Consider the following 56,543-nt stretch of genomic DNA (forward strand, 5'->3'; position numbering starts at 1 on the left):
CACTGTGTTACCAGCCCGGTTGGAATGTGGGTAATACGCACCGCAGATTCTGTACGGTTAACGTGCTGACCACCCGCACCGGACGCGCGGTAAACGTCAATACGCAGGTCCGCCGGGTTAATTTCGATATCGATATCTTCGTCAACTTCCGGGTAAACAAACGCGGAGCTGAAGGAGGTATGACGACGACCACCGGAGTCAAACGGGCTCTTACGCACCAGGCGGTGAACGCCGGTTTCGGTACGCAGCCAGCCGTAGGCGTAGTCGCCAATGATCTTGATAGTGACGGATTTAATACCGGCCACTTCACCTTCAGACTCTTCGATAATTTCGGTTTTGAAGCCGCGCGCTTCCGCCCAACGCAGATACATACGCGTCAGCATGCTGGCCCAGTCCTGCGCTTCGGTACCGCCAGAACCTGCCTGAATATCGAGATAGCAGTCAGCGCTGTCGTATTCGCCGGAGAACATGCGACGGAATTCCAGCTGTGCCAGCTTCTCTTCCAGCCCGTCGAGTTCTGCCACGGCTTCGTTAAAGGTTTCTTCGTCGTCGGCTTCGACGGCCAGCTCCAGCAAACCGGAAACATCTTCCAGCCCCTGAGCCATTTGATCCAACGTATCTACGATAGCTTCGAGAGAGGAACGCTCTTTACCCAGCGCCTGTGCGCGTTCAGGTTCGTTCCAGACGTCCGGCTGTTCCAGCTCGGCGTTTACTTCTTCAAGACGCTCTTTCTTGGCATCGTAGTCAAAGATACCCCCTAAGAACGTCAGAGCGCTCCGTGAGGTCCTGAATACGGTTTTTTACCGGATTAATTTCAAACATGGTCTGTTTTCTTTTATGGACTTGTCAAAATGCGGTGATAAGAGCGGGATTGTACCGAATCCACGCCCTTTTTTATAGAGATTACTGCCGCTAAATTGGCCAGATATTGTCGATGATGATCTGAAGGGTGCGGTTACCGCGAAACTCGTTGATATCCAGTTTGTACGCCAGCTCGACCTCGCGCACGCCGTTGTCCGGCCAGATGGAGGTGTCAACGTTGAAGGCGATGCCGTCCAGCAGCGGTCCGCCGCCCACCGGCTCAACCATCACTTTCAGGTGGCGTTCGCCGACGATACGCTGCTGCAGCAGGCGGAATCGCCCGTCGAACAGCGGTTCCGGGAACATTTGCCCCCATGGACCGGCATCGCGCAGCATCTGCGCGACCTCCATCGTCATTTCGGAGACGGACAGCTCACCGTCAGAGACCACTTCGCCCTGCAGCAGCGCCGGGTCAATCCACTCGGTGACCAGCTCGCCAAACAGGCGCTGGAACTCGTCGAACTTTGCCTCTTCCAGCGACAAGCCTGCCGCCATCGCGTGGCCGCCGAACTTTATCATCAGACCCGGGTAAAGCGTATCCAGACGCTCCAGCGCATCGCGCATGTGCAGCCCCTGAATCGAACGGCCAGAGCCTTTCAGCGTGCCGTCACCCGCAGGCGCAAACGCGATCACCGGACGGTGGAAGCGCTCTTTAATGCGCGACGCCAGGATGCCGACCACGCCCTGATGCCACTCGGGATGGTACATCGCCAGGCCGCCCGGCAGCGTATCGCCGCTGCGCTCCAGCTTTTCACACAGGGTCAGCGCTTCGGCCTGCATCCCCTGCTCGATCTCTTTACGGGTCTGGTTCAGGGCGTCCAGTTCGTTCGCCAGCACGCGCGCCTCGCCGATGTTGTCGCACAGCAGCAGCGCGACGCCAACGGACATATCGTCCAGCCTTCCGGCAGCGTTCAGACGCGGCCCGAGGGCAAAGCCCAGGTCGCTTGCCGCCAGCTTGAGCGGATCGCGGTTGGCAATCTCCAGCAGCGCCTTAATTCCGGGACGGCACTTGCCCGCGCGAATACGGCTTAAGCCCTGCCAGGTCAAAATGCGGTTATTGGCATCAAGAGGTACCACGTCCGCCACGGTGCCCAGCGCCACCAGGTCGAGGTATTCGGCCAGGTTTGGAACGGCAATGCCGCGGGATTCGAACCAGCCCTTATCGCGTAAGAGAGTACGCAACGCCAGCATCAGATAAAACGCCACGCCCACGCCGGCGAGGGATTTCGACGGGAAATCGCAGTCGCGCAGGTTGGGGTTAATAATCGCTTCTGCTGCGGGGAGCGTATCGCCGGGCAGGTGATGATCGGTGACCAGCACCGGGATCCCCAAAGCGTGAGCATGATCGACGCCCGCATGGGAGGAGATCCCGTTGTCGACGGTCATGATCATCTGCGCACCGCGGGCATGGGCCTGATCGACCACCTCCGGGCTGAGGCCATAGCCGTCTTCAAAGCGGTTCGGCACCAGATAGGTGACATTATCGCAGCCCAGCGCGCGCAGGCTGAGCACGCTCAGGGCGGTGCTGGTTGCGCCGTCGGCGTCGAAATCCCCTACCACCACAATGCGCGTTCCCTCACGCAGCGCGTTGTAGAGCATTTCGGTAGCTTTCTCGATACCGTTCAGCTGCTGCCAGGGCAGCATCCCTTTCACGCTGCGCTCAAGATCCTCTGCGCGGCGCACGCCGCGGCTGGCGTAGAGGCGCTTTAGCAGCGGCGGGAGATCGTCCGGTAAATCAACGTGTTCAACCGCCTCGCGGCGGCGCAATTTGATGGGGGCTTTCACGCGAATTATTTACCACCAAACTGTTTCTGGTGCGCGTCGAGAAACTCTTTCATCTCTTTCGGTTCCTGATAGCCCGGAACAACATAGCCGTTACTCAGGACAATCGCTGGCGTACCGCTCACGCCAAACTGCACGCCCAGCGCGTAGTGATTAGCAATGTCGATGTCGCAGGAGGCAGGCTTAACGTCTTTACCGTTCATCGCGTCATCAAACGCTTTGTTGCGGTCTTTGGCACACCAGATCGCTTTCATGTCCTGCTCTGGCTTGCTCTGTACGCCTGCGCGCGGGAAGGCCAGGTAACGCACGGTAATGCCCAGCGCGTTATAGTCTTTCATCTGTTCATGCAGCTTGTGGCAGTAGCCACAGGTGATGTCGGTGAAGACGGTAATCACATGTTTTTCCTGCGCCGCTTTATAGACGATCATCTCTTTTTCGAGCGCGTTCAGGTTTTTCATCAGCAGCTGGTTGGTGACGTTCACCGGCTGCGCGCCGCTCACGTCGTACAGCGGTCCCTGAATAAAGTGTTTGCCGTCTTCGGTGACGTACAGCACGCCGCTGTTGGTCAGTACGGTTTTCATACCGGCAACCGGCGCAGGCTGGATGTCGCTGCTGGTGACGCCAAGCTTAGCCAGAGACTGTTTGATGGCGGCGTCATCCGCATGGGCGAAGCCGGTAAATGAGGCTGCCAGCAGGGTGAACAGCACGAAAGACTTTTTCATAATTGATCCTGTTACAATTTGTCGGCACTCACGCACGAGGGTGGTGCTGTTGGTGTAGCTGCCGCAGGCGTTCCGTCGCGACATGGGTGTAAATTTGCGTCGTTGAAAGATCGCTGTGTCCCAGCAGCATCTGCACCACGCGTAAATCTGCGCCGTGGTTTAACAGATGCGTCGCGAAGGCGTGACGCAATACGTGCGGCGAAAGCTTTTCACTGTCGATACCCGCCAGTGTGGCGTAATGCTTGATGCGATGCCAGAACGTTTGTCGCGTCATCTGCTGCGCGCGCTGGCTCGGAAACAGGACGTCGATAGACGCACCATTGAGCAGCCAGGGGCGGCCATGCTCAAGATACGTCTCCAGCCAGTAAACCGCCTCTTCTCCCAGCGGAACCAGCCTTTCCTTGTTTCCTTTACCGATGACGCGCACCACGCCCTGACGCAGGCTGATGTCGCTCATTGTCAGGCCAACCAGTTCCGAAACGCGCAAGCCGGTAGCATACAATAGCTCAAGCATGGCTTTATCGCGTAACTCCAGCGGCAGGTCAACAGCCGGTGACTGTAATAATCTCTCAACTTGTGCTTCGCTGAGATCTTTCGGCAGCCGCTGCGGGAGTTTCGGGGACGCCAGCAGCGCGCTGGGATCGTCTTCGCGAATCTTCTCCCGATAAAGATGCTGGAAAAGCCGACGCATGGCGCTGAGCAAGCGTGCAGAGCTGGTGGCTTTGTACCCCCCTTCTACGCGTTCAGCGAGCAGCGCCTGCAGGTCGTCGCTTTGCGCGCTCGCAAGCGATAGCTCCCGACGCGCCAGCCACTCCACCAGCATGGTGAGATCGCGCCGGTAGGCACTGAGGGTATTCTCGGCCAGATTTTTCTCAAGCCACAGCGCGTCGAGAAACTGTTCAACGAGTGCGAGATCCTTTTCCACATCAGCCCCTTTGATTTTGCAGTAAGGCCATTATGCCTGATTGCGACCGGTTTCTGGTACACTACGCGCAAAGTCATAGCAAGAATTGAGATAGTTACGCGATGAATATTGGTCTGTTCTATGGTTCCAGCACCTGCTACACCGAAATGGCGGCGGAGAAAATTCGCGACATCATTGGCCCGGAACTGGTGACGTTGCATAACCTGAAAGATGACTCGGTCGCCTTGATGGAGCAGTACGATGTGCTGATTCTGGGCATCCCAACCTGGGACTTTGGTGAGATACAGGAAGACTGGGAAGCCATCTGGGATCAGCTCGATTCTGTCAATTTCGACGGTAAAATTATTGCGATGTACGGCATGGGTGACCAGTTAGGCTACGGCGAATGGTTCCTGGACGCACTCGGCATGCTGCACGATAAGCTGGCACCAAAAGGGGCGGCGTTTATCGGCTACTGGCCAACCGAAGGGTATGAATTCACCAGTAAAAAGCCGATTATTGCTGACGGCGAGCTGTTTGTCGGGCTCGCGCTGGATGAAACCAATCAGTACGATCTCAGCGACGAGCGCCTGCAGGCCTGGTGCGAGCAGATCCTCGGCGAAATGGCAGAAAAATTCAGCTAACGCGCGTTACTCCTGCGTCGGCTGTTGCAGCAACATCCGGCGCAGATCCCGCCATTCTGATGCGTCCATACTGTCCGCCGCCAGCCACAGGTGCTGGCAACGTCCGCCCCCCACTTTGCGTAACCGTAGCATCATCCCGGCGTTAAGCATCCAGGGCACACCGAGAATATCCCACTCTTTTCCCTGCCAGCGTAGGCGGGAATCCATCAGCAGCTTGATCTCGCCCTGACGCGCGTTAATGCGACGCTGGCTGCGTACGCTGTCAAAAACAACAAACGAAAGTAATAGCAGCCACAGCGGCGTATAGCTGAGCGGCCACGGCATGAGTAAAACGATGGCCGCAACCAGCCCGTGGAGCAATAAAGACATCCACTGCGAGCGCCACGAGACGCGAAGATCAGATTGCCACAGGACCACGTTCCCGATTCCGTGTTTGAATTAATTGCACCATCCGTTGCAACTCGGTGTCGGCGGGTTTGCCGTGGTTCATCAGCCAGTTGAATAAATCCGGATCGTCAGACTCAAGCAGGCGAACAAACAGACGCTTATCATCATCGCTTAAGCTGTCGTACTCATATTCGAAGAAAGGCATGATGGAAATATCAAGTTCACGCATTCCGCGTCGGCATGCCCAGTGAATACGGGCCTTGTTGTTAATATCCATGTTCAGTTTCCTGCATTACGTTTGGCACAGTCGGTACCCCGTTTTCTGTTCTTAATTTCTCTACGGGGACACCAGCTAGTGTAACGTGTTTTTGACCGTTTCATTACTGGAATATTGCGTTTGACGAGCAGGCTTCCAGAATAATCCCTACATAGACAGCGGATTACACTATTTTGCGTAGCGCTACGCATAACCCGTTTATGGCACAAATGGTCTGCTGAAAGCGCTTGCAATGCCTGCAGGCTCTTTTACCATTAGGCATTATCAAAGCGTTAAGCAATTCAGGATACCGTTATGGCCTTTACACCATTTTCTCCTCGCCAGCCCGCCGCCTCTGCGCGTCTGCCGCTGACGCTTATTTCTCTTGATGACTGGGCGCTGGCAACCCTCTCCGGCGCCGACGCCGAAAAATACTTGCAGGGTCAGGTGACTGCGGATGTTGCGCAGTTGACTGAACACCAGCATCTGCTGGCCGCGCACTGCGATCCTAAGGGCAAAATGTGGAGCAACCTGCGTCTCTTCCGCCGTCAGGACGGTTTTGCCTTTATTGAGCGCCGCAGCCTGCGCGATGCGCAGCTCAAAGAACTGAAAAAATACGCGGTCTTTTCCAAAGTCACCATCGCCCCGGACGATGAACATGTTCTGCTGGGCGTGGCGGGCTTCCAGGCGCGTGCGGCGCTGAAAAACCTGTTTGCTGAGCTGCCGGATGCAGAAAAACAGGTGGTCAGCGAGGGCGCAACTTCCATCCTGTGGTTTGAACACCCGGCAGAGCGCTTCCTGTTAGTCACGGATGCCGCAACAGCCGAACGCGTGACCGAGGCGCTGCGCGGCGAAGCGCAGCTCAACAACAGCCAGCAGTGGCTGGCGCTGAACATCGAAGCGGGTCTGCCTGTAATTGACGCAGCCAACAGCGCGCAGTTTATTCCTCAGGCAACTAACCTGCAGGCGCTGGGGGGCATCAGCTTTAAAAAAGGCTGCTACACCGGTCAGGAAATGGTCGCGCGTGCAAAATTCCGTGGGGCAAACAAACGCGCGTTGTGGACACTGGCAGGCCATGCCAGCCGCGTACCGGAAGCAGGAGAAGACTTAGAACTGAAGATGGGCGACAACTGGCGCCGCACCGGTACCGTGTTAGCCGCAGTCCAGCTGGACGATGGCCGTCTTTTGGTACAGGCTGTAATGAACAACGACATGGAAGCGGACAGCGTGTTCCGCGTGCGCGACGACGCGAATACGTTGAGTATTGAGCCGTTACCGTATTCACTGGAAGAGTGATGCTCTATCGCCCGGTGGCGCTGCGCTTACCGGGCCTACGGGTGCAAATCCAGGTCGGGTAAGGCGAAGCCGCCACCCGACAACAAACTAAACCTGCCCCACGTACAAATAAATCGCCAAAAAGTGGCACACGCTGCCGCCCAGCACAAAGCCGTGCCAGATGGCATGGTTGTATGGGATGCGCTTGCAGACGTAGAAAATAACGCCCAGCGAGTACACTACGCCCCCCACTGCCAGCAACGTTACCCCGCCTACCGCCAGCTTAATCGCCAGCTGATACACCACAATCAGCGACAGCCAGCCCATCGTCAGATAGGTGACCAGCGACAACACTTTAAACCGGTGCGCAATGGTCAGCTTAAACAGGATCCCCAGCAGCGCCAGGCTCCAGATAACAATCATCAGGCCGCGCGACAGCGGTGAGTTTAGCCCCACCAGCAGGAAAGGCGTATAGGTACCCGCAATCAGCAGATAGATAGCGCAGTGGTCAAATTTCTTAAGCCATATTTTGGCCCGCTGATGCGGAATCGCGTGATAGAGCGTCGAGGCCAGGAACAGCAGGATCATACTTCCGCCATACAGGCTATAGCTGGTAATGGCCATCGCGCTGGCATTGGTATCCACCGCCTGTACCAGCAATAACACTAAACCGACAATCCCAAACACCAGGCCAATGCCGTGGCTGATGCTGTTGGCTACTTCCTCAGCCAGCGAATATCCCTGTGCGATTAATGGTCTGCTCGCCATACTAAACTCCGGGAAAACTAAAGATGATTATTCATCGCATGACTATGCTAACTGAGAATGATTCCAGTGAACACCTGTTAGCTAAAATAATTTTAAAGTAAATTTTTATAATAAAAATCAAAAACATAAACGAAAAACTCACCTGACATTTGTTCACATAAAAATTTAAGCGTTACTAATCAATGGCATAAAATTGGCTCCTGCCGTCTGGCTGCATGATATGATGGATAAATGAGGTCTGAATGAGAGTTTTGCCACTGTGAGTATGTTCACCCACTCCGCCATTGCCAGTCTCAATAACCTGGAAATGATGGTCTACAACTATGTCATCAAAAACCGGGACAAAGTGATGTACATGACCATCCGCGAGCTGGCGGATGCGGCCGGCGTCTCAACCACCACTATCCTGCGCTTTTGCCGCAAGCTCAACTGCGAAGGGTATTCTGAATTTCGCGTGCGCTTTAAGCTCTATCTTGAGCAGAACGAGCCCCAGCAGGCGAATTTCGGCGCCAGCGAAATTATCAGCTTCTTTAAAAGCGTGAATAATGAAGAGTTCGACGCGCTATTAAATGACGCGGTAAATATCATTTTGTCTTCCGAGCGAATTATATTTGTCGGGGCGGGCACGTCAGGCTCTTTGGCCAAATATGGCGCACGCTTCTTTTCAAATATTGGTAAATTCAGTAATCATATTGATGACCCTTATTTCCCGGTTACCAATGATATGGCGAAAAATGCGCTGGCGATTGTGCTCTCCGTCTCGGGCGAAACCGAGGAGATCCTGCGCTTCGCCAGCCAGTTCAGCCTGCATCACTGCAAGGTGCTCTCTATCACCAGCCACGAGCACTCGCGCCTGGCAAAACTGGCGGACTTTAATCTCTCCTGGCACGTTCCCCAGACGCGAATTGGCGGCGTCTACGATATCACCACGCAAATTCCCGTCATTTATATTCTGGAATCTCTCGGACGCAAGCTGGCGAAAAAACTGACGGAATAAAACACCCTGTTTTTTCGATGTGACAAATCACAATTTTCGCAAATTGTTATATCGTGACATTCAATTTCGCTTTGCTAGACTCAATGCCAATAAGCCATTTATTGAGAATAGCAGCGATGAAAAAAATAACCTTACCGAAAGATTTTTTATGGGGCGGCGCGGTTGCCGCTCATCAGGTTGAAGGCGGCTGGAACAAAGGCGGCAAAGGGCCAAGCATTTGCGACGTGCTGACCGGCGGTGCACACGGCGTGCCGCGCGAAATCACGCAGGAGGTGGTGCCGGGTAAATACTACCCCAACCACGAAGCCATCGACTTCCACGGCCACTATAAAGAAGACATCAAGCTATTTGCCGAGATGGGCTTCAAGTGTTTCCGTACCTCTATCGCCTGGACGCGCATCTTCCCGAAAGGTGACGAAACGCAGCCAAACGAAGAAGGGCTGAAGTTTTACGACGACATGTTCGATGAGCTGCTGAAGTACAACATCGAACCGGTGATCACCCTCTCCCACTTCGAAATGCCGCTGCACCTGGTGCAGGAGTATGGTAGCTGGACCAACCGCAAAGTGGTCGATTTCTTTGTGCGCTTCGCGGAAGTGGTGTTTGAGCGCTACAAGCACAAGGTCAAATACTGGATGACCTTCAACGAAATCAACAACCAGCGCAACTGGCGCGCCCCGCTGTTCGGCTACTGCTGCTCGGGCGTGGTCTACACCGAACATGACAACCCGGAAGAGACCATGTACCAGGTGCTGCACCACCAGTTTGTGGCCAGCGCCCTGGCGGTGAAAGCCGCGCGCCGCATCAACCCGGAGATGAAAGTCGGCTGCATGCTGGCGATGGTGGCGCTCTATCCGTTCTCCTGCAAGCCGGAAGACGTGATGTTCGCCCAGGAATCCATGCGCGAGCGCTATGTCTTTACCGACGTCCAGCTGCGTGGTTACTACCCGTCCTACGTGCTGAACGAGTGGGAGCGCCGCGGCTTTTCCATCAAAATGGAGGCGGGCGACGAGCAGATCCTGCGTGAAGGTACCTGCGACTACTTAGGCTTCAGCTACTACATGACCAATGCGGTGAAGGCGGAAGGCGGCACAGGTGACGCCATTTCCGGCTTCGAAGGCAGCGTACCGAACCCGCACGTGAAGGCGTCCGACTGGGGCTGGCAGATTGACCCGGTGGGCCTGCGCTATTCCCTGTGCGAACTGTACGAGCGTTATCAGAAACCGCTGTTTATCGTTGAGAACGGGTTCGGTGCCTACGACAAGGTGGAAGAAGACGGCAGCATCAACGATGACTATCGCATCGACTACCTGCGTGCCCACGTGGAAGAGATGATCAAAGCCGTCACGCACGATGGCGTGGATCTGATGGGCTATACGCCGTGGGGCTGCATCGACTGCGTGTCGTTCACCACCGGTCAGTACAGCAAGCGCTACGGCTTTATCTACGTCAACAAGCACGACGATGGCACGGGCGACATGTCGCGCTCCCGTAAGAAGAGCTTCGAGTGGTATAAAGGCGTGATTGCCAGCAACGGCGAGAAACTTTAACGCCGGGCGCAGTTCCCTCTCCCCTTTGGGGAGAGGGTTAGGATGAGGGGTTTACTTCCCGCCAGCCAGCTCGATAAAACTGCCCGTCACGTAAGACGCCTTCTCGCTCAGCAGCCAGACAATCGCCTGCGCCACCTCTTCCGGCTGGCCGCCGCGCTGCATCGGCAGTAACGATTTCACGCGATCCACTCGCCCCGGCTCTCCGCCGGAAGCATGGATATCGGTATAAATCAGCCCAGGCCGCACGCAGTTCACGCGAATGCCCTGCGCCGCCACCTCCAGCGATAGCCCGGTTGTCAGCGAATCTACCGCGCCTTTAGAAGCAGCGTAATCGACATATTCACCCGGCGCGCCCAGACGAGACGCAGCGGAAGAGACATTCACAATCGCCCCGCCCTTGCCGCAATGCTTGGTGGACATGCGTTTCACCGCTTCACGACAGCAGAGAAAGTAGCCCGTGACGTTGGTCGCCAGCACGCGGTTAATGCGCTCTGCGGACAGATTCTCAATGGTGGATTGCTCAAACAGAATGCCTGCATTATTGACCAGCGCGCGAAGCGGCTCACCTTCACGATCGATGCTGTCAAACATCGCCAGCACCTGAGCTTCATCGCTGATGTCCGCACGCACGGCAAACGCTTTACCGCCGGCCTCAACGATCTGATTGATAACGTCCGTCGCGGCTTTAATGTTGTGGTGATAGTTCACCGCCACGGTGTAGCCTTCACGTGCCAGCTGCAGCGCGGTGGCTTTCCCAATGCCCCGGCTCGCGCCGGTGACCAGTGCAATTGCCATTCACAACCTCCAGATAAAAAAAAGCCGGGTGGCGCTTACGCTTACCCGGCCTACAGTATGGCAAATAATTACTGGTATTCGCTCATCGGCACGCAGGAGCAGAACAGATTACGGTCGCCGTAAACGTCATCAAGACGCTTCACGGTCGGCCAGTATTTGTTTGCCACGCCTGCCGGGAAGACGGCCAGTTCGCGGGAGTAACCGTGGTTCCACTCTGCCACCATCTCGTGCTGGGTATGCGGGGCGTTGACCAGCGGGTTATCTTCCAGCGTCCATTCGCCGTCCTGCACGCGGTCGATCTCCATTCGGATGGCCAGCATCGCGTCGATAAAGCGGTCCAGCTCGGCTTTGCTTTCAGACTCGGTCGGCTCCACCATCAGCGTCCCCGCAACCGGGAACGACATGGTTGGCGCGTGGAAGCCGTAGTCGATCAGACGCTTGGCGATATCCAGCTCGCTGATGCCGGTCTGCTCTTTCAGCGGACGAATATCCAGAATGCACTCGTGCGCCACGCGACCGTCGCGGCCGGTATAGAGCACCGGGAAGGCAGACTTCAGGCGAGTCGCAATGTAGTTGGCGTTCAGAATAGCCACCTGGCTCGCCTGCTTCAGCCCTTCCGCGCCCATCATGCGGATGTACATCCAGCTGATTGGCAGAATTGATGCGCTGCCGAACGGGGCCGCAGAGACCGCGCCCTGACGGGTCAGCATGCCTTCAATCTGCACCACGCTGTGCCCCGGCACAAACGGCGCCAGGTGCGCTTTCACGCCGATTGGTCCCATGCCCGGGCCGCCACCGCCGTGCGGAATGCAGAAGGTTTTATGCAGGTTCAGGTGCGACACGTCCGCGCCGATAAAGCCCGGAGAGGTAATGCCCACCTGAGCGTTCATGTTCGCGCCGTCGAGGTATACCTGACCGCCAAACTGGTGCACCACTTCGCACACTTCACGGATGGTCTCTTCGTACACGCCGTGGGTGGACGGGTAGGTCACCATGATGCAGGAGAGCTTGTCGCCCGCCTGCTCGGCTTTCGCACGCAGGTCGGCCAAATCGATGTTGCCGTTCTTATCGCACGCGACCACCACCACTTCCATGCCCGCCATCTGGGCTGAGGCCGGGTTGGTGCCGTGGGCGGAGCTTGGGATCAGGCAGATATCGCGGTGACCTTCGTTACGGCTTTCGTGATAGTGACGGATCGCCAGCAAGCCCGCGTATTCACCCTGCGCGCCGGAGTTCGGCTGCATGCAGAGCGCGTCGTAACCGGTCAGCTTCACCAGCCAGTCTGAAAGCTGGTTGATCATCATGTGATAGCCTTCCGCCTGTTCTGGCGGGCAGAACGGGTGCAGTTCGGAGAATTCAGGCCAGGTAATCGGGATCATCTCTGCCGCGGCGTTCAGCTTCATGGTGCAGGAGCCCAGCGGGATCATCGCCTGGTTCAGCGCCAGATCCTTGCGCTCCAGAGAGTGCATATAGCGCATCATCTCGGTTTCGCTGTGATAGCGATTGAACACCGGGTGAGTCAGGATCGCGTCATTGCGCAGCATGCTTTCCTGAATGGAGCGGCTGTCGAGCGCGACCTCTTTGTCGAGCGTATCAACGTCCAGACCGTGTGCGTCGCCCAGCAACACGCTGAACAGGCTCAGGATATCGTCGCGAGTGGTGCTTTCATCCAGCGTAATGCCGACCGCGTTGTGGATGTCGCTGCGCAGGTTGATTTCTGCTGCATTCGCGCGCGCCAGCACGGCGGCTTTGTCTGCCACTTCCACGCACAGGGTGTCGAAGTAGTGCGCGTGGCGCAGCTTGAGGCCCTTCTGCTGCAGGCCGCAGGCCAGAATATCGGCCAGGCGGTGAATGCGGCTGGCAATGCGCTTCAGGCCAGCCGGACCGTGGAATACCGCATACAGGCTGGCGATGTTTGCCAGCAGTACCTGGGAAGTACAGATGTTGGAGTTCGCTTTCTCGCGGCGGATATGCTGCTCGCGGGTCTGCATCGCCATGCGCAACGCGGTATTACCGGCAGCATCTTTTGACACGCCAATGATACGGCCTGGCATGGAGCGTTTGAATTCATCTTTCGCGCCGAAGAACGCCGCGTGCGGGCCGCCGTAGCCCATCGGCACGCCGAAGCGCTGCGCGGAGCCGAATACAATATCCGCGCCCTGTTTGCCCGGCGCCGTCAGCAGCACCAGCGCCATAAAATCGGCGGCAACGCTGACAACCACTTTGCGGGATTTCAGCTCGGCAATCAGCGCGCCGTAGTCGTGAACTTCGCCGGTGGTACCCACCTGCTGCAGCAGCACGCCGAAGACGTCCTGGTGATCCAGCACTTTGTCGGCGTCGTCGACGATCACCTCAAAGCCGAAGGTTTCTGCACGGGTGCGCACCACGTCCAGCGTCTGCGGATGCACGTCCGCCGCCACGAAGAAGCGGTTAGCATTTTTCAGCTTGCTCACGCGTTTTGCCATCGCCATCGCTTCGGCAGCGGCGGTCGCTTCATCCAGCAGAGAGGCGGAAGCGATATCCATACCGGTCAGATCCAGCGTCACCTGCTGGAAGTTCAGCAGCGCTTCCAGACGCCCCTGGGAGACTTCTGGCTGATAAGGGGTGTAAGCGGTGTACCAGCCCGGGTTTTCCAGCATGTTGCGCAGGATAACCGGCGGTAACTGCACGTTGGTGTAGCCCATGCCAATGTAAGACTTATAGCGCTTGTTGAGGCCTGCAATAGCCTTCAGCTCCGCCAGCGCGGCGAACTCCGTGGTGGCTTCCCCTACCTGAGGCGGCGTGGCAAGCTGGATGTCTTTTGGCACAATCTGGCCGATCAGTGCGTCTAATGAATCCGCGCCAACCGTCTTCAGCATCTCCTGCTGTTGCTGAGCATCCGGCCCAATGTGACGTTCAATGAAGGCGCCACGGTTTTCAAGCTGGCTTAAAGTCTGTGTCATGAGCGATGGTTCCTGATACGTGCAGTGAATCGTAGTTATCTGTAACGCTGTTGCCCGGTGGCGCTACCGCTTACCGGGCCCTGTAAGCCGGATAAGCGCAGCGCCATCCGGCACAACGTTATTCGTCTTCCAGTAGTGCTTCGTACGCGGTTGCATCCAGCAGCGCGGCAACTTGCGATTCGTCGCTGGCTTTGATCTTGAAGATCCAGCCGCCTTCATACGGCTCGCTGTTGACCAGCTCTGGCGAGTCGCTCAGCGCGTCGTTGACCGCAACAATCTCACCGCTTACCGGTGCGTAGATGTCAGACGCCGCTTTTACGGACTCCGCCACGGCGCAGTCGTCGCCCGCGCTAACGGTCGTGCCCACGTCAGGCAGGTCGACAAACACCATGTCGCCCAGCAGCTCCTGCGCGTGCTCGGTGATCCCGACGGTGTAAGTGCCGTCCGCCTCTTTGCGCAGCCACTCGTGTTCTTTGCTGTATTTCAGTTCTGCTGGCACATTGCTCATTGAAGTTCTCCTGATAAAAATGATTAGGCGACCGGCTTACCGGCGCGAACAAAAATCGGTTTGGTCACGTGGACCGGCATTTCGCGGTTGCGGATTTGCACCACCGCCGTTTCGCCAATGCCCGCTGGCACGCGTGCCAGTGCAATACTGTAGCCCAGCGTCGGGGAGAAGGTACCGCTGGTGATCACGCCTTCGCGATGATTGCCGTCAGCATCGGTAAAGCGCACCGGCAGCTCGCCGCGCAGCACGCCTTTTTCCTTCATCACCAGTCCCACCAGCTGTTCGGTGCCCTTCTCGCGCTGCATCTCCAGCGCTTCACGGCCAATAAAGTCACGGTCAGCCGGTTCCCACGCGATGGTCCAGCCCATGTTGGCCACCAGCGGAGAGACGCCTTCATCCATTTCCTGACCGTAGAGGTTCATGCCCGCTTCCAGACGCAGCGTATCGCGCGCGCCCAGACCCGCAGGCTTCACGCCCGCCTCTACCAGCGCACGCCAGAAATCGGCGGCCTTCTCGTTCGGCATCGCAATTTCGTAGCCCGCTTCACCGGTGTAGCCGGTGGTGGCGATAAACAGATCCCCCGCCTGCACGCCGAAGAACGGCTTCATGCCTTCGGTGGCGGTGCGCTGCTCGTCGTTAAAGAGAGAGGCGGCTTTTGCCTGCGCGTTTGGTCCCTGCACGGCGATCAGCGACAGATCGTCACGGACGGTGATGTCGACGGCGTAGGGTTCGGCGTGTTGGGTGATCCAGGAGAGGTCTTTTTCGCGGGTGGCGGAGTTTACAACGAGGCGGAAGAAATCTTCGGTGAAGTAGTAGACGATAAGGTCGTCAATCACGCCGCCCGAGGCATTTAGCATGCCGGTATAGAGCGCTTTACCCGGCGTCTTCAGTTTGGCGACGTCGTTTGCCAGCAGATAACGCAAAAACTCCCGGGTGCGGCTACCGCGCAGATCGACAATCGTCATGTGGGACACGTCGAACATACCGGCATCGGTGCGCACCGCGTGGTGCTCATCTATCTGCGAGCCGTAGTGCAGCGGCATCATCCAGCCATGGAAGTCCACCATGCGGGCGCCGCATAACACGTGCTGTTCGTACAAAGGAGTTTGTTGAGCCATCTTGTCCTCGTTGAAAAATTCACCGTGAAACTCGGTATCGGCCTCGTTCCCGAATGCCGACGCAAACGTTCTCTTTTACCTGAACTTACCACCGAAACCGGCGGTTAACCATAAGGTAAAACGGGTCATCACATTAGCTTATGACCAAAAAACGCTGAAAAGCCTACAGAGTTATTCACTGGAAAAATGCGATTAACCCCGCACAAAATTAACAATGATCTAACAGGATTTAGCACATGGTGATATTTCATGCGGAAAAACGGGCCGAATTTCCGTCACGTATAAATCACGACATGAGAATAACTAATGCGAAAAATGGCGTGGAATTAGAATATTTCAAACGAGGGGATTTCCCCGACGCAGAGGCCGGGAAAATAAAGTGTGACGGGGATCGAGGTTAGCGTAACCAGTCGGGAAGATCGTTAAGACCCATTGCCTGACGAAGAAGTTGAGGTTTGACGCCGGGAAGGGTGTCGGCCAGCTTGAGGCCGATATCGCGCAGCAGTTTTTTCGCCGGATTTGCCCCGGCAAACAGCTCGCGGAAGCCCTGCATTCCTGCCAGCATCATCGCCGCACTGTGCTTGCGGCTGCGCTCGTAGCGACGCAGATACAGATGCTGGCCGATATCTTTACCTTCACGGTGCAGGCGACGCAGTTCTTCCACCAGTTCCGCCGCGTCCATAAAGCCGAGGTTAACACCCTGCCCGGCCAGCGGATGAATGGTATGGGCCGCATCCCCCACCAGTGCCAGGCGGTGCGCCGCAAACTGACGCGCGTAGCGGCCGGTTAACGGGAATACCTGACGCTCGCTTTCAAGCGTGCACAGGCCAAGGCGGTTATCAAACGCCACGCACAGCGCCTGGTTAAAGGCCTCCGGCGTCGCATCCTGCATCTGCTGCGCTTTCTCCGGCACCAGGGACCAGACTATCGAGCACAGGTGCGGATCGGCAAGCGGCAGGAACGCCAGTATGCCGTCGTTGTGGAAAATCTGCCGCGCAACGCCGCCGTGCGGCTCTTCGGTGCGGATCGTTGCCACCATCGCATGATGGCGGTAATCCCAGTACGTTAGCGGGATATCAGCCTTGTTGCGCAGCCAGGAGTTAGCGCCGTCGGCACCGACCACCAGACGCGCGGTCAGCATGTCGCCGCTTTGCAGGGTGATAAACGCCTCGTTTTCGCCCCATGCCACCTGCTGGATCTGCGCAGGCGCAACCAGCGTCACGTCGCTGCACTGCTCTGCTTTCTGCCACAGCGCGTGGTGGATCACCGCGTTTTCAACGATATGCCCCAGATGGCTATAGCCCATGCTTTCATCATCAAAGGCAATATGGCCAAAGCTGTCTTTGTCCCACACTTCCATGCCGTGATAGCAGCTGGCGCGCTGGGCGACGATATCTGACCAGACGCCGAGACGCGTCAAAAGCTTTTCGCTGGCCGCGTTAATCGCCGACACGCGGAGTTCCGGCGGAGCATCTGATGCGACAGGCTGGGGCTGCTTTTGCTCCAGCACGGCCACGCGCAGGCCGCTGCCCTGTAATCCACAGGCCAGCGCCAGCCCAACCATTCCGCCGCCAACGATGGCAACATCAACATTTTGCACAGTGATAACTCCTTAACGCGCGACCCAACCCAGGGTCCGCTGCGCCAGCACGTCACGTGCCGGAATGAACAGTTCCATCGCCATCAGCCCGAGGTTGCGGCCAACAACCAGCGGCGCCCAGCGATTGGCAAAGAGATGGACTAAACCATCGGTGACGCCAATTGTCGCCTCTTTATCGGCCTGACGTCGCGTCTGGTAATGGCTTAGCACCGGGTATGCGCCACAGTCTTTTTGTTCGCTCCACGCCTGCGAAAGCGTTTCGGCCAGGCTCATCACATCCCGCAGGCCAAGGTTAAAGCCCTGTCCGGCGATGGGGTGGAGGGTTTGCGCCGCGTTGCCGACCAGCGCCACGCGGTGAGAAACAGACTGTGATGCCGTGGTTAACGACAGCGGATAGACCGCACGTTTCCCGGCATGGGTAATACGCCCCAGCCGCCAGCCAAAGGCTTTCTGCAGCTCGGTACAAAAACGTTCGTCGGACCAGGATTTAACCTCTTCGGCCTTTTCCTGCGGGTGGCACCAGACCAGCGAGCAGCGCCCGCCCGTCATCGGCAGCATCGCCAGCGGGCCGTGCTGGGTGAAGCGCTCAAACGCCCGGCCGTTGTGTTCTGCTGCGGTCGAGACGTTCGCGATGACCGCGACCTGCCCGTAAGGCTGCTGCCGCCACTCTACGCCGCACTGGGTGCCGAGCGCCGAGCGCGACCCGTCAGCCGCCACCAGAAGCTGTCCGTCAAGCACGGTGCCATTGTCCAGCGTTACGCTGACCGCGTCTTCACTGCGGGTGAAGCTGGCAACGCGTGCCGGGCAGTGCAGCGTGACGCCCGGCGCGTCCTGCAACAGGCGGAACAGGCGCAGGCCAATATCGTGCAGTTCAACGACCTGACCCAGCGCGTCAATACGGTAATCATGGGCATCCAGCGTCACAAACCCGGCATGACCGCGATCGCTCACGTGCACGGTATTAATGGCGGTAGCGCAGTCGGCGATGGCCTGCCAGATGCCAATGCGGGATAGCTGCTGGCAGGTGCCCTGCGCCAGAGCAATGGCGCGGGAATCAAACCCAGGGTGATTCTTCGCCTGCGGCGCGACGGCTTCAACCAGATGCACCGGAAGCTGCCCCTTCGTCAAATGCGAGATGGCTAACGCCAGCGTGGCGCCAGTCATGCCGCCGCCAACGATAATCACGCTCATACGCGCGCCGCTGCCATCAGCGCCTCGATATCGTCCGCTTTTTTCACCACGCTCGCGGTCAGGTTTTCGTTGCCGGTTTCGGTGATGACGATGTCGTCTTCAATACGAATGCCAATTCCGCGGTATTCCTCTGGCACGTCGGCATCCGGCGCGATGTACAGGCCCGGCTCGACGGTCAGCACCATGCCCGGTTCAAGCACGCGCGAACGTTCAGGGCCGTACGCGCCCACGTCGTGCACGTCCAGCCCCAGCCAGTGGCTCAGGCCGTGCATAAAGTACGGGCGGTGAGCATTCTCGGTAATCAGGGTGTCGACATCCCCTTTGAGGATCCCAAGCTTAACCAGCCCGGTAATCATGATACGCACCACCTCACCGGTCACTTCCTGAATGGAGGTGCCCGGGCGATACAGCGTCAGCGCCGTCTCGAGTGATTCGAGAACGATGTCATAAATCGCCCGCTGCGCTGGCGAAAACTTGCCGTTCACCGGGAAGGTACGCGTGATGTCGCCCGCGTAGCCCTGATATTCGCAACCAGCGTCAATCAGCACCAGATCGCCGTCGCGCAGCGCGCTTTCGTTTTCGGTGTAGTGCAGAATGCAGCCGTTTTCCCCGCCGCCAACGATGGTGTTGTAGGAGGGATAACGCGCGCCGTGGCGGTTAAATTCGTGGTGAATTTCGCCTTCCAGCTGGTATTCAAACATTCCGGGACGACATTTCTCCATCGCGCGGGTGTGCGCCAGGGCGCTGATTTCGCCCGCACGGCGCAGCACGTTCAGCTCTTCTTCAGATTTGAACAGACGCATCTCGTGCACCACCGGACGCCAGTCCGTGAGGGTGGCGGGCGCGGACAGGTTCTGCCGCGAGCCTTTACGCAGTTTTTCCAGCGCGTTGAAAACAATCTCATCGGCGTAGGCGTATTCGCCCTGCGCGTGGTAGAGCACGTCGAGGCCATTAAGCAGCTGATAGAGCTGCTGGTTGATTTCGCTAAACGCCAGCGCGCGGTCAACGCCCAGCTTTTCCGGGGCGGCCTCTTGCCCTAAGCGGCGGCCAAACCAAATCTCAGCGGTTAAGTCTCGTACGCGGTTGAAAATCACGCTGTGGTTGTGGGTGTCATTGCTCTTAATCAGCACCAGCACCGCTTCCGGCTCGTTGAAGCCGGTGAAGTACCAGAAATCGCTGCTCTGGCGATAGGGGTATTCGCTGTCGGCGCTGCGCGTCACTTCCGGCGCGGCAAAAATCAGCGCCGCGCTTCCCGGCTGCATGTTTGCCAGCAGCGCCTGACGACGGCGCAAATACTCTTGTTGCGAGATAACCATGACACCCTCCTGTGCGTTATTTTTCTTAATGTAAGGTTGGCTTGCGAACTTCCGGCGCGGTCGGCTGCGAGCGCGTAAAGTTGTCGTGGCACAGCAGCGCCGCCACGCGCACGTACTCGATGATCTCTTCGAGGGACATTTCCAGCTCTTCCTGATCTTCCTCTTCATCGTAGCCAAGCTGGGCGATGTTGCGCAGATCGTCAATCGCTTCACCCGCTTCGCCAGTGACTTTATCAAGCTTAGGCTGGGTGACGCCCAGGCCAAGCAGATAGTGGTTTACCCACCCCGCGAGCGCATCGGCGCGATCGAAGACGCTGACATCGTCGCCTTCAGGCAGATAAAGCTGAAAAAGGAAGCCATCGTCTTCCAGCGAATCGCTGGTTGCCGCGTGCATTTTTCGCAGCGCTTCCGCCAGTTCATGGCCAAACGCCAGCCCTTCGTTGGTGAGGTCGTGGATCAGCGGCTGCCATGAGCTGTCGCTGTTTCCGCCGCACAGTATGCCGCTGATCAGACCGTGCATTTCGGCAGGGGTAAGACCGACTCCCTGCTGGTTCAGTAACTGGTTTAAATCCTTGTAACCAGGCATTTCGTTCTGTATAGACATACGCATTCGTCATCAAAGGGAGGATATTCATGATATGCTACCACTTTGGACCCTGGTGATACCAGAAAAGGGCTTGTATCTTCACATCAGGGTAGCTATAGTGTCGCCCCTTCGCAGCCCCCGGGGCAGTAAGCGAAGGCAGCGCAGTCAATCAGCAGGAAGGTGGCATGTCTGCACAACCCGTCGATCTCCAGATTTTTGGCCGTTCACTGCGAGTGAATTGTCCGCCTGAACAAAGGGATGCTTTGAATCAGGCTGCGGACGATTTGAATCAGCGGTTGCAAGATCTAAAAGAACGCACTAGAGTCACAAATACTGAGCAGCTGGTTTTCATCGCCGCGTTGAACATCAGCTATGAACTGACTCAGGAAAAAGCGAAGACCCGCGATTACGCGGCTAGCATGGAGCAGCGCATTAAAATGCTCCAGCAGACCATTGAACAGGCGTTGCTTGATCAAGGTCGCAATCCCGAAAGACCGGGACCAAAGTTTGAATAACACTTCGCAGTTGACTATGGTAGAGTAACTGTGAAGACAAAATTTCTCTGAGATGTTTGCAAGCGGGCCAGTCCCCTGAGCCGATATTTCATACCACAAGAATGTGGCGCTCCATGGTTGGTGAGCATGCTCGGTTCGTCCGAGAAGCCTTAAAACTATGACGACACATTCACCTTGAACCAAGGGTTCAAGGGTTACAGCCTGCGGCGGCATCTCGGAGATTCCCTCTCTCTTCTTCTACCGACTACCATGACTCAATTCCCTGAAGTTTCTGCTTCACGCCAGGACATCCGTCAGCTCATTCGCCAGCGTCGTCGCGCCTTAAGCGTCGAACAACAGGCACACTTTGCGCAGCAGGCCGCCGCCCGCATGATGGCCTATCCGCCCGTGGTGATGGCAAATACCGTCGCGCTCTTTCTCTCGTTTGACGGCGAACTGGACACCCAGCCGCTTATCGACCAGCTCTGGCGCGCCGGGAAAAAAGTTTACCTGCCGGTACTGCATCCGTTCAGCCGGGGCAATCTGCTGTTTCTGCACTACCATCCGCACAGCGAGCTGGTGGTGAATCGTCTGAAAATCACCGAGCCGAAACTCGACGTGCGCGACGTACTCCCGCTGTCCGAGCTGGACGTGCTGATTACGCCGCTGGTGGCGTTTGATGAGCAGGGACAGCGCTTAGGCATGGGCGGGGGGTTCTATGACCGAACGCTGCAAAACTGGCAGCAGTACAGGCTGCAGCCGGTAGGCTACGCGCATGATTGTCAGTGCGTGGAGGCGTTGCCGGTGGAGAAATGGGATGTGCCGCTGCCGGCGGTGGTAACGCCAGGTAAAACGTGGCTTTGGTAGCATAAAGCCGGGTGGCGCTTACGCTTACCCGGCCTACAAAAGCTCAACGTAGGTCGGGTAAGGCGTAGCCGCCACCCGACACCACAGACCGCACCATCAGTACAGCAGGCGCGCGCGAATCGTCCCCGGAATGGCCTTCATGCTCTGCAGCGCTTTCTCAGCAACATCTTCATCGGCTTCAATATCGATAACCACATAACCCATCTGCGAGTTGGTTTGCAGATACTGGGCGGCAATGTTAACGCTCTGCTCGGCAAAAATCTGGTTGATGGCGGTCAGCACGCCAGGACGGTTTTCGTGGATGTGCAGCAGACGACGACCGCCGTGCAGCGGCAGAGACACTTCCGGGAAGTTCACCGCAGAAAGCGTTGAACCGTTGTCGGAATATTTGCTCAGCTTACCCGCCACTTCCAGACCGATATTCTCCTGCGCTTCCTGAGTAGAACCGCCGATGTGCGGCGTCAGGATCACGTTGTCGAATTCGCACAGCGGAGAGTTAAACGGATCGCTGTTGGTGGCCGGTTCCGTCGGGAACACGTCGATGGCCGCCCCCGCCAGATGCTTACGCTTCAGCGCATCGCACAGCGCAGGGATATCGACCACCGTACCACGCGCGGCGTTGATCAGCAGAGATCCCGGCTTCATCAGCGCCAGCTCTTCCGCGCCCATCATATTTTTGGTGGAGGCGTTTTCCGGCACGTGCAGGCTGACCACGTCGCTCATGTTCAGCAGGTCAGAAAGATGCTGTACCTGCGTCGCGTTACCCAGCGGCAGCTTGCTTTCGATATCGTAGAAGTAGACGTGCATCCCCAGCGATTCCGCCAGGATCCCCAGTTGGGTACCGATGTGGCCGTAGCCGATGATACCCAGTTTTTTACCACGGGCTTCGTATGAGCCCGCGGCCAGTTTGTTCCACACGCCGCGGTGCGCTTTGGCGTTAGCTTCCGGGATACCGCGCAGCAGCAGCAGCAGCTCGCCAATCACCAGCTCCGCCACGGAACGGGTGTTAGAGAACGGGGCGTTAAAGACCGGGATACCGCGTTTTGCGGCAGCGTTCAGGTCGACCTGGTTGGTGCCGATGCAGAAACAGCCAATAGCAACCAGCTTTTCTGCCGCGGCAATCACGTCTTCAGTCAGGTGGGTACGGGATCGCAGGCCAATGAAGTGGGCATCACGGATGGCGGCTTTCAGCTCTTCCGTGTCCAGCGCGCCTTTGTGAAATTCGATGTTGGTGTAACCCGCCGCACGAAGGCTATCAAGCGCTTTCTGATGCACGCCCTCGACCAGCAGGAATTTAATCTTGTCTTTCTCCAGTGATACCTTTGCCATTTCCCCGACCCTGTTTTTATCTGAACTGATGTTGTGCTGGATTGAAATCCGCTGTAGCCAACATATCAAAAAAAACTATTGCAGCAATATGAACGTTTGCGTCGGCACTCTGAAGAAAAGTCATACAGGGCAAAATGACAGAGTAAAATGCTGAGGAAATTTACAAACGTGGCAGGATCGGCAAAAGAGGCGGAAAAGCGTGACACAAGTCACCAAATTTAGCTTTTCAAAAATTTTTTAGCGGGGGGAGCACTCCCCCCGTCAGATCATTTTACGATGGTTTTCACACCGTCAGCCGTACCGATCAGCGCCACATCCGCGCCGCGGTTGGCAAATAATCCTACGGTGACGACGCCTGGAATGCCGTTGATGGCGTTTTCCAGCGCAATCGCGTCGAGAATCTCCAGACCGTGAACATCGAGGATGACGTTACCGTTGTCGGTGACCACGCCCTGACGGTATTCCGGACGGCCGCCCAGCTTCACCAGCTGACGGGCAACCGCACTGCGCGCCATCGGGATCACTTCAACCGGCAGCGGGAAATTACCCAGAATGTCGACCTGCTTGGAGGCATCCGCGATGCAGATGAACTTGTCCGCCACGGAGGCGATGATCTTTTCACGGGTCAGCGCCGCGCCGCCGCCTTTGATCATCTGCATATGGCCGTTGATTTCATCCGCGCCATCAACGTAAATGCCCAGACGATCCACTTCGTTGAGATCGAAAACGGTAATGCCGAGGCTTTTCAGCTTTTCCGTGGACGCATCGGAGCTGGAAACCGCGCCCTCGATCTGCCCCTTCATCGTGCCCAGTGCATCGATAAAGTGCGCCGCCGTTGACCCCGTACCAACACCGACAATGGTCCCTGGCTGTACGTACTGGAGAGCGGCCCATCCTACTGCTTTTTTCAGTTCATCCTGCGTCATGATCGTTTTGCCTGTGGTGTGAAAACTCAGGGCGCATTATAGAACACGTCGAATGGAATTCGTCTGCCAGGAAGGGAAAATTGTGTCATAGTGCAGATTAAGCAAAATTTAGGAGCCAGCCAGAGCAATGAAACGTCCGGACTACAGAACACTACAGGCACTTGATGCAGTTATTCGTGAACGCGGCTTTGAGCGCGCAGCGCAAAAGCTGTGCATCACCCAGTCCGCCGTATCACAGCGTATCAAACAGCTTGAAAACATGTTCGGGCAGCCGCTGCTGGTGCGTACCGTGCCGCCGCGCCCAACGGAGCAAGGGCAAAAGCTTCTCGCCCTGCTGCGTCAGGTTGAACTGCTGGAAGACGAGTGGCTGGGTGACGAACAAACGGGTTCCACGCCGCTGCTGCTCTCGCTGGCGGTGAACGCCGACAGTCTGGCGACCTGGCTGCTGCCGGCCCTTGCGCCGGTGCTGGCCGACTCCCCTATCCGCCTGAATCTTCAGGTCGAAGATGAAACCCGCACCCAGGAGCGCCTGCGTCGCGGCGAAGTGGTTGGGGCGGTCAGTATCCAGCCTCAGGCCCTGCCAAGCTGTCTTGTCGATCAGCTGGGCGCGCTCGATTACCTGTTTGTCGGTTCAAAAGCTTTTGCGGAGCGCTACTTCCCGAATGGCGTCACCCGCGCCGCGCTGCTGAAAGCCCCTGCCGTGGCGTTCGACCATCTGGACGATATGCACCAGGCGTTTTTGCAGCAAAACTTCGATCTGCCGCCGGGCAGCGTGCCGTGTCATATCGTTAACTCGTCCGAAGCCTTTGTGCAGCTGGCGCGTCAGGGCACCACCTGCTGCATGATCCCGCATTTACAGATTGAGAAAGAGTTGAAAAGCGGCGAGCTGATTGACCTGACGCCGGGGCTGTATCAGCGCCGGATGCTGTACTGGCACCGTTTTGCGCCAGAAAGCCGCATGATGCGCAACGTCACCGACGCGCTGCTGGCGTTTGGGCATAAGGTGTTGAGGCAGGATTAAATTGAAAAGCCGGGTGGCTGCTACGCCTTACCCGGCCTATTGATTATTGTGCAGGTTTCGGCTGTGCTGCAACGGGTTCCAGCTGGAACACCACATCAACCTGATCGTCGAACTGAATCGTTGGCTGCTCGTAGGTTTCCTGAGCAGAAACCGGCGCGGCGTCCGCCTTCATCATCCGAACCATCGGGCTTGGCTGGTAGTTAGAGACGTGGTAACGCACGCTGTATACCGGGCCAAGCTTGCTCTTGAAGCCAGACGCCAGCTGTTCCGCCTGATGAATGGCATCATCAATCGCCGCTTTACGCGCTTCGTCTTTGTATTTCTCCGGTTGCGCAACGCCCAGTGAGACGGAACGGATTTCGTTCAGTCCGGCCTTCAACGCGCCGTCCAGCAGAGAGTTCAGCTTGTCCAGCTGACGCACGGTCACTTCCACAGTGCGCACGGCGCGATAGCCTTTCAGGATACTTTTGCCGTTCTGGTAGTCGTAATCGGGCTGGGTACGCAGGTTCGCAGAGCTGATGTCTTTTTTAGCAACACCGTTCTGTTCCAGGAAAGAGAGATATTGCGCAACACGATCGTCTGCCTGTTTTTTGGCGGAAGCGGCATCTTTCGCCGCCACATTCACTTCAATTGCCAGGGTTGCAACATCCGGTACCGCGTCCACGCTTGCGGTGCCTGACGTGACGATGTGCGGGCCATCCGGCAGTTCACTTGCCTGCGCCGACACTGCACCGAAACTTACTAATGCCGCGAGGGCCATCACTTTAAACTTCACTGTCATTCCTCCATGTTGCGAAGAGTGCCCTAACAACAGGGCTCATGCCAGCAAGCTTAGCGGGTCTTGCTCAGTTGTCCATAAGACAAGGATTAGTTGAACAATTCCTGGACGTGGTGAATGCCCTCTTTTGCCAGCTGAAAAGCAATGAACCACATCACCAGGCCCACCAGGGTATTAATAATGCGCTGGGCTTTGGCAGTCCGCAGACGAGGCGCCAGCCATGCCGCCAGAATGGCGAGACCGAAGAACCAGAGGAAAGAGGCGCTAACCGTGCCGAGCGCAAACCAGCGTTTCGGCTCAACGTCCAGCTGTCCGCCCAGGCTGCCCAGCACTATGAAGGTGTCGAGGTAGACGTGCGGATTTAGCCAGGTGACCGCCAGCATGGTGACGATAATCTTCCAGCGGCCCTGCTTCATGACTTCCGCGCTCGCCAGTTCGAGGTTGCTGCTCATCGCCGTTTTCAGGGCACCGAATCCGTACCACAGCAGAAACGCCACGCCACCCCAGGTCACCAGCGCCAGCAGCCAGGGGGACTGCATCAGCAGCGCGCTGCCGCCAAAAATGCCGGCGCAAATCAGCAGCAGATCGCTCACCGCGCACAGCAGGGCAATCATCAGATGATACTGGCGGCGAATGCCCTGATTCATTACGAAGGCGTTTTGCGGGCCGAGGGGTAAAATCATGGCCGCACCTAAGGCAAGCCCTTGAAAATAATAAGATAGCATGACGATTTTCTCGCAGTGTTGTTCTGGAGGCTGACTATACTGCGCGAATCACATTAGAGGAAATGGATAATATTAATTGGGTATTAGCGGAGCTTATGAAAGTAAAGCCCGGTGGCGCGAGCGCTTACCGGGCCTACGGGTGACGTTATTCTGCTTCTTTGACTTTTTTGACGTTTACGTCCATCTGCGGGTAAGGGAAGCTGATGCCGTTGGCGTCGAAATCGCGCTTGATGCGCTCCAGCACATCCCAGTAAACGTTTTGCAGATCGCTGCTTTTGCTCCAGATACGCACCACGAAGTTAATAGAGGAAGCACCCAGTTCGTTCAGGCGAACCGTCTGCTCGCGGTCCTTCAGAATGCGGTCGTCAGAGGCGATGATATTCGCGATCAGCGACTTCACCTGATCGATATCGGAATCATACGCCACGCTGATGATGAGCTCGTTACGACGCACCGGCTCGCGGGAGAAGTTAATGATATTGCCCGCAATGATTTTCCCGTTCGGTACCACCACAATACGACCATCGACGGTACGCAGGGTGGTAGAGAAAATCTGTACCTGCAACACGGTACCGGCGATGCCGCCAAGGTCAACATATTCACCGGAACGGAACGGACGGAAAGTCACCAGCAGTACGCCCGCCGCCAGGTTTGAAAGCGAGCCCTGCAGTGCCAGACCAATGGCCAGACCGGCGGCACCGAGAACGGCAATCACGGAGGCGGTTTGCACCCCAACACGGCCCAGCGCGGCAATCAGCGTGAAGGCGATAATGCCGTAGCGCACCAGTGCGGAGAGGAAGTCAGCCACCGTGGCGTCAATGTGTCGTGCGACCATCACACGGTTGACGGCGTTCGACACGATACGCGCCACGATCATCCCGACGATGATGATGGCAATCGCCGCGACAATGTTCACGGCATAGCTCAGCAGCAGGGCCTGGTTGCGCACCAGCCAGTTACCGGCGTTATTGATGCTGTCTACAACATCGAGTTGTTCCATTTATTCTTCCTTTTGTTAAACCAAAACACAAAATCCATCCCCCATGGAGACAGGCAGGTCAGTAAAGGGTAAACAAAAAGCACCGGCTTTGCCAAACAGATCACAAAAACAGGTCTGACAGGGTATTGAAAAAGCATAAAAAAAGGCCCGCATTTGCGGGCCTTCTGATGCTGTCAGCAGCTCAAATTACAGAACGTCGATTGCGTTCAGTTCTTTGAAAGCCTGCTCCAGACGGGTCACCATGGACGTCTGAGCAGCGCGCAGCCATACGCGTGGATCGTAGTATTTCTTGTTCGGCTGGTCTTCGCCTTTCGGGTTGCCCAGCTGGCCCTGCAGGTAAGCTTCGTTCGCTTTGTAGTACTGCAGGATACCGTCCCAGGTTGCCCACTGGGTGTCGGTATCGATGTTCATTTTCACTACGCCGTAGCTTACGGAGTCTTTGATTTCCTGAGCAGAAGAACCGGAACCGCCGTGGAAGACGAAGTTCAGGCTGTTGTGCGGCAGGTTGTGTTTCTTAGACACGTATTCCTGAGAATCACGCAGGATGGTCGGGGTCAGAACCACGTTACCTGGCTTATAAACGCCGTGCACGTTACCGAAGGACGCTGCAATGGTGAAGCGCGGGCTGATTTTGCTCAGCTCGGTGTAAGCGTAATCAACGTCTTCTGGCTGGGTGTACAGGGCAGAAGCGTCCATGTGGCTGTTGTCCACGCCGTCTTCTTCACCACCGGTGCAGCCCAGTTCGATTTCCAGGGTCATGCCCATTTTGGCCATGCGTGCCAGGTACTTAGAGCAGATCTCGATGTTTTCTTCCAGAGACTCTTCGGACAGGTCGATCATGTGAGAAGAGAACAGTGGCTTACCGGTTGCCGCGAAGTGTTTTTCACCCGCGTCCAGCAGACCGTCGATCCACGGCAGCAGTTTCTTCGCGCAGTGGTCAGTGTGCAGGATAACTGGAACACCGTAGTGTTCAGCCATCTGGTGTACGTGGTGCGCACCAGAGATAGCGCCCAGGATGGCAGCACCCTGAGGAATGTCAGTTTTCACGCCTTTACCAGCGATGAACGCAGCGCCGCCGTTAGAGAACTGAACGATAACCGGTGCTTTAACTTTAGCAGCAGTTTCCAGTACGGCGTTGATGGAGTCGGTACCCACGCAGTTAACTGCTGGCAGAGCGAAGTTGTTTTCTTTAGCTACCTGGAACACTTTCTGTACGTCATCACCAGTGATAACGCCAGGTTTTACGAAATCAAAAATTTTAGACATGTTGCTTAGTCCTGTATCTTCGGCCGTTAGAAAAGGTGCGAGCTCTTAAAAGCGCGCTGAAAATTGGGCAGGTTTCCCTGCCCTTGAATGGCTTACTTCTTAGCGCGCTCTTCGAGCATTGCTACTGCTGGCAGTACTTTGCCTTCCACGAATTCGAGGAATGCGCCGCCACCAGTGGAGATGTAGGAGATCTTGTCAGCGATATCGAACAGGTCGATTGCTGCCAGGGTGTCACCACCGCCTGCGATAGAGAACGCTTCGCTGTCTGCGATTGCGTTAGCCACGATTTCAGTCCCTTTGCGGAAGTTCGGGAATTCGAACACGCCAACAGGACCGTTCCACAGGATAGTTTTTGCGTTTTTCAGGATTTCAGCCAGTTTCTGTGCAGAAACGTCGCCCAGGTCCAGAATCTGCTCTTCGTCTTTGATGTCGTTTACAGATTTCAGGGTCGCGGTTGCGGTTTCGGAGAACTCGGTCGCCACGCGAACGTCAGTTGGAACCGGGATATCACAGGTACCCAGCAGGCGTTTGGCTTCGTCAACCAGGTCTGCTTCGTAGAGGGATTTACCCACGTTGTGGCCCTGAGCGGCAACGAAGGTGTTCGCGATACCACCGCCCACGATCAGCTGGTCAGCGATTTTAGACAGGGAATCCAGAACGGTCAGTTTGGTAGACACTTTAGAACCACCAACGATAGCGACCATTGGGCGAGCAGGTTCTTTCAGTGCTTTACCCAGTGCTTCCAGTTCGTCAGCCAGCAGAGGACCCGCACACGCGACGTCTGCGAATTTACCGATACCGTGGGTAGATGCCTGCGCACGGTGCGCAGTACCGAATGCATCCATCACGAATACGTCGCACAGTGCAGCGTATTTTTTGGACAGGGTTTCGTCGTCTTTCTTTTCGCCTTTGTTGAAGCGAACGTTTTCCAGAACAACCAGCTCACCTTCGGCAACGTCTACGCCGTCCAGGTAATCTTTCACCAGGCGAACCGGGTTGGACAGTTTGTCTTTCAGGTAATTAACAACCGGCAGCAGAGAGAACTCTTCGTTGTACTCGCCTTCAGTTGGACGGCCCAGGTGGGAGGTGACCATCACTTTAGCGCCCTGCTTCAGAGCCAGTTCAATGGTTGGCAGAGATGCACGGATACGCGCGTCGCTGGTCACTTTGCCATCTTTAACCGGTACGTTCAGATCGGCACGGATGAAAACGCGTTTACCTGCCAGATCCAGATCGGTCATCTTAATTACAGACATGGTGAATCCTCTCGTTGATTCTTAAAGTTTTGCAAGCGCAAGGTGCGCTCTACCTGAAACCTTTTGCGGCCATGGCTAACGTGGTGTCGAGCATTCGGTTAGCAAAGCCCCATTCGTTATCACACCAGACCAGCGTCTTGATAAGGTGCGCACCACTGACTCGCGTCTGCGTGCCATCCACGATGGCGCTGTGCGGGTCGTGGTTAAAATCTACTGAGACCAACGGTAATTCCGTATAGTCAACTATACCATGAAATGCTCCCTGTGCCGCTTTTTGCAGCAACAGGTTGACTTCACAGGCTTTTACCGGTTTTTTCACCGTCACGCTGAGGTCGATTGCGGTGACGTTTATCGTCGGAACACGCACGGCAATCGCTTCGAAACGGTCATTAAACTGCGGGAAAATTCGGGTGATCCCTGCAGCCAGTTTCGTGTCCACCGGGATGATTGACTGGCTCGCCGCGCGAGTGCGTCGTAAATCCGGGTGATAGGCGTCGATAACCTGCTGATCGTGCATGGCGGAATGAATCGTAGTTACGGTGCCGGATTCAATGCCATACGCATCGTCTAACAGTTTGATGACCGGAATAATGCAGTTGGTGGTGCAGGAGGCGTTGGAAACAATGCGGTGTTCGGCTTGCAGCTCTTGCTGGTTGACGCCAAACACGACGGTCGCGTCGAGGTCGTTACTTCCGGGATGAGAAAACAGGACTTTTTTCGCGCCTGCTGTCAGATGCGCTTCGCCGTGTTCGCGGTTGCCATACACACCGGTACAGTCAAGCACGACATCCACACCCAGTTCACGCCAGGGTAGCCCGGAAATGCTGTTCTCATGCAGCACACGAATAGCGTCATCACCCACAAAAAGCTGATCTCTTTCCTGGCGCACATCCCAGGCGAAGCGTCCGTGGCTGGTGTCATACTTCAATAAATGCGCCATGCCCGCAGCATCCGCCAGTTCATTGATTGCCACCACGGTGATTTCCGCCCGACGTCCGGATTCATACAAAGCACGAACCACATTACGCCCGATGCGACCGAAGCCATTAATCGCTACGCGTACGGTCATAGATCTCCTGCAAAGCAATCCCTGAGTTTGAGGTGGCTGAAAGAGTAATCCAGCGACGCCCGAAGGGGAATCTTTGCTATCACAAACTGCGATTGATTGGTCAATTGTCGAACATTTAATCGACTGAAACGCTTCAGCAAGAATAAGCGAATCGGGGAATAAAAGGAATGTCTGTCCAGATGAATAAGCGAGCTATATGACTTGCGTCACATTTTCGTTGGAATAATGACGCAAAAAAAGCCGGGTAAGCGCTAGCGCTTACCCGGCCTACTTTCGAGCCATTTATAGGCCCGGTCAGCGTAAGCGCCACCGGGCAAAACGGCGATTACAGCAATTCTTTCGCCTTAGCGACCACGTTCTCAACGGTGAAGCCGAACTCTTCGAACAGCTGTTCTGCCGGAGCAGACTCACCGAAGGTGGTCATACCGACGATAGCGCCGTTCAGACCCACGTATTTGAACCAGTAGTCAGCAATACCCGCTTCCACCGCCACGCGAGCGGAAACCGCTTTAGGCAGTACGGATTCACGGTAAGCCGCATCCTGCTTGTCGAACGCATCGGTAGACGGCATGGAGACCACGCGCGCCTTCACGCCTTCGGCAGTCAGTTTTTCCCATGCAGCTACAGCCAGTTCAACTTCAGAACCGGTCGCGATGAAGATCAGCTCAGGCTGGCCCGCGCAATCTTTCAGCACGTAGCCACCGCGGGCGATGTTCGCCAGTTGCTCAGGGGTACGCTCCTGCTGCGCCAGGTTCTGACGGGAGAGGATCAGAGCGGTCGGGCCGTCCTGACGCTCAACGCCGTATTTCCACGCCACCGCAGATTCAACCTGGTCACATGGACGCCAGGTGCTCATGTTCGGGGTTAAACGCACGGAAGCTACCTGCTCTACCGGCTGGTGAGTTGGACCATCTTCGCCCAGACCGATGGAGTCATGGGTGTAGACCATCACCTGACGCTGTTTCATCAGCGCAGCCATACGCACGGCGTTACGTGCATATTCCACGAACATCAGGAAGGTAGAGGTGTATGGCAGGAAACCACCGTGCAGAGCGATACCGTTCGCGATAGCGGTCATACCGAACTCACGTACACCGTAATGGATGTAGTTACCGGCAGTGTCTTCGTTGATTGGCTTAGAACCAGACCACAGGGTCAGGTTAGAAGGCGCCAGGTCAGCGGAGCCGCCCAGGAATTCTGGAAGCAGCGGACCGAACGCTTCAATCGCATTCTGAGATGCTTTACGGCTGGCGATTTTAGACGGGTTCGCCTGCAGCTTCGCGATGAATTCGTTGGCTTTCGCGTCGAAGTCAGACGGCATATCGCCTTTCATACGACGGGTGAATTCAGCCGCTTCCTGTGGGAACGCCTTCGCATAGGCAGCGAATTTCTCGTTCCAGGCCGCTTCTTTCGCCTGGCCCACTTCTTTAGCATCCCACTGAGCATAGATCTCAGACGGGATTTCGAAGGCAGGGTGTTTCCAGCCCAGTGCTTCACGGGTCAGTGCGATTTCCGCGTCGCCCAGCGGTGCGCCGTGGGAGTCATGGGTGCCCGCTTTGTTCGGAGAACCGAAGCCGATGATGGTTTTGCACATCAGCAGGGACGGTTTGTCGGTGACTGCGCGAGCTTCTTCTACTGCACGTTTAATCGAGTCAGCATCGTGGCCATCAACACCACGCACAACGTGCCAGCCGTAGGCTTCGAAACGTGCGGCGGTGTCGTCGGTGAACCAGCCTTCAACGTGACCGTCGATGGAGATACCGTTGTCGTCGTAGAACGCCACCAGTTTGCCCAGCTTCAGGGTACCAGCCAGGGAGCACACTTCGTGAGAAATGCCTTCCATCATGCAGCCGTCGCCCAGGAAAGCGTAGGTGAAGTGGTCAACGATATCATGGCCAGGACGGTTGAACTGCGCCGCCAGGGTCTTCTCGGCAATCGCCATACCCACAGCGTTAGCAATACCCTGCCCCAGCGGACCGGTGGTGGTTTCTACGCCAGCGGTGTAGCCCACTTCCGGGTGACCTGGAGTTTTGGAGTGCAGCTGACGGAAGTTTTTCAGCTCTTCGATTGGCAGATCGTAGCCGGTGAGGTGCAGCAGGCTGTAGATCAGCATAGAGCCGTGGCCGTTAGACAGCACGAAACGGTCGCGGTCAGCCCATGCCGGGTTCTGCGGGTTGTGGTTAAGGAAATCACGCCACAGGACTTCGGCGATATCAGCCATACCCATAGGGGCACCCGGGTGGCCGGATTTGGCTTTCTGTACTGCGTCCATGCTCAGCGCACGAATAGCATTAGCAAGCTCTTTACGTGAGGACATTTTAACTCCAGATCGGACTGTTAAAGGCCATGCCCTTGACGACAGCGCGTTTTGGGCTACGCCGGAAAAAAGTGCCAACAATGTAACCCAAGCCGCAGGGCATGTACATGGACCATTCTTTTGCAGCTTAAGAAATCTCTGGATCATGCTCGCATGTTGCGCAATCTGCTCGCCCGCGCCTGTAGATATTCCTTATACTTATCCCGCCCCGGCTTCGTTGCGGGTGCACTTTTCGGATTTTATTCAGTTTAACGAGTACGGAAGCAACCTCATGAAAATGCGTGCAATAGTGCTGGCCCTGGGTACAACGCTCGTGCTGAGCGGCTGTCAGAATATGGACTCTAACGGTCTGATGACCTCAGGTGCAGAAGCCTTTCAGGCCTACTCCCTGAGCGACGCGCAGGTTAAAGCGCTGAGCGATCAGGCCTGTAAAGATATGGACGGAAAAGCCACGCTTGCGCCGGCTGACAGTACCTACACACAGCGTCTGAATAAGATTGCTTCCGCGCTCGGCGATAACATCAACGGCCAACCGGTGAACTACAAGGTTTACATGGCGAAAGACGTCAACGCCTTCGCGATGGCTAACGGCTGTATCCGCGTCTACAGCGGGCTGATGGATATGATGACCGACAACGAAGTGGAAGCGGTTATCGGCCATGAAATGGGGCACGTTGCGCTCGGCCACGTGAAGAAAGGGATGCAGGTTGCCTTAGGCACCAACGCCATTCGCGCGGCGGCGGCCTCTGCGGGCGGCATCGTTGGCAGCCTGTCCCAGTCGCAGCTTGGAGACGTAGGTGAAAAACTGGTTAACTCCCAGTTCTCGCAGCGTCAGGAGTCCGAAGCGGACGACTACTCCTACGATCTGTTGCGCAAACGCGGTATTAATCCATCCGGTTTAGCCACCAGCTTCGAAAAGCTGGCAAAACTGGAAGCGGGTCGCCAGAGCTCCATGTTTGACGATCACCCGGCCTCAGAAGCGCGCGCACAGCATATTCGCGACCGAATGGCCGCTGACGGAATTAAATAATTTTGGAAGGAGGCAATTTTGCCTCCTTTTTATTTCGCATGAATTGCTAACTAAATCGCACTTATCGGTAACACCTCTGAAAGCCCCGTCAAATCTACCCTTTCCGGCTGAAACGTCTGGTCACATATTTATTGCAATCGTTAATCTTTCCGGTAATTATCAAACACGCAGTAATTCAATTTAATATATTAAGACAGAGACGTTCCCTCCGTGAAAAAAGAATTATCGTTAATTGCTTTAAGTTTATTCGCCGCATTACCCGCCGCTGCAAGCCAGCAATCTGACAGCAAGGGTTTTATCGACGACAGTCATTTAGACCTGTTTTTACGCAATGCGTATATCAGCCGTGACTACCATCAGGGCCAGCAGGATAAAGCCGAATGGGGTCAGGGAATCATCGCCACCTTTGAATCCGGCTATACCGAAGGGCTGGTTGGCTTTGGCGTGGACGGCATCGCGCAGTACGGCGTGCGCCTGGACGGCGGTCGCGGCAAGAGCGGCGCGGGCGGTATCGACTTCTTTAAACAGGAAGACGATGGCCGGGCCAAATCCGATTTAGCGAAATTTGGCGCTACCGCCAAAATGCGGATCTCGAATACCGTGCTGAGCTACGGTAACCAGCGTCCTGAACTGCCTATCGTTAATGCCGACAGCTCCCGCCTGCTGTTTGAAAGCTACACCGGTGCCATGCTGACCTCGAAAGAGATCGACGGGCTGGAAGTGAACGCCGGTTATTTCACCGACGAGCAGCGTAAAAGCGACGACCGCCACGACAGCGGCCTGAAAAGCCTGACTTTCGGTGGCGCAAGCTACCAGTTCAACGACCAGTTCAGCGGCGCGCTATACGCCTCTCATAACGAAGAGGTGATGAACAAACAGTACCTGGGGCTGAATTTCAAACAGCCGTTCAGCACCGGGCAGCAGCTGGTGCTCGACTTTAACGGCTATAACTCGCGTCTGGATCAGGGCTACGCTGACAGCCTCGACACTGGCCGCAGCAACACCATCTGGAGCCTGGCGGCGAGCTACATCTGGGATATTCACACGTTCAAAGTGGCGTATCAGCAGAGCAGCGGCAGCACCGGCTATAACTACGGCGGATATCGCGACAAGGGCGGCGTGGGCGACGGCGGCAACACCATCTGGCTCGCGAACTCCTACTGGTCTGACTTTAACGGTGAAGACGAGCGCTCATGGCAGGCATCCTACGGTCTGGACTTCGCGGGTCTCGGCCTGCCGGGCCTGAGCTGGACCACCGCCTACGTGCGCGGCGACAATATCAAGACCTCTGAAACCAGCAACGGCAAAGAGCACGAGTGGTTTAACCAGATCCAGTACCAGGTGCAGGATGGCCCGGCAAAAGATCTGAAGCTGAAACTGCGCTACTCCGTGCTGCGCGTCTCCAGCAACGCCAGCGACTATAACGTGGGCGGGGACGAGATCCGCGCTTACGTGGAATACCCGTTTAACGTGTTCTGATAAAACAAGCCGGGTGGCGGCTTCGCCTTACCCGGACTACTGTTTTCCCTCTCCCCGTGGGAGAGGGAAAACAGCTAGTAAAGCGTTTTCTGCGGCGGCCCTGCAAACTTCAGCGCGCCAATCTGACCCATCCGCACTTCCACTACCGACGGTCCCGGCATCGCCAGCGCCTCCGTCATCACGGCTTCAAAATCCTCTGCCCGCTCAACGCTCCACGCCTGCAGGCCAATTGCCTGTGCCAGCAGGGTAAAGTCCGGCGTATGCAGTTCGTTATAATACTGTCGCCCGCCGAAGTACTTATCCTGAATGCCGCGCATCACGCCGTAGCCCCCGTCGTTCATGATCAGCAGCGTCACGTTAGCTTTCTCCTGCGCCAGCGTCGCCAGCTCGCCTAAATTCAGGCTCAGGCCACCGTCGCCCACCAGCCCCACCACCTTACGCTGTGGGTTGGCAATCGCGGTACCAATCGCCATTGGCAGCCCCATGCCAATCGCCCCGGCAAGAGAGTGAATGTTCATCAGCGGACCGTTAGCGCGGAACAGACGACTGCCCCACAGGCTGCCGGAAACGGTGATATCGCGCACCAGCAGGCCGTCCTGCGGCAGGGCTTTTTCTATGGCGTCGTTGAGCTTCGCATAGGCGCCGCACTGCTCGCGCAGGCCCTGTTCAGCCTGCAATACCGCCTGCTGCACCTGCGCGTCCCACTGGGCGTTGCCCCACTCGCGGCCCTGCGCTTTATCGGCCAGGGCACCAAGCAGCGCTGAACAGTCGGCTACCAGCGTGTTATCCATCAGGTAGTTACGGCTCGCCGCCGCCGGGTCGATATCTATCTGCACGCGTGGAGACGGCAACTCCAGCGTCCAGGAGCGGGTTTCGTTGCTGCGCAGGCGAGAACCGGCCACCAGCGTAAAATCACACTGCGCAATCAGCGCCTCTACCGACGGCGAATTGTGGAACGCCCGCAGGCTGGCGCGATGGCCGTCCGGCAGCACGCCGCGCGCGTGGGTGCTGGAGATCACCGTCACGCCCGCATCCGCCAGTTTTTTCACCGCGTCAGCGCTTCCCAGCGTCCCGCCGCCCAGCCACAGCAGCGGCTGTTTAGCCTGCCTGAGCTGCGCCCATAAAGCATCCACCATCGCGGGATCCACGGCTGCAACCGAAGCTGGTTTCACCGGTGCGGTCACCAGAGACAGAGGAATTTTAGCCCCCTGAATATCAATCGGAATTTCCACAGAGACCGGCCCGCACGGCGGCGTCTGCGCCTCCTGAATGGCTTTATGCAGAATCGCTATCGCCTGGCTGGCATTGCTGATGCGGTACGCCCGTTTTGAACTGGCCTTCAGGAAGGTCAGCTGGTCGCGGGTCTCGTGGATAAACCCGGTGTCGGCGTCCAGCCAGGCCTTTTCAACCTGTCCGGTTAAATGCAGCAGCGGCGTGCAGGCGTTCATCGCCTCCACCAGCGCGCCTACCGCGTTCCCCGCCCCCGCGCCGGTGCTGGTCAGCGCCACGCCGAGGCCGGAAAACCGCCCGTGGGCGTCGGCCATGGTGACGGAACCCGCCTCGCCGCGCGCGGGCACGAAGCGGATTTTGCCCCGCTGCCCTACCGCGTCCGCGATCGGCAGGTTGTGAATGGAGATGACGCCGTAGATGGCCTCAACCTGATACTGCTCCAGCGTTCTGGCGATGGCGTCGCCGACGGTTATCATTTCGCTCATTGCTCACCCTTTCTCAGTCGCACCAGTGGTTGACGCTGTTACCCGTCGCCAGATAAATGCTCTTTTGCTGCATCCAGGCTTTCAGCCCCTGAATGCCCTTTTCGCGGCCCAGACCGCTCTCTTTAAAGCCCCCGAACGGGGTCGAAATCGCAAAAACTTTGTAGGTGTTGATCCACACCGTACCGGCCTCCAGCTGCTCGCTCAGGCGCAGCGCCCGCCCGGTGTCGCGGGTCCAGATCCCTGCCGCCAGGCCGTAAACCGAGTCGTTCGCCTCGCGGATCAACGCCGCTTCATCGCGAAACGGCATCGCCACCAGCACCGGGCCGAAGATCTCCTCCTGGCAGGCGCGGGCGCCGTTCGTCAGCCCTTCGATAATGGTCGGCTGGAAGAAGCTGCCGTTTGCGAGGTCAGGATCTGCCGGGATCTCCCCGCCGCACAGCACCCGGCCCCCTTCGCGCTTCGCCAGCTCGACGTATTCCTGCACGCTCTGGCGATGTTTCTCATTGATCAGCGGCCCAACGTGAACGCCGTCGGTGAAGGGGTGCCCTACGCGCAGCCCGCGAGTTAATTCCAGCAGCCGCGCCATCAGCGGCGCGTACAGGCTTTCGTGGATAAACAGCCGGGACCCGGCGATGCACGCCTGCCCTGCTGAGCTGAAAATGCCGTAGCAGATCCCGCGCGCGGCCTGCTCAACGTCGGCATCCTCCAGCACGATGGTCGGGGATTTACCGCCCAGCTCCAGCGACGCCGGGATCAGCTTTTCCGCGGCCACGTGCGCCAGATGGCGGCCCGTGGCGGTGCCGCCGGTAAAGGAAATTTTTCGCACGCGGGGATGGCGCGCCAGCGCGTCGCCAATCACCGAGCCTTTGCCCGGCAGCACGCTCAGCAGCCCGGCGGGCAGCCCGGCCTGTTCAAAAATGCGCGCCAGCTCAAGCGCCATCAGCGGCGTGGCTTCGGCAGGCTTGAGGATCACCGCGTTCCCGGCGGCGATGGCCGGGGCGACCTTCTGCATCTCGCTGGCAATGGGCGAGTTCCACGGCGTGATGGCCGCCACCACGCCGAGCGGCTCATAGCGGCTTAGCGTCAGCAGATCCGGCTGGCGCGGCGTGGGCAGCTCCCCTTCCAGCAGCTCGCAGGCGGCGGCGAAGTAGCGGGCCGTTCCCGCCGCGCTCATCACCAGCCCGCGCGCCTCCGCCAGCGGCTTGCCGTTATCCCGGCTCTGCATCTGCGCCAGCTCGTCAGCGCGGGACTCAATCAGATCCGCCACCTTGTGCAGGATCTTCGCCCGCACGTGCGGCAGGCTGTTGCGCCAGGCGGGATCGCGCCACGCGCGCTCGCCGGCCTCGATCGCATCGTGCAGATCGTCAAGGTTTGCCGCGTTCAGCGTCGCATTGAGCGACCCGTCAGCCGGGAAGTGGCTCTGCATCGGGTTGCCACCGCCGCGTCGCCACTGGCCGCCGATATAAATATTCAGATCGTCCATCGTCACTCCTCAGCTCAGGGCCAGCTCGCGGCAGGCGCGCACCGCGCTGAGTGCCGCCAGGGTGGAGGTTTTAGGGTTAGACGCCAGCGGCAGCCCGCTCAGCTCCAGATGGAATTCGCCAAACAGCCCTTCTACGTGCAGCGTGTGGGTGTTACGTTTCGTTGCCGGGTCAACCATCAGCTGCACGCGGGTTTCATCCATCCCGACGCCGCCGAGCGCCACGGTCGCCGCCACGTTGGCGTTCGCCGGGAACAGGCGCGCCGCCTCGCGGGCGCTGCCTTCAAAAAAGACCTTCGCCTCTGAGACCGCGTTAAGATCGATAAGCTGCTCGGCGTAGCTGCCGCGCCAGCTGGCCGGGCTTTTACGCGACTGATAGGTGACGCGCTCAAGCCCGCCCTCCTTCGCCGCCGCCAGCCCGTCGATGCCGGCGACCGCCCCGGAAAGCAGCGTCAGTTTTCCGCCCGCCGCGAGCAGGCGCTGCTCCAGCGCGCTGTCCGCCAGCGCGCCGGTGGAAATAACCGCCAGATGCCAGCCGCGACGCAGAATCGCTTCGCCGTACTGCGCAACCGCCTGCTGGCTGGCGCACTCCAGCACCAGATCTGGCGTTTGTGCGCACGCCATCGGCGAGGTCAGCGCCTCGACCGCATCGCCAAACTGGTCGCGAATGGCGGCATGGTGAGACGCGCGCGCCACGATCCAGCCGATAGCCACGCCGGCGGGCAGACGCTCAATCACCGCCTGCGCCATGGCGCCATAACCAATCAACATTACCTTTTTCATGATGCGTCCTTACAGATGACGGCAAAAGCCGCCGGAAACGTCCAGCGCCGCGCCGGTGGTAAACGAGGCCAGCGGCGAGGCGAGGAACAGCAGCGCCTGCGCGGGCTCCTGCGGCTTGCCGAGGCGCGCCATCGGAATGCCGCGCTTGCGCGCGATTTCCGCCGTCCACTCCGGCCAGCTCTGGCTTTTATCCGCCCGGCTTTCAAAGCGGCGCTGCCACTGGCCGGACTCGACCATACCGAGCAGTATGGAATTGACGCGAATCCCTTTGCCTACCAGCTCTTTCGAGAGCGTCAGCGTCATGTTCAGCAACGCGGCGCGGGCTGCCGACGTGGCGATCATGTGCTCTTCCGGCTGAAGCGCCAGCAGGGAGTTCACGCAGGTGATGGAGGCGATATCGGACCTTTCCAGCAGCGGCTGAAACGCCTGCACCGGATTAATGACGCCAAACAGTTTAAGTTCGGCTTCGTGCAGCCACGCCTCGCGCGGGGTGTCATGGAAGTGCGCCACGTAGCCCTGACCGGCGTTGTTGATCAGCATATCCGCCGCGCCAAAGCGCGCCTGCACCGCATCCGCGAAGGCCTGCACCTCGTCGGCGCTCAGCACGTCGCAGCGGTATGAGAAAATCTCCCCGTCGGGATAGTCGTTTTGCAGCGTCGCATGGGCGCTGGCGAGCCGGTCCGGGTCGCGGCCACAGAAGGCGACTTTCGCCCCTTCGCCCAGCAGCAGGCGCAGCGTTTCAAAGCCAATGCCGGACGAACCGCCGGTAACGACCGCTACGCGGCCGTCAATGTGTGCATTCATCGCGCACCTCTTCGTTAATGCGTAAAAGCTGTTGATTAAAAAACGCGTCGTTATCGAGATAGCTCGCGTGTCCGGCCTGCGGAATCGCGGTAAACGGCATGCCGTAGCGCAGCGCCAGCCCCTGTACCAGCTCGGGCTGCGTGATCGCGTCCTGCTCGCCGCACCAGACTTCAAATTGACCGGCGTAACGCTTAAGCCAGCCGTGAATGTCGTCATGCGCCAGCATCCACGCGGCAGCGAGGTAGCCTTCGGGGCGCAGCCTGCGCATGCCCGCCGCGACGGTGGCGATATCGTCCGGGCGCGCGCCGGGGCGCAGCAGCTTCGCGGCGCGGGTCTGCGCGAGAATGTCGCCACCGAGCGCCATCTGCTGCTCGCGATTACGCCAGACCTGCTCTCGCTGCGCCGGCGCGGCATTACCGTAGCCCTGCGCGGCGTCCGCCAGCACCAGATGAATAACGCGTTCAGGGAACTTCGCCGCAAACGCGCTGGCCACCAGCGCCCCCAGGGAATGGCCCACCAGTACCGCCTGCCAGACGCCTGCGCGGTCGAGCATCGCCGCCAGCGCGTCGGCGTAATCTCCGGCGTTCGCCCGCTCAACCGCCAGCATCGGGCTTTCGCCGTAACCGGGCATGTCCCACGCCAGCACGCGAAAACCGTTCAGCGTCATCTGCTTATGCCAGGACGCAGCGCCAGAGCTGATCCCGTGCAGCAGCATCAGCGGGATGCCGCTTCCCTGTTCACGAAAACCCGTCATGTCGCCCCCTTAGTTCCGCTTCACTTTTGAGAGCGGATGATCGGAGGGATAGGTCGGGATTTCCGGCTTATTGGTTCCCAGCATGACGCACATCAGCGCCTCTTCTTCCCCGTGGTTAAACAGGCCGCGATAGATGCCCGGCGGGACGGAGATCAGGTCTCGCTCTCGCAGCACGGTTTCGGTGTAGTTATCGCCGTCCTGGATCATCAGCGTGATCTGCCCTTTGAGCATGAAGAACACCTCCTCCACGTCGTCGTGCAGGTGCAGCGGCCCTTCGCACTTCGACGGCAGCACCATGGTGGAGAAGGTAAAATGGTCCGCCTGCACGGTATTGGTGTCGTTCGCCACGCCGGTTGCCCCGGTGCCGATGTAGCGCATCTGCGCCCGGCGGTATTTCGGGTCAAAATCGGCCTGGAACTTCAGCGCGTTCCAGTCGTATTTACGGCCTTCGAAGCGCGCGATGCGCGACTCGACCCACTCTTCCATCGTCAGGTGGTCAGGTTTGATGCCTGTTTTGTTGGTTACGGTTGAATCAGTCATGACACTCTCCTCAGTAACGTCTCAGCAGCGGCAGTAACAGGACGCAGCCCACCGCCGCCATCACCGCCAGAAAAATCAGCCCGGAATCCATGCTGTGGGTGAAGGCAATAAGCGCGCCCATCACCGCCGGCGACAGCGCGCCCGCAAAGTTTCCCAGCCCGTTGAAGATGCCGCCCGCCGTGGCGCTCACCCGGGGATGGGTGGCCTTCGCCAGCAGGGCGAAAATGTTGGGGGCGCCGGTGCCCCACATAAAGGTGCTGAAGCTCATCGCCGCGATGATGGCAAGCGGGGTATCAAGGTGCATCACCGCCGCCAGCCCGACGGCTGCCCCTGCCATCGAGATAAAGCAGGCCGCCGCGCGCTTATCGACCCGGTCAGAGAGCCACGCGCCAATCACCTCTCCCGCCAGCATGGCGATGAACGGCATCGACGACAGCCAGCCCGCGTGCTCCAGGTGGATGCCTTTGCCCTTAATTAAGTAGCCAGGCAGCCAGCCGTTGATGCCCCACAGGTAGGTCAGGAACGCGATGTTAAAGATGCAGATGATCCAGAAGTGCGGACTGACAAACAGCTCGCGCCGCGCCGCGCGCCGCTCGTCCCGGGACGCCTGCGAGGTGCCGGGTTTTGCTTCCAGACGGATCCCGCGCAGGCCGATGCGCACAAAGATAAGCACCGGCACGGTCAGCATTGCCATGACAAAGAAGGTGCTCTGCCAGCCGAAGGTGTTCAGGAGCCAGAGGGAGAGCGGGAAGCCAATCGCCGCGCCGACCGGCGTGCCCAGCAGCCACAGCATGGTGGCGCGTGCCTGTAAATGCTGCGGGAAGTTGTGACGCACGATGGCGAAAGCCAGCGGGAACAGCGGCCCTTCCGCCACGCCCAGCAGGATGCGCAGAATAATCATCAGCGTGTAGTTATGGGTAAAACCCATCGCCACCATCAGCACGCACCAGATCGCCATCATCCCGGTGAGCAGGCGCAGCGGCGCAATTTTGTCGCCTAAACCGCTCAAAAATACCGACGAAAAGCCGTAGCTCAGCAGAAAGGCGCTCATCAGAATGCCGAGGCGCGTGGTGTCAAAATCGATGCCCATCGCCTGCTGGAAATGGGTGTCGGAAAAGAGCGCCGCGATGCTGATTTTGTCGAAAAAGGCCAGCAGCACGCAGGCCAGCAGCGACAGCGGGATGGCCCAGCGCACCGCTTTTTCAGGCGTGCGGGCTCCCTCACCGCTCGCCTCGACGGGCGCGGTGTTGGTCTCTAATGTGGTCATGTCTCCCCCTACGGGTGCGGGTTAGCTATCGCAATGACATCAGTGAAAAAGCCGGGTCGGCGAGCGGTACGTCCGACAGGTCCCGCCCCGCCGCCATCCAGCGCTTCGCCAGCTTGACGGTGCGCGCATCGTTGAACGCCACCAGCTGCGTTAGCCGACCGTTGTCGTCCAGCGAGAAGTACAGCGCCTCTTCACGCACTATCGTTCGGCTGCCCGGCTGCGGAATGCCGAGGATCTGGATGTTGTGCTGATATTGATCCGACCACAGCCACGGCGCGTCGTCGTAGCCTGGCGCATCGGGGTTAAGCATGGCTTTCGCCGTCGCCACCGCCTGATTCTGGGCGAAGGCCCAGGACTGAATGCACAGGCCGTAGTGATGGTGCTGCGCCACATCTCCGGCGGCGAAGATGAACGGATCCGACGTCCGCCCCTGGGCATCCACCACGATCCCCCGCTCGGTGCAAAGTCCCGCATCGCGCGCCAGTTCCAGATTGAGATCGACACCGATCCCCACCACCACCGCGTCAAAGGTTTCGCGCTGGCCGTCGCAGTGCATGACCGGCAGGCCGTTATCGTCCTCCAGCTCCAGCGCGCCGCAGCCGGTACGGATCTCCACCCCCTGCTCGCGATGGATAGCCTCTAAGCGCTGCGACACTTCGCCGCTCACCGAGCGCATGCACAGCGCGGGCTGCTGCTCGAACAGCGTGACCGCCACGCCGCTTTTGCGCGCGGAAGCGGCAATCTCAAGGCCGATCCAGCCGCCGCCGACAATCGCCAGTTTTTTACTTTCCGCCAGACGCGCCTTCAGGCGCTGCGCGTCCTGCCAGTGGCGCAGAGTGTAGACCTGCGGATGCGCCGCCCACGCTGGTGAAGGCAGGCGCGCCCTCCCGCCGGTGGCCATTAGAAGAATGTTGTAACTAAGACATTCGCCGTTGCTTAAACGCACGGTTTTCGCTTCACGATCGACTGACTCAGCACGCAGCGGGCGGTACCATGTCAGGTTCAGCGCCTGCTGTGCTTCTTCGCTAAACAGCCGCGGGAGCGCCGCATCCGGCTCCAGCAGAGACGCTTTCGACAGCGGCGGACGTTCGTAGAAATCCCACTCCTCTTCCGCCACCACGCAGATCTCGCCGTCGAAGCCCTCGTCGCGCAGGGTTTTCGCCGCCCAGCCGCCCGCCTGACCGCCGCCGATAATGACAATGCGCGACGTCATACCGCCTCCGGCTTTTTCTGCTGGCGGCGGGTGTCGTGGTCAATCCCGCCTTCTACCGCCCATTCGGTAAAGGAGACCAGGGAGTGCTCCAGCTCGCGCGGCTGCCAGTTTTCGGTCAGATAGTCGTCGTTGGTGTAATATTCAAACGCGCCGCCGGTCGGGCTATTGACGTACCAGAAATAGGCCGACGACACCGGATGGCGGCCCGGCCCGATAAAGGTGCTCCATTCATTTTTATTCATCGCGATACCGCCGCCGATCACCTCGTGGATGTCGCGCACGGTGAAGGCCACGTGGTTGAGGCCGCGCTTGCGGTTCGGCAGTTGCAGCAGGAACAGGTTGTGATGTCCGCCGCGCGCCCCGCAGCGCAGGAACACGGCGCGATTGATGTAGCGGTCCGAAACCTGGAAGCCGAGCACCTCGCGGTAGAATTTCTCCACCGCCGCCAGCTCCTCCACGAAGAACACCACGTGCCCGACGTTGATCGGCTGGGCACGCTCATAAACCGGGCTCGGCGTGTCGATACGGCGGGCATCGCCCCACTGGTTGATCGGCTCAACGTTCAGCTCCACGTCGGTCTGCTGGCTGACCTGGACGCGCAGGGTCATGCCGTTCGGATCGAGGCATTCCAGCGCGTCGCCCACTTCGCGAAAACCGGGCTGCTGCGCCAGCTTCGGGCGCAGCGCGTCGAGATCGGACTGTGCGGCAACCGCCCAGGTCATGCGGCGCAGGGTGTTGCCCGCTTCAAACGCCGGCGGCAGGTCGGGACTGTCGATGGGGTTCAGCTCCACGCGCGCGCCGCTCAGGGTGGTAAAACGCTGGCCGCTGGCATCGCCCGTCAGGCCAAAATCACGCATAAATTTGGCGCAGTGCGTCAGGTCTTCCACGCCAAATTCCAGCTTTTCAATTCCGGTTACACTCATCGTTCGTTGCCTCATCTGGCCCAAATTGGGCGTAAAACATGCCCGACGCAGTCAAGCGCCTGACGTTAACTCACTGATTTAGCTGGCCTGTGACAAATAGCCTAAGAAGCCAGAAATTTTATCCGCCGCGAGGCGAACCTCGTTTTGCAGCCGCTCACGGTCGGTCTGCGGGATCTCTTCCGACGGCACCAGAATGCTGACCACCGCCGCCACGCGTCCGCTTCGGTCATACACCGGGTAGACGATGGAGGAGATGCCGTGGCGGAAGAAGGATTCGCCGATGACAAACCCGCGGGCTTTGTCCTGCTGCACCATCTGCCACAGGGCTTCGCGGTCGTGAAGCTGCCCCGGCGTGTTGCCCGGCAGGCGCTCGTGCGGGAACAACTGTTCAAAATCGGCGCGGGAAATATCGGTCAGCAACATGCGGCCCAGCGAGGTGCAGTGCACCGGCAGGCGGGTGCCAATGCTGACCTGATTGATGCGCGACCCGGCGGCGCTGACGCGGGCGATGTAGATAATGTCGCGCCCGTCGCGGATCGCCAGATGGCTGCTGCACTGGCTCACGTCGCGCAGTTGCTCGATCACCGGCTGGCCGACCTGCGCCACGTCCAGCGAGGCGATGTACTCAAAGCCGAGACGCAGCACGTTCATGCCCAGCGAAAAGGTATTGGTGCGCGCGTTGCGCTCCAGAAAGCCCATGTACTCCAGCGTCTGCACCACGCGATAGGCGGTCGCCTTCGGCATATCCACCAGCCGGTGCAGCTCGGCAAAGGTCAGATCGCGATGCTGCTCGCCAAAGGCCAACAGCAGCTGTAAACCGCGCTCCAGCCCCGGCACCAGATACTTCACTTCCTGATCGTTTGCCATAATCGCCACACCTTAGTTAAAGACAAAACCGCCGTTGACCGGAATCAGCTGCCCGGTGATAAACCGCGACAGATCGCTTAACAGCCAGACTACGCTGCCGGTGACGTCTTCCGGCTGCTGCGCGCCGGTTAACGCGCGGCCATTCTCGTAAAGCTGATGGCGCTCGGCCGGAACATATTCGGTCGCCTCGACGCGGGTTAACCCCGGCGCGATGGCATTAATGCGTATACGCTTTTCGCCCAGTTCACGCGCCATTGAGCGGGTCATGGCGATCACGGCGCCCTTGCTGGCGACGTAGGCCATCAGGCGCGGCGCGCCCCACAGCGCGGTGTCGGACGCAACGTTCACGATACCCGCGCCCTCGCGCAGCAGCGGCACCGCAGCGCGCGTCACCAGCCAGGTGCCTTTGACGTTAACGCTCATCACCCGATCCCAGAGATCCGGATCGTAATCGAGCATATTTTTGCCGCCGACGCCCGTCGCCATCGCCGCGTTGTTCACCAGGCCATCAATCTGACCCTGCTCGCCAATCGAGCTGAACACCTGCTCAATGGACTGTGGATCGGCCAGATCGATAACGTGCGGTTCGATCGCATAGCCCCGCTCGCTCAGGGCGTGGGCGCTTTCGGCCAGCTCACCCTTGAGGATGTCGCACATCACCACCGCTGCGCCCTGCTCCGCGCAGGCTTTGGCAAAGTGAAAGCCCAGCCCGCGCGCGGCGCCGGTTATGACGATGCGTTTGCCGCTCAGCAGCCCGTTCATCAGGCGGCTCCCTGCTGTTCTTCGCGCATCGCCAGTTGCTCTTTGGCGGCCTTTTGCATCATGCGGCGCAGGCGCGAGAGGCCGACGTCGTGCTGATACAGGTATTCATGGTCGCGGGCGTTTGGCGCCAGGCTTTCCAGCACTACGCGGTCCTGCTCCAGCACTTCCCAGTGCAGTTTTTCCAGACGGTTGCGGTACATGAAGCGCCACATGTCGCGCTGCCAGCCCTGCACCCGGCGAATGCGCCAGAAGAAGACGCGGCAGTTGTCGTTATCTTCCGGCACCACCATGCCGACGATAAAGAAGTGGCCGCCCGGCCCGAAGCGCTTCTTGTACGGAATGGAGAGGCGCATCCAGCAGGTGCCGCTGTTGCCCAGCTCCACCCAGTCAAAGTTGACGCCGCTCTGCCCTTTCTTCTCAAAAATAAAGCCGGTTTTGGTCGGCTGGAGCACCATGTCAGCCTTGCGGTCCCCTTCCGCCATTGAGTGCGACGAGGAGTGCAGATAGGTGCCGTGCATCGGGTCCATCACGTTTTCCAGCGCGTACTGGTAATTGCATTTCCACGCGGCGGTACAGAGGAAATTGCTGAAGCTGTCCGTATCGGCGAGCTCGTCCGGGAAGGTCAGCTCGTCCGGCTGCTGGTCCGCGGTGACGCCAAACCACAGGAAGATTGCGCCGTGCGCCTCCTGCACGTTGTAGCTGCGCACGCACTGCTGGCCGACCAGCGGACATTTGTCCACGGCGGGCACGTCTTTCACCTCGCCGTTGCCCGCGACCTCCACGCCGTGATACCAGCAGGCAATGCGGTCGCCCAGGTTCCAGCCCATCGACAGGCGTGCGCCGCGGTGCGGACAGCGGTCCTCCAGCGCCTGCACCTGGCCGTCTTTGTTGCGCCAGACCACAATCTGTTCGCCCAGGCGGGTAATGCCCACCGGTGCAGACTGCACCTCCCAGCTAGCCAGCACCGGATACCAGAGGCCGCGCAGACCTTTATCGAGATAGTGTTGTACGGTCGTCGTCATCGCGTTGCCCTCAGTAGCCGTTAACCTGTAAGAATGCCTGGAAGCTGGCCTCGCTCCACGGCTCGCCCTGCTGATCGTGCATGCGCACCGCGTTCAGCCCGTTCACCAGCTCAGGTAAGGTTTCAACCCCCTGCTCGAAGAGATCTTCCAGCGTGGCGATGAGGTTCACTTCCCAGCTTTCCGGCTCGCGGCTGCGGGTCTGCCAGATAAGGTTCTGGTAATCACCCGGCTTATGGATCGCACCGTTACCGCCCTCAGCCGGGGGGGCAAACTGACGGCTTTCCGGCAGCGCCGGGTTGTAGTTCAGGGTGTCGCTCATGCCACGGTCTCCTCGACGAAGGTAATCTGAATCTGGTTTTCAAAAACCCGAACCGGGTAGCGGTTGAGGTTGCGCCCGCCGGGGCCGTGCAGGCACTGGCCGGTTTTGACGTCGAATACCGCCTCGTGCAGCGGGCATTCCACCTTGCCGTCCTCCACGAAGCCCTGGCTCAGCAGGGCATAGGCGTGGGGGCATACGTCTTCCAGCGCGTAATATTCACCGTCAATCAAATACACGCCGATCTCTTTACCGTCGACGTTGCCGCTAAAAGGGAAATCTTCCTGTACTTGTTCTGCGTCACATACGCCTATCCAGCTCATCACGATCCTCCAGGCTTTTGTTTCATATATGAAACTCTGTTTCTTATTTAATACGGTCAATATAAAAGCGATGAATGTTTCGTCAAGCCGCAATGTGACGAATTTGTTAATCAAACGGTAATTAATTAACTAAGTGTGCAAAGGATCACGAAAAAATGCAGCGATATGAAATTTTCATTATTTCGGTGTGAAAGAATACGATTTATCGATGGCCTTAAATTTTAATAAACAGTGATTGACTTCTTTTCTTTTTGTTCCTTAAAAATAAAAGAAGTGAAAAACAGGGTGTTTCACCTGTGAAACTTAATTTTATTTTTTCTTTAATAAACAATGAGTTTCACAGGTGAACCATTTTACCCACGTGATAATCACGCGCATAAAAATAGAAATAAGCAAAAACATAAGGCAGGCGTTATGACGGCAAGATGGCAAGGCACAGTGGCATTGTTATTACTGATTATTATTTCCTACGTTGACCGGGTGAATATTTCTGTCATGATTTTAAACCCGGAATTTGCTCAGCATTTTCAGCTAAATGAAAACAGAATGTTACAGGGAATGCTTATGACCTGTTTTCTGCTGGGTTATGGATTTTCAGCTTTATTATTAACTCCGGTTATTGAAAGCAAACTCCATTATCGACAGGGATTATTGAGCAGCATAGCGATGTGGGCAGCGGTATGCGCCATTTCACCGCTGCTCGGATCGCTGATGGGCATGCTCGTCGCGCGCACGATCCTGGGGATCGCTGAGGGGCCGCTCTTTTCGCTGAAAACGCGCTTCATCAGCGATCACTTTAGCGCGCAAGAGATCGGCAAACCCAACGCCGTGACCGCGCTGGGCGTCTCGCTCGGGCTGGCCGTGGGCTTTCCGCTGGTAACGTGGCTGATGGCGCATCTCGGCTGGGCCGGATCGTTTTATGCCCTGGCGGCACTGAATCTGGTGCTGGGCGGCGGCCTTGTCTGGCGCTTCCTGCCCGCGCCGCGGAGTACGGTGAAGATGAAAAAACCGGGCTTTACAGAGACGTTTTCGCTGGCCTGGCAAACGCCGCTGCTCGGGTGGATCCTGCTGGTGGAGATTGCCACCCTGAGCTATCTCTGGGGGAGCAGCGCCTGGCTGCCCGCGTGGCTGCGCGACGAGCATCATTTCTCGCTGCACGCCACGGGCATACTTGCGGCCATTCCCTTCCTGCTGAGTCTGGGCTCGAAGTTCCTCGGTGGGGTGCTGCTCGACAAAATGCGTCCGGAACAGGCGCCAATGCTGTTTGTGGTGGGCGGCGCGCTGACGGCGCTGTCCGTGATCGCGCTGATGCTCAGCCATCAGCCTGCCTGGCTGGCGCTGTTTATGCTCTCGGCGAATATCTTCTGGGGGCTACAGGGGGCGGCTATTCCGGCGGTGATCCAGCATCACGCCGCGCGGGAAGCGGTGGGCAGCGCTTACGGCATTATCAACGGGATCGGCAATATCTGCGCGGCGTTTATTCCGCTGCTGATGGGGATGGTAATGAGGTCGGTGGGGTCGGTTAGCTCAGGCTTTTCGGTGCTGGTCGTCTCGCAGGCAATCACCCTGCTTGCCGGGGGAATGTTGCTGCTGCGCATGCGTCGCGCAGCAGCAATCAGCGCGTAAGGCTTATTCGCCTTTTTTCGCGGCCTGGATGTAGAGCATTTCCAGCGCCAGGGTCGCCGCGGCAAGCGCGGTGATCTCGGACTGGTCATAGGCTGGCGCCACTTCTACCACATCCATCCCAACGATGTTCAGATCCTTCAGGCCACGCACCAGCTTGATGGCGCGGTCTGACGTCAGGCCGCCAATAACCGGCGTACCGGTACCCGGTGCAAACGCCGGATCCAGGCAGTCGATATCGAAGGTCAGGTATACAGGCATATCGCCGACGATCTGCTTAACCTGAGCCAGAATATCGTCCACGCCGCGATCGTTCACCTGGCCGGCGTCCAGCACGGTGAAACCGTTGTCTTTGTCGAACTCGGTACGGATGCCGATCTGCACGGAGTGGTTCGGATCGATCAGGCCTTCTTTCGGCGCGGTGTAGAACATGGTGCCGTGGTCGAACTCGCAGCCGTTCGCGTAGGTATCGGTATGCGCATCGAAGTGCACCAGCGCCATTTTACCGAAGTGCTTCGCGTGGGCGCGCAGCAGCGGCAGAGTGACAAAGTGGTCACCGCCGAAGGAGAGCATGCGCTTACCGGCCGCCAGCAGTTTCTCTGCGTGCGCCTGCAATTTTTCGCTCATTTCGCGCGCGTCGCCGAAGGCGTACACCAGGTCACCGCAGTCCACCACGTTCAGGCGCTCGCGCATGTCGAAGTTCCACGGGAAGCGGTTGTGCTCCCAGGCCAGGTTGGTGGAAACCTGACGGATTGCCGCCGGGCCGTGACGTCCACCCGCGCGACCGGAGGTTGCCATGTCGAACGGCACGCCGGTGATCACCCAGTCCGCATCGCTGTCGTACGGCTGGAAGTTCATTGGAAGGCGTAAAAAACCAAACGCGTTAGATACCAGAGAGTTATCGTACTGATGACCTAAAGTGCTCATGTCCTGACCTCTTTTAACGTCGATACATTAAAAACAGATGAAAAAAAATCCCCTCCGCGTCGTTAAACCCGACGAGGAAGGGATTGATTCGTAAATCGCATATTGGGGCGAATTATCGCCGTTAATTCATACGGGTTCAAGTGAGTATAGGGTATTGTGCGGTCTGATGCCCTCACCCCAACCCTCTCCCACCGGGAGAGGGAGGTTTTACTACTCGTCTTCCAGGTAGGTGTACCCGTACAGACCCGCTTCAAACTCTTCCAGGAACTGCTGCTGCAGCGCGTCGTCCAGACCGGTGTTTTTCACCTGGTCGCGGAACTGGGTGAGCAGTTTTTTCGGATCCAGCTGCACATATTCCAGCATATCCGCCACGGTGTCCCCTTCGTCGGACAGCTCAACCTCGACGCTGCCGTCAGGGAAGACAAACACGTCAACCGCTTCGGTATCACCGAACAGGTTGTGCATGTTGCCGAGGATCTCCTGATACGCACCCACCATAAAGAAGCCCAGCATGGGCGGGTTCTCCGGATCGTACTCCGGCATTGGCATCGTCGTTGCGATACCGTCACCGTCAACGTAATGGTCAATCGCGCCGTCAGAGTCACAGGTGATGTCCAGCAGCACCGCGCGACGTTCCGGGGCGTGGTTCAGCCCTTCCAGCGGCAGAACCGGGAACAACTGGTCGATACCCCAGGCATCCGGCATCGACTGGAACAGGGAGAAGTTGACGTACATTTTGTCCGCCATACGCTCCTGCAACTCGTCGATAATCGGACGATGCGCGCGGTTGCTCGGGTCGAGCTGTTTCTGCACTTCATGGCACATGTTCAGATAGAGCTGCTCCGCCCACGCGCGCTCCTGCAGGCTGAAGGTGCCTGACGAGTAGCCGACGTGAATATCGTGCAAGTCCATCTGGCTGTCGTGCAGCCATTCGCGCAGGGAGCGACGCGTGCCCGGCTCGTGCATTTCCTGCCAGGTTTCCCACATGCTTTGCAGGGAACGTGGGGCATCGTCTGCCGGAGGCGTCGCTTCGGTGATTTCGCTACGCTCGACGCCGATGATGTTAGACACCAGCACCGTATGGTGCGCGGTAACCGCGCGGCCAGATTCGGTGATCACTGTCGGGTGCGGCAGGCCGTGCTCTTCGCAGGCATCGCCAATCGCCCAGATGATGTTGTTGGCGTATTCGTTCAGGCCGTAGTTCACCGAGCAGTCGGACTGGGAGCGGGTCCCTTCGTAGTCCACGCCCAGGCCGCCGCCCACGTCGAAGCACTGAATATTCACGCCAAGCTTGTGCAGCTCAACGTAGAAACGCGCGGACTCACGCACGCCGGTGGCGATGTCGCGGATATTGGCCATCTGCGAGCCGAGGTGGAAGTGCAGCAGCTGAATGCTGTCCAGACGACCGCGCTCGCGCAGGATCTCCACCAGCTGCAGCACCTGGTTCGCCGCGAGGCCGAACTTGGATTTTTCACCGCCGGAGGACTGCCATTTACCGGACCCCTGCGACGCCAGACGCGCACGCACGCCAAGGCGTGGAATAACGTTCAGACGCTCGGCCTCTTCCAGCACGATGGCAATTTCGGTCATTTTCTCGATAACCAGATAGACCTTGTGGCCCATCTTCTCGCCAATCAGCGCCAGACGAATGTATTCGCGGTCTTTATAGCCGTTACAGACGATCACCGACCGGGTCATGCCCGCGTGCGCCAGAACCGCCATCAGCTCCGCTTTGGAGCCTGCTTCCAGTCCCAGCGGTTCGCCGGAGTGGATCAGGGATTCGATTACGCGGCGGTGCTGGTTCACCTTGATCGGGTAAACCAGGAAGTAGTCGCCGTTATAGCCGTAGGATTCACGCGCGCGCTTGAACGCGGCGTTAATGGAACGCAGGCGATGTTGCAGGATCTGCGGGAAGCAGAACAGTGCAGGCAAACGCTGGCCCTGCGCTTCACGGGCTTTCACCAGCTTAGCGAGATCCACGCGCGCTTCAGGGACGTCCGGATCCGGGCAGACGCTGATGTGGCCCAGTTCGTTGACGTCGTAGTAGTTATTGCCCCACCAGGCAATATTGTAAGTGCGCAGCATCTTGCTGGCTTCCTGGGAGCTCATCGCAACCTCCTGCATAGAACGTAGTACACCCTGTTCGCCCGCTGACGAAGGCGAAAAAGAAGACATGTCGTCAGACATAGCGAACCTCAACTCTTTGTATTAAGTGTAAAACAGTTGACTACTATCGCAGCGTTATACGGCGATAACAACCCATAAACGGCTCCGTTTCCCAGCAGAGTATGCTGAAATCCAGACCGTGCGACCGGTTTCTTATTCATATCATTGTAAAACACGTATCCGAACTCTGTATGACAAGGTTCGGCGAAACCACGAGAAAACTCTTGTATCAACAAGAGCGCCCTTGTTCAGTTTTCACAGAGCGTAACCGGCCCTTGAATCCTGAGAAGCGCCGAGATGGGTATAACATCGGCAGGTTTGCAGACTAGAAATGCGGGTTGCGGGAATCAATGGCGCGCCAGAACGGCAGCGCTGAATTAGCGGAAAACGATGGTTCATTATCTCGTATCACCTCCACGGCCGCCTCTGATGAAACGGACCCCAAGCCAAAGCTAAAAGTTCACTGCTCAACCCGGCTGGAAGTGGCGACACGATGTATTCATCGAGCGCTGATTTTATATGAGCCGCGCGCCGCGTTTTATACCGAGAAGGGGGCTAAAAAGCAAAACAAAAATACGCGTGTTGCCAGCAGCGTCAGGAAAAATTTCCAGCAGCCATTTCAACGCAGTGAGAGATGAATCAAAAAAAACTGGAAATCGGGCGAAGAAGTGACCTAAAATAGCCATCCAGATGTTAATCCATCTATACTGATTAACACTCATACTGCCAGTGTCAAAAACCTGCAGGCCTTGGTAGAATTATCTCCTTTGGCTATTCCACACAGCAGCTTGAGCTAACCAAATTCCTCTTAGGTGAAATAAAACATGGCAAAACACCTGTTTACGTCCGAGTCCGTATCAGAAGGACATCCTGATAAAATTGCTGACCAAATCTCCGATGCGGTGCTGGATGCGATCCTGGCGCAGGATCCTAAAGCGCGCGTAGCGTGTGAAACCTATGTCAAAACCGGCATGGTTCTGGTTGGCGGTGAGATCACCACCAGCGCATGGGTTGATATCGAAGAGATCACCCGTAACACGGTGCGTGAGATCGGCTATGTGCATTCTGATATGGGCTTTGATGCCAATTCCTGCGCGGTACTGAGCGCGATTGGCAAACAGTCTCCGGACATCAACCAGGGCGTTGACCGTGCCGATCCGCTGGAACAGGGCGCGGGCGACCAGGGCCTGATGTTCGGTTATGCAACCAACGAAACCGACGTGCTGATGCCAGCACCTGTGACCTACGCACACCGTCTGGTGCAGCGTCAGGCTGAAGTGCGTAAAAACGGCACCCTGCCGTGGCTGCGCCCGGATGCGAAAAGCCAGGTCACCTTCCAGTACGACGACGGCAAAATCGTCGGTATTGACGCGGTGGTGCTGTCTACCCAGCATGCCGAAGAGATCGATCAGAAATCCCTGCAGGAAGCAGTGATGGAAGAGATCATCAAGCCGGTTCTGCCAACCGAATGGCTGAGCTCAGCAACCAAATTCTTCATCAACCCAACCGGACGCTTTGTTATCGGCGGCCCAATGGGCGACTGCGGCCTGACCGGTCGTAAAATCATCGTTGATACCTACGGCGGCATGGCGCGTCACGGTGGCGGCGCGTTCTCCGGTAAAGATCCGTCTAAAGTTGACCGTTCTGCCGCGTACGCTGCGCGCTATGTAGCGAAAAACATCGTTGCTGCCGGCCTGGCCGACCGCTGTGAGATTCAGGTTTCCTACGCAATCGGCGTGGCTGAGCCAACCTCCATCATGGTGGAAACCTTCGGTACGGAGAAAGTGCCTTCAGAACAGCTGACCCTGCTGGTGCGCGAGTTCTTCGACCTGCGTCCATACGGCCTGATTCAGATGCTGGATCTGCTGCACCCAATCTACCAGGAAACCGCTGCATACGGTCACTTTGGTCGTGAACATTTCCCATGGGAAAAAACCGACAAAGCCGCTCTGCTGCGTGAAGCTGCTGGTCTGAAGTAATCGACAGCCGAGAGTATTAAACAGGCCAGCCTTTGTGCTGGCTTTTTTTATGTCGGGGGGCGGCTAAAGCCGCACAACTGAAAGCGATTACACCGCACTGGATATATCCCTCTTTCAGAATATTCTCTTTGCATGATCGCCTTTCTTCTGCTGTTACATTTCCTTTCAGTTAAGTCTGAAATTCAAACAAACGCGATGCGCATCACCTAGTTTACCTCTATATTTTCAAAGCTTTAATAATTTTTACGGTTGCACGTTAGTGTAACCGATTACACCATTGTGATTAATCTCACATATTTTTACGGGTCGCTCACCTACCCTTATCATCAATAAAACTGATAACCCAACTGGAGGGCATAATGCCTGACAATAAAAAACAGGGGCGTACGTCCAACAAGGCGATGACTTTCTTCGTCTGCTTCCTCGCCGCCCTGGCAGGATTACTCTTTGGCCTGGATATCGGCGTCATTGCCGGCGCTCTTCCCTTCATCGCAGACGAATTCCAGATTAACGCGCATACCCAGGAATGGGTGGTTAGCTCCATGATGTTCGGTGCGGCCGTTGGGGCCGTCGGCAGCGGCTGGCTCTCCTTCAAGCTCGGACGCAAAAAGAGCCTGATGATCGGTGCGATCCTCTTCGTCGCCGGTTCGCTCTTCTCCGCTGCCGCCCCTAACGTTGAAGTGCTTATTCTTTCCCGCGTGCTGCTGGGCCTTGCGGTGGGCGTGGCGTCTTACACCGCCCCGCTCTACCTCTCCGAAATTGCGCCGGAGAAAATCCGCGGCAGCATGATTTCCATGTACCAGCTGATGATCACCATCGGTATTCTCGGCGCTTACCTGTCCGATACCGCGTTCAGCTACAGCGGCGCATGGCGCTGGATGCTCGGCGTGATCATCATCCCGGCCATTCTCCTGCTGATTGGCGTCTTCTTCCTGCCGGACAGCCCGCGCTGGTTTGCCGCCAAACGTCGCTTCGTTGATGCCGAACGCGTGCTGCTTCGTCTGCGCGATACCAGCGCGGAAGCGAAAAACGAGCTGGAAGAGATCCGCGAAAGCCTGAAGGTCAAACAGTCCGGCTGGGCGCTGTTTAAAGAGAACAGCAACTTCCGTCGGGCGGTGTTCCTCGGCGTGCTGCTGCAGGTGATGCAGCAGTTCACAGGGATGAACGTCATCATGTACTACGCGCCAAAAATCTTTGAACTGGCGGGCTACACCAACACCACCGAGCAGATGTGGGGCACCGTTATCGTGGGCCTGACCAACGTGCTGGCGACCTTTATCGCCATCGGCCTGGTGGACCGCTGGGGACGTAAGCCAACCC

At 57.8% G+C, this 56,543-nt stretch carries 55 protein-coding genes and 1 other RNA gene (2 of these 56 cut by a window edge); 14 read left to right on the forward strand and 42 right to left on the reverse strand.

The features are described from left to right. The 4 genes from prfB to xerD form a co-directional block, all read right to left on the reverse strand. Window positions 1-822, reverse strand: a protein-coding gene (gene prfB / locus AC2FAJ_RS17800) for a peptide chain release factor 2 (RefSeq protein ID WP_100170824.1) whose coding sequence is annotated in 2 segments (ribosomal slippage) — window positions 1-746 and window positions 748-822 — 1,098 coding nt in all; it reaches 277 nt to the left of the window's first position. Because the reading frame shifts where the segments join, the coding sequence is not laid out codon by codon here. A gap of 90 nt (window positions 823-912) precedes the next feature. Beyond that, window positions 913-2,646, reverse strand: coding sequence for a single-stranded-DNA-specific exonuclease RecJ (gene recJ, locus AC2FAJ_RS17805; protein ID WP_041908356.1), 1,734 nt, complete (start codon window positions 2,644-2,646; stop codon window positions 913-915). Between the two features lie 5 nt (window positions 2,647-2,651). Next, window positions 2,652-3,365, reverse strand: coding sequence for a bifunctional protein-disulfide isomerase/oxidoreductase DsbC (gene dsbC / locus AC2FAJ_RS17810; protein ID WP_485454369.1), 714 nt, complete (start codon window positions 3,363-3,365; stop codon window positions 2,652-2,654). Between the two features lie 28 nt (window positions 3,366-3,393). Continuing rightward, the gene (xerD, locus tag AC2FAJ_RS17815; RefSeq protein ID WP_028014320.1) at window positions 3,394-4,290 is read right to left on the reverse strand and encodes a site-specific tyrosine recombinase XerD; all 897 of its coding nucleotides are present in this window, start codon (window positions 4,288-4,290) and stop codon (window positions 3,394-3,396) included. Window positions 4,291-4,391: 101 nt separating this feature from the next. Here xerD and fldB point away from each other — a divergent pair, with 101 nt between their 5' ends. Further along, window positions 4,392-4,913 (forward strand): flavodoxin FldB, encoded by a 522-nt coding sequence (gene fldB / locus AC2FAJ_RS17820; RefSeq protein WP_041908355.1) that lies wholly within the window; start codon window positions 4,392-4,394, stop codon window positions 4,911-4,913. A 6-nt stretch (window positions 4,914-4,919) separates the two neighbouring features. Here the strand turns inward: fldB and AC2FAJ_RS17825 are convergent, their stop codons facing one another. Both AC2FAJ_RS17825 and sdhE read right to left on the reverse strand, forming a co-directional pair. Beyond that, window positions 4,920-5,330, reverse strand: a complete 411-nt coding sequence (locus tag AC2FAJ_RS17825) for a protein YgfX (protein ID WP_028014322.1) — start codon at window positions 5,328-5,330, stop codon at window positions 4,920-4,922. Beyond that, window positions 5,311-5,577, reverse strand: coding sequence for an FAD assembly factor SdhE (gene sdhE, locus AC2FAJ_RS17830; protein ID WP_010435322.1), 267 nt, complete (start codon window positions 5,575-5,577; stop codon window positions 5,311-5,313). Before sdhE ends, AC2FAJ_RS17825 begins: the two co-directional genes overlap by 20 nt. Window positions 5,578-5,871: 294 nt before the next feature. On the opposite strand from sdhE, the gene ygfZ reads away from it, so the two are divergent. After that, window positions 5,872-6,852, forward strand: a complete 981-nt coding sequence (gene ygfZ, locus AC2FAJ_RS17835; RefSeq protein ID WP_028014323.1) for a tRNA-modifying protein YgfZ — start codon at window positions 5,872-5,874, stop codon at window positions 6,850-6,852. Between the two features lie 87 nt (window positions 6,853-6,939). Here the strand turns inward: ygfZ and trhA are convergent, their stop codons facing one another. Next, entirely contained in the window at window positions 6,940-7,599 is a 660-nt protein-coding gene (trhA, locus tag AC2FAJ_RS17840; protein ID WP_023331242.1) for a PAQR family membrane homeostasis protein TrhA, read from the reverse strand. 265 nt (window positions 7,600-7,864) lie between these two features. On the opposite strand from trhA, the gene AC2FAJ_RS17845 reads away from it, so the two are divergent. Both AC2FAJ_RS17845 and bglA read left to right on the forward strand, forming a co-directional pair. Beyond that, window positions 7,865-8,596, forward strand: coding sequence for a MurR/RpiR family transcriptional regulator (locus AC2FAJ_RS17845; RefSeq protein WP_028014325.1), 732 nt, complete (start codon window positions 7,865-7,867; stop codon window positions 8,594-8,596). Between the two features lie 116 nt (window positions 8,597-8,712). After that, the gene (gene bglA, locus AC2FAJ_RS17850) at window positions 8,713-10,146 is read left to right on the forward strand and encodes a 6-phospho-beta-glucosidase BglA (RefSeq protein WP_028014326.1); all 1,434 of its coding nucleotides are present in this window, start codon (window positions 8,713-8,715) and stop codon (window positions 10,144-10,146) included. 51 nt (window positions 10,147-10,197) lie between these two features. On the opposite strand, the gene AC2FAJ_RS17855 is transcribed toward bglA, so the two are convergent. From AC2FAJ_RS17855 to AC2FAJ_RS17890, 8 genes are all read right to left on the reverse strand, one after another. After that, a complete protein-coding gene (locus AC2FAJ_RS17855) occupies window positions 10,198-10,941 on the reverse strand; it encodes an SDR family oxidoreductase (RefSeq protein ID WP_309257504.1) in 744 nt (247 codons plus the stop codon). A gap of 68 nt (window positions 10,942-11,009) precedes the next feature. Next, a complete protein-coding gene (gene gcvP, locus AC2FAJ_RS17860; RefSeq protein WP_028014328.1) occupies window positions 11,010-13,883 on the reverse strand; it encodes an aminomethyl-transferring glycine dehydrogenase in 2,874 nt (957 codons plus the stop codon). Window positions 13,884-14,001: 118 nt separating this feature from the next. Next, entirely contained in the window at window positions 14,002-14,391 is a 390-nt protein-coding gene (gene gcvH, locus AC2FAJ_RS17865; protein WP_008499718.1) for a glycine cleavage system protein GcvH, read from the reverse strand. Window positions 14,392-14,414: 23 nt separating this feature from the next. Beyond that, the gene (gene gcvT, locus AC2FAJ_RS17870; RefSeq protein WP_485454370.1) at window positions 14,415-15,509 is read right to left on the reverse strand and encodes a glycine cleavage system aminomethyltransferase GcvT; all 1,095 of its coding nucleotides are present in this window, start codon (window positions 15,507-15,509) and stop codon (window positions 14,415-14,417) included. Between the two features lie 397 nt (window positions 15,510-15,906). Further along, window positions 15,907-17,109 (reverse strand): FAD-dependent 2-octaprenylphenol hydroxylase, encoded by a 1,203-nt coding sequence (gene ubiI, locus AC2FAJ_RS17875; protein WP_485454371.1) that lies wholly within the window; start codon window positions 17,107-17,109, stop codon window positions 15,907-15,909. Between the two features lie 12 nt (window positions 17,110-17,121). Continuing rightward, window positions 17,122-18,300 carry a 2-octaprenyl-6-methoxyphenyl hydroxylase gene (gene ubiH / locus AC2FAJ_RS17880; RefSeq protein WP_041908350.1) on the reverse strand — a complete coding sequence of 393 codons (1,179 nt, stop codon included), beginning with the start codon at window positions 18,298-18,300 and terminating at the stop codon, window positions 17,122-17,124. Continuing rightward, window positions 18,297-19,610 (reverse strand): Xaa-Pro aminopeptidase, encoded by a 1,314-nt coding sequence (gene pepP, locus AC2FAJ_RS17885; protein ID WP_028014332.1) that lies wholly within the window; start codon window positions 19,608-19,610, stop codon window positions 18,297-18,299. The genes ubiH and pepP overlap by 4 nt, the downstream gene beginning before the upstream one ends. A 31-nt stretch (window positions 19,611-19,641) precedes the next feature. Then, entirely contained in the window at window positions 19,642-20,220 is a 579-nt protein-coding gene (locus AC2FAJ_RS17890) for a YecA/YgfB family protein (RefSeq protein WP_028014333.1), read from the reverse strand. Window positions 20,221-20,387: 167 nt separating this feature from the next. On the opposite strand from AC2FAJ_RS17890, the gene zapA reads away from it, so the two are divergent. The 3 genes from zapA to AC2FAJ_RS17905 all read left to right on the forward strand — a co-directional run bounded on the left by zapA (window position 20,388) and on the right by AC2FAJ_RS17905 (window position 21,563). Beyond that, window positions 20,388-20,717 (forward strand): cell division protein ZapA, encoded by a 330-nt coding sequence (zapA, locus tag AC2FAJ_RS17895; RefSeq protein WP_006811891.1) that lies wholly within the window; start codon window positions 20,388-20,390, stop codon window positions 20,715-20,717. Between the two features lie 41 nt (window positions 20,718-20,758). Further along, a non-coding RNA gene (gene ssrS, locus AC2FAJ_RS17900) (6S RNA) lies at window positions 20,759-20,942 on the forward strand. A 24-nt stretch (window positions 20,943-20,966) separates the two neighbouring features. Then, window positions 20,967-21,563: a 5-formyltetrahydrofolate cyclo-ligase gene (locus AC2FAJ_RS17905; RefSeq protein ID WP_041908348.1), complete on the forward strand. Its 597-nt coding sequence runs from the start codon at window positions 20,967-20,969 to the stop codon at window positions 21,561-21,563. A 96-nt stretch (window positions 21,564-21,659) separates the two neighbouring features. On the opposite strand, the gene serA is transcribed toward AC2FAJ_RS17905, so the two are convergent. Further along, window positions 21,660-22,892 (reverse strand): phosphoglycerate dehydrogenase, encoded by a 1,233-nt coding sequence (gene serA / locus AC2FAJ_RS17910; protein ID WP_041908347.1) that lies wholly within the window; start codon window positions 22,890-22,892, stop codon window positions 21,660-21,662. Window positions 22,893-23,158: 266 nt separating this feature from the next. Further along, on the reverse strand, window positions 23,159-23,818 hold the full coding sequence (gene rpiA, locus AC2FAJ_RS17915) for a ribose-5-phosphate isomerase RpiA (RefSeq protein WP_003860091.1): 660 nt from the start codon (window positions 23,816-23,818) through the stop codon (window positions 23,159-23,161). Between the two features lie 127 nt (window positions 23,819-23,945). Here rpiA and argP point away from each other — a divergent pair, with 127 nt between their 5' ends. Further along, window positions 23,946-24,839 (forward strand): DNA-binding transcriptional regulator ArgP, encoded by an 894-nt coding sequence (gene argP / locus AC2FAJ_RS17920; RefSeq protein ID WP_003860089.1) that lies wholly within the window; start codon window positions 23,946-23,948, stop codon window positions 24,837-24,839. Between the two features lie 43 nt (window positions 24,840-24,882). On the opposite strand, the gene AC2FAJ_RS17925 is transcribed toward argP, so the two are convergent. The 7 genes from AC2FAJ_RS17925 to tkt form a co-directional block, all read right to left on the reverse strand. Further along, a complete protein-coding gene (locus tag AC2FAJ_RS17925; RefSeq protein ID WP_028014336.1) occupies window positions 24,883-25,614 on the reverse strand; it encodes an oxidative stress defense protein in 732 nt (243 codons plus the stop codon). 92 nt (window positions 25,615-25,706) lie between these two features. Beyond that, window positions 25,707-26,342: an arginine exporter ArgO gene (gene argO / locus AC2FAJ_RS17930; protein WP_485454372.1), complete on the reverse strand. Its 636-nt coding sequence runs from the start codon at window positions 26,340-26,342 to the stop codon at window positions 25,707-25,709. Between the two features lie 145 nt (window positions 26,343-26,487). Further along, window positions 26,488-27,342 (reverse strand): small-conductance mechanosensitive channel MscS, encoded by an 855-nt coding sequence (gene mscS, locus AC2FAJ_RS17935; RefSeq protein WP_003860082.1) that lies wholly within the window; start codon window positions 27,340-27,342, stop codon window positions 26,488-26,490. 186 nt (window positions 27,343-27,528) lie between these two features. Continuing rightward, complete coding sequence (gene fbaA, locus AC2FAJ_RS17940) at window positions 27,529-28,608, reverse strand: class II fructose-bisphosphate aldolase (RefSeq protein ID WP_041908346.1); 1,080 nt, start codon at window positions 28,606-28,608, stop codon at window positions 27,529-27,531. A 92-nt stretch (window positions 28,609-28,700) separates the two neighbouring features. Then, a complete protein-coding gene (gene pgk, locus AC2FAJ_RS17945; RefSeq protein WP_485454373.1) occupies window positions 28,701-29,864 on the reverse strand; it encodes a phosphoglycerate kinase in 1,164 nt (387 codons plus the stop codon). A gap of 49 nt (window positions 29,865-29,913) precedes the next feature. Beyond that, on the reverse strand, window positions 29,914-30,933 hold the full coding sequence (gene epd / locus AC2FAJ_RS17950) for an erythrose-4-phosphate dehydrogenase (RefSeq protein WP_199886717.1): 1,020 nt from the start codon (window positions 30,931-30,933) through the stop codon (window positions 29,914-29,916). Between the two features lie 325 nt (window positions 30,934-31,258). Beyond that, window positions 31,259-33,250 carry a transketolase gene (tkt, locus tag AC2FAJ_RS17955; RefSeq protein WP_485454374.1) on the reverse strand — a complete coding sequence of 664 codons (1,992 nt, stop codon included), beginning with the start codon at window positions 33,248-33,250 and terminating at the stop codon, window positions 31,259-31,261. A 271-nt stretch (window positions 33,251-33,521) separates the two neighbouring features. Between tkt and loiP the strand changes: the two genes are divergently transcribed. Next, window positions 33,522-34,280 carry a metalloprotease LoiP gene (gene loiP / locus AC2FAJ_RS17960; RefSeq protein WP_028014340.1) on the forward strand — a complete coding sequence of 253 codons (759 nt, stop codon included), beginning with the start codon at window positions 33,522-33,524 and terminating at the stop codon, window positions 34,278-34,280. A 210-nt stretch (window positions 34,281-34,490) separates the two neighbouring features. Further along, complete coding sequence (locus tag AC2FAJ_RS17965) at window positions 34,491-35,759, forward strand: OprD family outer membrane porin (protein ID WP_045260753.1); 1,269 nt, start codon at window positions 34,491-34,493, stop codon at window positions 35,757-35,759. 74 nt (window positions 35,760-35,833) lie between these two features. Here the strand turns inward: AC2FAJ_RS17965 and AC2FAJ_RS17970 are convergent, their stop codons facing one another. The 14 genes from AC2FAJ_RS17970 to AC2FAJ_RS18035 all read right to left on the reverse strand — a co-directional run bounded on the left by AC2FAJ_RS17970 (window position 35,834) and on the right by AC2FAJ_RS18035 (window position 48,528). Beyond that, window positions 35,834-37,474: a thiamine pyrophosphate-binding protein gene (locus AC2FAJ_RS17970; RefSeq protein WP_485454375.1), complete on the reverse strand. Its 1,641-nt coding sequence runs from the start codon at window positions 37,472-37,474 to the stop codon at window positions 35,834-35,836. Between the two features lie 13 nt (window positions 37,475-37,487). Continuing rightward, entirely contained in the window at window positions 37,488-38,957 is a 1,470-nt protein-coding gene (locus AC2FAJ_RS17975) for an aldehyde dehydrogenase (protein ID WP_485454376.1), read from the reverse strand. A gap of 9 nt (window positions 38,958-38,966) precedes the next feature. Next, window positions 38,967-39,737, reverse strand: coding sequence for an aspartate dehydrogenase (locus AC2FAJ_RS17980; protein ID WP_041908340.1), 771 nt, complete (start codon window positions 39,735-39,737; stop codon window positions 38,967-38,969). 9 nt (window positions 39,738-39,746) lie between these two features. Further along, a complete protein-coding gene (locus AC2FAJ_RS17985) occupies window positions 39,747-40,541 on the reverse strand; it encodes an SDR family oxidoreductase (protein WP_045260757.1) in 795 nt (264 codons plus the stop codon). Next, window positions 40,525-41,295, reverse strand: coding sequence for an alpha/beta fold hydrolase (locus AC2FAJ_RS17990; protein ID WP_041908338.1), 771 nt, complete (start codon window positions 41,293-41,295; stop codon window positions 40,525-40,527). Before AC2FAJ_RS17990 ends, AC2FAJ_RS17985 begins: the two co-directional genes overlap by 17 nt. Before the next feature lie 9 nt (window positions 41,296-41,304). Then, window positions 41,305-41,835, reverse strand: coding sequence for a cupin domain-containing protein (locus AC2FAJ_RS17995; RefSeq protein ID WP_017382915.1), 531 nt, complete (start codon window positions 41,833-41,835; stop codon window positions 41,305-41,307). 10 nt (window positions 41,836-41,845) lie between these two features. Next, a complete protein-coding gene (locus tag AC2FAJ_RS18000) occupies window positions 41,846-43,102 on the reverse strand; it encodes an MFS transporter (RefSeq protein ID WP_485454377.1) in 1,257 nt (418 codons plus the stop codon). 25 nt (window positions 43,103-43,127) lie between these two features. Further along, window positions 43,128-44,315 carry an NAD(P)/FAD-dependent oxidoreductase gene (locus AC2FAJ_RS18005; protein ID WP_485454378.1) on the reverse strand — a complete coding sequence of 396 codons (1,188 nt, stop codon included), beginning with the start codon at window positions 44,313-44,315 and terminating at the stop codon, window positions 43,128-43,130. After that, on the reverse strand, window positions 44,312-45,238 hold the full coding sequence (locus AC2FAJ_RS18010) for a VOC family protein (RefSeq protein WP_060572201.1): 927 nt from the start codon (window positions 45,236-45,238) through the stop codon (window positions 44,312-44,314). Before AC2FAJ_RS18010 ends, AC2FAJ_RS18005 begins: the two co-directional genes overlap by 4 nt. Before the next feature lie 78 nt (window positions 45,239-45,316). Beyond that, window positions 45,317-46,105 carry an IclR family transcriptional regulator gene (locus AC2FAJ_RS18015; RefSeq protein ID WP_028014350.1) on the reverse strand — a complete coding sequence of 263 codons (789 nt, stop codon included), beginning with the start codon at window positions 46,103-46,105 and terminating at the stop codon, window positions 45,317-45,319. Window positions 46,106-46,117: 12 nt separating this feature from the next. Further along, on the reverse strand, window positions 46,118-46,867 hold the full coding sequence (locus AC2FAJ_RS18020; protein WP_485454379.1) for an SDR family oxidoreductase: 750 nt from the start codon (window positions 46,865-46,867) through the stop codon (window positions 46,118-46,120). Next, entirely contained in the window at window positions 46,867-47,889 is a 1,023-nt protein-coding gene (locus AC2FAJ_RS18025) for an aromatic ring-hydroxylating oxygenase subunit alpha (protein WP_028014352.1), read from the reverse strand. Before AC2FAJ_RS18025 ends, AC2FAJ_RS18020 begins: the two co-directional genes overlap by 1 nt. Before the next feature lie 10 nt (window positions 47,890-47,899). Further along, the gene (locus AC2FAJ_RS18030) at window positions 47,900-48,208 is read right to left on the reverse strand and encodes a recombinase-like helix-turn-helix domain-containing protein (protein WP_028014353.1); all 309 of its coding nucleotides are present in this window, start codon (window positions 48,206-48,208) and stop codon (window positions 47,900-47,902) included. After that, window positions 48,205-48,528 carry a Rieske (2Fe-2S) protein gene (locus tag AC2FAJ_RS18035; protein ID WP_003860044.1) on the reverse strand — a complete coding sequence of 108 codons (324 nt, stop codon included), beginning with the start codon at window positions 48,526-48,528 and terminating at the stop codon, window positions 48,205-48,207. Before AC2FAJ_RS18035 ends, AC2FAJ_RS18030 begins: the two co-directional genes overlap by 4 nt. Window positions 48,529-48,942: 414 nt before the next feature. Between AC2FAJ_RS18035 and AC2FAJ_RS18040 the strand changes: the two genes are divergently transcribed. Further along, window positions 48,943-50,154, forward strand: a complete 1,212-nt coding sequence (locus AC2FAJ_RS18040) for an MFS transporter (RefSeq protein ID WP_485454380.1) — start codon at window positions 48,943-48,945, stop codon at window positions 50,152-50,154. A gap of 3 nt (window positions 50,155-50,157) precedes the next feature. Here the strand turns inward: AC2FAJ_RS18040 and speB are convergent, their stop codons facing one another. From speB to AC2FAJ_RS18060, 4 genes are all read right to left on the reverse strand, one after another. Then, window positions 50,158-51,078, reverse strand: coding sequence for an agmatinase (speB, locus tag AC2FAJ_RS18045; RefSeq protein ID WP_017382921.1), 921 nt, complete (start codon window positions 51,076-51,078; stop codon window positions 50,158-50,160). Window positions 51,079-51,288: 210 nt separating this feature from the next. Further along, window positions 51,289-53,265, reverse strand: coding sequence for a biosynthetic arginine decarboxylase (gene speA, locus AC2FAJ_RS18050; RefSeq protein WP_045629995.1), 1,977 nt, complete (start codon window positions 53,263-53,265; stop codon window positions 51,289-51,291). An 8-nt stretch (window positions 53,266-53,273) separates the two neighbouring features. Then, on the reverse strand, window positions 53,274-53,405 hold the full coding sequence (yqgB, locus tag AC2FAJ_RS18055; protein WP_127312443.1) for an acid stress response protein YqgB: 132 nt from the start codon (window positions 53,403-53,405) through the stop codon (window positions 53,274-53,276). Window positions 53,406-53,499: 94 nt separating this feature from the next. Next, window positions 53,500-53,643, reverse strand: coding sequence for a hypothetical protein (locus AC2FAJ_RS18060; protein ID WP_418721940.1), 144 nt, complete (start codon window positions 53,641-53,643; stop codon window positions 53,500-53,502). Here AC2FAJ_RS18060 and AC2FAJ_RS18065 point away from each other — a divergent pair. The 3 genes from AC2FAJ_RS18065 to galP form a co-directional block, all read left to right on the forward strand. Then, the gene (locus AC2FAJ_RS18065; RefSeq protein WP_041908330.1) at window positions 53,595-53,882 is read left to right on the forward strand and encodes a hypothetical protein; all 288 of its coding nucleotides are present in this window, start codon (window positions 53,595-53,597) and stop codon (window positions 53,880-53,882) included. The two genes, AC2FAJ_RS18060 and AC2FAJ_RS18065, sit on opposite strands and share 49 nt — an antisense overlap. Before the next feature lie 186 nt (window positions 53,883-54,068). Then, on the forward strand, window positions 54,069-55,223 hold the full coding sequence (gene metK, locus AC2FAJ_RS18070; protein ID WP_041908329.1) for a methionine adenosyltransferase: 1,155 nt from the start codon (window positions 54,069-54,071) through the stop codon (window positions 55,221-55,223). Between the two features lie 359 nt (window positions 55,224-55,582). After that, window positions 55,583-56,543, forward strand: the 5' portion of a protein-coding gene (galP, locus tag AC2FAJ_RS18075; RefSeq protein ID WP_045629996.1) for a galactose/proton symporter. It continues 437 nt past the right edge of the window; the window shows 961 of its 1,398 coding nt (coding positions 1-961); it begins with the start codon at window positions 55,583-55,585; its stop codon lies off the right edge, out of view.

Source organism: Enterobacter cloacae complex sp. 385G4 (assembly GCF_057320665.1).

Bases quoted from the DNA above. Each gene is read 5' to 3' on its own strand.
- epd (WP_199886717.1), bottom strand. From the start codon at position 30,933: ATGACCGTACGCGTAGCGATTAATGGCTTCGGTCGCATCGGGCGTAAT.
- AC2FAJ_RS17970 (WP_485454375.1), bottom strand. From the start codon at position 37,474: ATGAGCGAAATGATAACCGTCGGCGACGCCATCGCCAGAACGCTGGAG.
- tkt (WP_485454374.1), bottom strand. From the start codon at position 33,250: ATGTCCTCACGTAAAGAGCTTGCTAATGCTATTCGTGCGCTGAGCATG.
- dsbC (WP_485454369.1), bottom strand. From the start codon at position 3,365: ATGAAAAAGTCTTTCGTGCTGTTCACCCTGCTGGCAGCCTCATTTACC.
- fldB (WP_041908355.1), top strand. From the start codon at position 4,392: ATGAATATTGGTCTGTTCTATGGTTCCAGCACCTGCTACACCGAAATG.
- ubiH (WP_041908350.1), bottom strand. From the start codon at position 18,300: ATGAGCGTGATTATCGTTGGCGGCGGCATGACTGGCGCCACGCTGGCG.
- gcvP (WP_028014328.1), bottom strand. From the start codon at position 13,883: ATGACACAGACTTTAAGCCAGCTTGAAAACCGTGGCGCCTTCATTGAA.
- zapA (WP_006811891.1), top strand. From the start codon at position 20,388: ATGTCTGCACAACCCGTCGATCTCCAGATTTTTGGCCGTTCACTGCGA.
- argO (WP_485454372.1), bottom strand. From the start codon at position 26,342: ATGCTATCTTATTATTTTCAAGGGCTTGCCTTAGGTGCGGCCATGATT.
- fbaA (WP_041908346.1), bottom strand. From the start codon at position 28,608: ATGTCTAAAATTTTTGATTTCGTAAAACCTGGCGTTATCACTGGTGAT.
- serA (WP_041908347.1), bottom strand. From the start codon at position 22,892: ATGGCAAAGGTATCACTGGAGAAAGACAAGATTAAATTCCTGCTGGTC.
- speA (WP_045629995.1), bottom strand. From the start codon at position 53,265: ATGTCTGACGACATGTCTTCTTTTTCGCCTTCGTCAGCGGGCGAACAG.
- pgk (WP_485454373.1), bottom strand. From the start codon at position 29,864: ATGTCTGTAATTAAGATGACCGATCTGGATCTGGCAGGTAAACGCGTT.
- AC2FAJ_RS17975 (WP_485454376.1), bottom strand. From the start codon at position 38,957: ATGGACGATCTGAATATTTATATCGGCGGCCAGTGGCGACGCGGCGGT.
- AC2FAJ_RS18035 (WP_003860044.1), bottom strand. From the start codon at position 48,528: ATGAGCTGGATAGGCGTATGTGACGCAGAACAAGTACAGGAAGATTTC.
- gcvT (WP_485454370.1), bottom strand. From the start codon at position 15,509: ATGGCTCAACAAACTCCTTTGTACGAACAGCACGTGTTATGCGGCGCC.
- AC2FAJ_RS17995 (WP_017382915.1), bottom strand. From the start codon at position 41,835: ATGACTGATTCAACCGTAACCAACAAAACAGGCATCAAACCTGACCAC.
- AC2FAJ_RS18020 (WP_485454379.1), bottom strand. From the start codon at position 46,867: ATGAACGGGCTGCTGAGCGGCAAACGCATCGTCATAACCGGCGCCGCG.
- AC2FAJ_RS17990 (WP_041908338.1), bottom strand. From the start codon at position 41,295: ATGACGGGTTTTCGTGAACAGGGAAGCGGCATCCCGCTGATGCTGCTG.
- metK (WP_041908329.1), top strand. From the start codon at position 54,069: ATGGCAAAACACCTGTTTACGTCCGAGTCCGTATCAGAAGGACATCCT.
- sdhE (WP_010435322.1), bottom strand. From the start codon at position 5,577: ATGGATATTAACAACAAGGCCCGTATTCACTGGGCATGCCGACGCGGA.
- argP (WP_003860089.1), top strand. From the start codon at position 23,946: ATGAAACGTCCGGACTACAGAACACTACAGGCACTTGATGCAGTTATT.
- AC2FAJ_RS17845 (WP_028014325.1), top strand. From the start codon at position 7,865: ATGTTCACCCACTCCGCCATTGCCAGTCTCAATAACCTGGAAATGATG.
- AC2FAJ_RS18060 (WP_418721940.1), bottom strand. From the start codon at position 53,643: ATGAACCATCGTTTTCCGCTAATTCAGCGCTGCCGTTCTGGCGCGCCA.
- AC2FAJ_RS17855 (WP_309257504.1), bottom strand. From the start codon at position 10,941: ATGGCAATTGCACTGGTCACCGGCGCGAGCCGGGGCATTGGGAAAGCC.
- AC2FAJ_RS18040 (WP_485454380.1), top strand. From the start codon at position 48,943: ATGACGGCAAGATGGCAAGGCACAGTGGCATTGTTATTACTGATTATT.
- gcvH (WP_008499718.1), bottom strand. From the start codon at position 14,391: ATGAGCAATGTGCCAGCAGAACTGAAATACAGCAAAGAACACGAGTGG.
- trhA (WP_023331242.1), bottom strand. From the start codon at position 7,599: ATGGCGAGCAGACCATTAATCGCACAGGGATATTCGCTGGCTGAGGAA.
- ygfZ (WP_028014323.1), top strand. From the start codon at position 5,872: ATGGCCTTTACACCATTTTCTCCTCGCCAGCCCGCCGCCTCTGCGCGT.
- bglA (WP_028014326.1), top strand. From the start codon at position 8,713: ATGAAAAAAATAACCTTACCGAAAGATTTTTTATGGGGCGGCGCGGTT.
- AC2FAJ_RS18015 (WP_028014350.1), bottom strand. From the start codon at position 46,105: ATGGCAAACGATCAGGAAGTGAAGTATCTGGTGCCGGGGCTGGAGCGC.
- AC2FAJ_RS18010 (WP_060572201.1), bottom strand. From the start codon at position 45,238: ATGAGTGTAACCGGAATTGAAAAGCTGGAATTTGGCGTGGAAGACCTG.
- yqgB (WP_127312443.1), bottom strand. From the start codon at position 53,405: ATGAATAAGAAACCGGTCGCACGGTCTGGATTTCAGCATACTCTGCTG.
- AC2FAJ_RS17905 (WP_041908348.1), top strand. From the start codon at position 20,967: ATGACTCAATTCCCTGAAGTTTCTGCTTCACGCCAGGACATCCGTCAG.
- rpiA (WP_003860091.1), bottom strand. From the start codon at position 23,818: ATGACGCAGGATGAACTGAAAAAAGCAGTAGGATGGGCCGCTCTCCAG.
- AC2FAJ_RS18000 (WP_485454377.1), bottom strand. From the start codon at position 43,102: ATGACCACATTAGAGACCAACACCGCGCCCGTCGAGGCGAGCGGTGAG.
- AC2FAJ_RS18030 (WP_028014353.1), bottom strand. From the start codon at position 48,208: ATGAGCGACACCCTGAACTACAACCCGGCGCTGCCGGAAAGCCGTCAG.
- AC2FAJ_RS18025 (WP_028014352.1), bottom strand. From the start codon at position 47,889: ATGACGACGACCGTACAACACTATCTCGATAAAGGTCTGCGCGGCCTC.
- AC2FAJ_RS17980 (WP_041908340.1), bottom strand. From the start codon at position 39,737: ATGAAAAAGGTAATGTTGATTGGTTATGGCGCCATGGCGCAGGCGGTG.
- AC2FAJ_RS18005 (WP_485454378.1), bottom strand. From the start codon at position 44,315: ATGACGTCGCGCATTGTCATTATCGGCGGCGGTCAGGCGGGCGGCTGG.
- loiP (WP_028014340.1), top strand. From the start codon at position 33,522: ATGAAAATGCGTGCAATAGTGCTGGCCCTGGGTACAACGCTCGTGCTG.
- AC2FAJ_RS17985 (WP_045260757.1), bottom strand. From the start codon at position 40,541: ATGAATGCACACATTGACGGCCGCGTAGCGGTCGTTACCGGCGGTTCG.
- speB (WP_017382921.1), bottom strand. From the start codon at position 51,078: ATGAGCACTTTAGGTCATCAGTACGATAACTCTCTGGTATCTAACGCG.
- mscS (WP_003860082.1), bottom strand. From the start codon at position 27,342: ATGGAACAACTCGATGTTGTAGACAGCATCAATAACGCCGGTAACTGG.
- AC2FAJ_RS17890 (WP_028014333.1), bottom strand. From the start codon at position 20,220: ATGTCTATACAGAACGAAATGCCTGGTTACAAGGATTTAAACCAGTTA.
- AC2FAJ_RS18065 (WP_041908330.1), top strand. From the start codon at position 53,595: ATGGCGCGCCAGAACGGCAGCGCTGAATTAGCGGAAAACGATGGTTCA.